Consider the following 56367-nt stretch of genomic DNA (forward strand, 5'->3'; position numbering starts at 1 on the left):
CGTTGATCGTCTGGTCCTCCTCCACGACATATTTGCGCAGGCGTGCGCGGCCCACCGTCTCGCGTTCGGTGCCGACCTCGAGCCGTTCCTCCGAGCGGATCAGGGCGTCGTCGCGACCGTGGGTCATCGGCTCGTCCGGCCCGGGGCGGATGTGCTGGCGACCGTAGGTGTCCCAGCCCGCCCGGCGTGGATCGATGCCGTAGTGCGAGAACAGTTCCGTCTCGGCCTCCCGGCTGATCCGGCCGTCCTGGTCCAGGTGCGGGGCGGACTTCACCCGCTCCTTGCTCACCTGCACCCGCAGCGCTTCCTTGTCGCGCTGGTGCTGGGCCCCGGCCAGCGGTACCAGCGAATCGCTGCTGAACATTCCGGTCGAGACCGCCACCCAGGTGGGCGAGCCGTTCTCGTTGTCGATGTAGATCTGCTTGACCTTGCCGATCTTCTCGCCGTTGGCGTCGATGACGGTGCTGCCGATCAGGGAATCGAGCGTTGCCTGAGTCATGATCACTCCTCGGGTTGTCGGTGGATGTCCCCGCCACCCCGGCGTGAGGCGCGGAGCTCGTGTTACCGCGGTACGTGATCGAGATGTTCGACCTGATGTGCTGATCAGCTACATTCGCGCAACTACCCGGGCGGGTCGCGGGCAAACACCGGCGTGAGGAGTGGATCGGCAGAATCCCCGGTGGGACACGCTATTTCCGTTCGGTAATTGCGGAGCACGGCGGGGCGGCAGGCCGCTCGGGAACCGGCCGGGTGCGTGCGATGGCAACCGTCCAGTTGAGGGCCGGAAAAAATTCTCTCGAAAAAAGTCGGCGTGCCTGTCGATCCGGGGTCCTATCGTTCGACGCCAGGGTGAGAGGGTCGAATGGCGGCCCCCGGACAAGGAGCGGATCGATGAAGTACATGCTGATCATGCGGGCGACCGACGAGGCGATCGAGGCGGCCAAGCAGATCCCGTTCGAGCAGATCATCGAGGACATGGGCAAGTTCAACGAGTCCCTGATGAAGGCCGGTGTGCTGCTGGGCGGTGAGGGGCTGCGCGAGCCCGAGGAGGGGTTCGTCGTCGACTTCTCCGCAGACCCGCCGCTGGTCACCGACGGTCCCTACGGCGAGACCAAGGAACTGTTCGGCGGCTTCTGGCTGCTCGACGTCGCCTCCAAGGAGGAGGCGGTGGAATGGGCCAAGCGGGTGCCGCTCGGCCCCGGCTCCAAGATCGAGGTCAGGCGGGTCACCGAGCCGGAGGACTTCCCGCAGGACAACGAGTGGGTGCAGAAGGAATCCGCCTGGCGCGAAGAGCTCGGCACCGGCACCGGTACCGCCTGACCGGTCGGCGGCCCGACGACATGACCGGATCCGACGACGGAACCCGCACCGGCCCCGACGAGTCGGTGCGGCGTTCCGTCGCGGCGGTGTGGCGGATCGAGTCCGCGCGCATCGTCGCCACCCTCACCCGTGCGGTCGGCGACTTCGCGCTGGCCGAGGACCTGGCCCAGGAGGCGCTGGCCGACGCGCTGGCGCAGTGGCCGCGCACCGGGGTGCCCGCCAACCCCGGCGCGTGGCTGACCACCGTCGCCAAACGCAAGGCGATCGACGGGTGGCGCAGGCAGGAGCGCTACGACGAACGGCTGGCGATGTTCGCGCGGGACCTGGCCGCCGAGGAGGCGGCGGCGGTCGGCGCGGGTGCGCCGCTGCCGTGGGACCCCGACGACATCGGCGACGACGTGCTGCGGCTGCTGTTCGTCTCGTGCCACCCGGTGCTGTCGAGGGAGGCCCAGGTCGCGTTGACGCTGCGGGTGGTCGGCGGCCTCACCAGCGAGGAGATCGCGCGGGCGTTCCTGGTGCCGACGGCGACGGTCCAGCAGCGGATCGTCCGGGCGAAGAAGACACTGGCCGCGGCGAAGGTGCCGTTCGCGGTGCCCGGACGCGCGGAGTTCGGCGACCGGCTCTCCGGTGTGCTCGGCGTGTTGTATCTGGTGTTCAACGAGGGGCACGCCGCCGGCTCGGGCGAGGAGTGGATGCGGCCGGACCTGAGCCGGGAGGCGCTGCGGCTCGGGCGCGCGCTCGCCGAGCTGGTGCCCGACGAACCCGAGGTGCACGGGCTGGTCGCCTTGATGGAGCTGACCGCGGCGCGGTTCCCGGCGCGGATCGGCCCGGACGGCGAGCCGGTGTTGCTCGCCGACCAGGACCGTTCCCGCTGGGACCGCTCCCGCATCCTGCGCGGGCAGGCGGCGCTGGCCCGGGCCGACGCGCTCGGCCGCGGCCGCGGCGCCTACGGTCTGCAGGCCGCCATCGCCGAGACGCACGCGCTGGCGCCCTCGGTGGCCGAGACCGACTGGGACCGCATCGTGCTGCTCTACGAGGCGCTGGGCAGGCTGGCGCCCTCGCCGATCGTCGAACTCAACCGCGCCGTCGAGGTGTCGATGGCCGCGGGCCCCGCGGCGGCGCTGCGCATCGTGGACGGCTTGCTCGGCACAGCCGCGCTCGCCCGTTACCACTACCTGCACGCCGCCCGTGCCGAACTGCTCGGGCAGCTGGGCCGGACCGGCGAGGCGCGGGCGGAGTACGAGAGCGCCCTGCGGCTGGCGGGCAATGCCGGCGAACGGGCACTGCTGCGGCGCAAGCTGGCCGCCCTGGACTGAGCGTGCGGGTCAGGCGCCGGTGGCGGCGGTCAGGTCGTCGAACAGGATCATCACCTCGCCCGCGCGCTTGACCACCTCGTCCAGGCGGATGGTCACCGCGCGCAGCTCGACATCGGCGAGTGGCTCGGCGGGCCGGAATTCGAGCCGGGTCCACTCACCCGCCGCGGTCACCCGGCCCAGGTCGACCTCGGTGTCGGCGCCGCCGTGCCGCAGCCGTGCCCCCACCGTGAGGGAGGCGTGCGGCGAGCGCACCCACAGACACAACGCGGTCATCGGGCCCGCGACGGTGATCGGGCGGTCGGCGCGCGCCGCCAGCTCCACCGCGAAACCCTCGGTGGCCGAACGGATCAGCAGCACCACCGCGCGGTGGTCGGCGCCCGCCGCGCCGTCGGCGTAGACGCCGGGCCGCTTCCACGGCGCGCCCTCGGCGAAGGTGGTCAGGTGGGTGCGCTCCGCACCCGGCCCGGCCAGTTCCCAATTGTCCTTGTTCTCGAAGTCGTCGAGGAGCACCTCGGCCGAGGCTTCCGACATCGTCGTCCTTCCCGTCGTTCCCGGGCCCTGCGCCGGGATTTCCCCCGTGCACCCTACAAGCAGGCGGGCAACGAATCGGGCCCTGCGGCAACCGGTTCGGTGAAACCCGACTGTGGCCCATCTCGCGATCGCGCGATCGGCCGCCGGGAACGGGTAGCCGGTGGGGGACAGGCACACACACTCGCTTCAGGAGGTGGACCGTGAGCACTGTCGCCATGACCGGTTCCGTACGACGCCGACCCCGCCCGCCCGCCCCGAAATTCGGCCGCCCCGCCTCGGCGCGCGGCGTGCTGGTCGTCTGGATCGCCCTGATCGCCGCCGCCAGCCTGGCGCTCGCCCTGCTCTGACCCGGCCGCGGCCGGGCTGAACCGCGTGCGCCGGGGTATCCGACCCGGTATGCCGATGACCTTGAAACGGGTGGTGCGCACGCCGCTGCTGTACTTCTTCATCCTCGGTGACGTGCTGGGGGCGGGAGTGTACGTGCTGGTCGGCCAGATCGCGGCGGCCTCGGGCGGCGCGGTGTGGGTGCCGCTGCTGACCGCGCTGGTGCTGGCCTGCCTGACCGCGGGCTCGTATGCCGAACTGGCGACTCGCTGTCCGCGGGCGGGTGGGTCGGCCCACTACGTGACGCTGGCGTTCGGGCCCGCGGCGGGCAGTTTCATCGGGTTCTGCATGCTGGCCGCGGGGGTGGTGTCGGTCGGCGCGCTGGCCCGCGGCTTCGCCTCCGATTATCTGGCCGAGCTGGTGACGCTGCCGACGGTCGTCGTCGTGGTGGTGTTCCTGCTCGCGCTCGCCGCGCTGAACCTGCGCGGCATCAAGGAGTCGCTGGGTGCCAACGTCGCCGCCACCGCGGTCGAACTGGGCGGGTTGCTGCTGGTGATCGGCCTGGGCACCTGGGTGCTGGTGCGCGGTGACGGCGATCCGGGCCGGCTCACCCAGCTGGGTACCGCTGAACAGGGCGTGGTCGGGGCGACGCTGGCGGGCGCGGTGCTGGCCTACTACTCCTTCGTCGGCTTCGAGACCTCGGTCAATCTCGCCGAGGAGGTCAGCGATCCGCGCCGCACCTACCCGCGCGCCCTGTTCGGCGCGCTGCTGACCGCCGGTGCGGTGTACGTGGCGATCGGCGTGGTCGCCGCGGCCGCGGTGCCCACCGACGTGCTGGCGAACTCCACCGGCCCGCTGCTGGAGGTGGTGCGGGTGGCCGGCGGTGTGCCCGAGCGGCTGTTCGCCGTCATCGCGCTGGTCGCCGTCGCCAACGGTGCGCTGCTCACCGGGATCATGGCCTCGCGGCTGGCCTACGGCATGGCCCGCGACGGGCTGCTGCCCGCGGCGCTGGGCCGGGTGCTCTCGGTGCGGCGCACCCCGTGGGTGGCGATCCTGTCGACCTCGGCGGTGTCGCTGGTGCTCGCGCTGACCGGCGAGGTGGCCGCGCTCGCCGCCACCCTGGTGCTGTTGCTGCTGGTCGTGTTCGGCGCGGTGAACATCGCCGTGTTGATCCTGCGGCGCGAACCCGCGACCGGCGACCACTTCCGGGTGCCGACGGTGGTGCCGTGGCTGGGACTGGCGTCGTGCCTGTTCCTGTTCACCCGCATCGAGTCGGAGGTGTGGGTGCGCGGAGCGGTGCTGCTCGGGCTCGGTCTGCTGCTCGGCGCCGTCAACGCCGTGCGCGGGCGGGTGCGGGCCCGGCGCGAGCCCGAGCCGGTGGGCTGAGCGGCCGGTGGGCTGAGCGGCTCAGAGGTCGAAGTACATTCGCAGGGTGGTGCCGGACGGCGCGGTGTGCAGCCGCACCAAGTCGGCGAGGTGGTTGACCAGCAACAGGCCCCGCCCGCCGGGACGCAGCGGGGGAGCGGGGCGGCGCCCGGCCAGCGGATCGGTGATGGTGCCGCCGTCGCTGACCTGGCATACCAGCTGACCGGACTGCACCCACAGCGCGAGCGTGCCCGAACCGCCGCCGTGCACCACCGAGTTCGTGGTGGTCTCCCCGACCACCAGCTCCAGGTCGGTCACCCGGGCGGTGCTCATGCCGAGGGCGCGGACGTAGTCGACGGCCTGATGCCGCACCGGGGTGAGCGCGGCGGCGTCGAACTCGCGCAGGAAGGCGGTGGGCGGCGGATCCGGCAGCGGCTGGTTGTAGGTGGCCACGATCCGGTCGGGGTCGTAGGCGGGGCTCACCCGCTCGCCGTGGCCGTCCAGCACGACCGGATGGGTGGCGTGAGCGTCCTCGACCACGGCCGGGGCCAGCCGGGACACGTCGTAGGGGCACAGGATGCTCACTTCGCGGCCGGTGAACGCGGCGTTGATGAGCGCCTCGTGCTGGGCACACGCCGGGTACTCGGTGGCCGAGCGGCTCGCCCAGATCGGTTCGCCGATGATGCGCACCCGGCCCTCCGGGTGCTCGTCGGCGAAGGCGCGCAGTACGCCGGGGATGATCCGGCCGGGGTTGCGGCCCTCCACGGTCATGTCCATCAGCCGGACGTCGGCGGCGTCGGCGCCGAGGGCGGCCCGGATCAAGGCGAGGTTCGGGCCCGGCACCGAGACGGCCACCGGCTCGCCACGGGAGAGGCCGGCGCCGATGAAGGCCAGCGTGCCCGCCAGGTACTCCTCCGAGTCGCGGTAGAAGAAGGCCGGATGGTGGAACGGGTCGTCGTGGGCATGGACCGGCTCCGAGCGCGCGTCATCGCCGCCGCGCTCGCTTCCGATCACCATGTGCGTGCCCCTTCGACCGCCTGCCGGGCAGATCAAGCGACGGTACCACCCACGGGCGAACAGCCCGATCGCCCGTCGGCGTGCCGTTCGGCGCGCCGACCGGCCGTCCGGAACAAATCTCGCCGGGCTGTTTGATCCCGGGTGCACCCGGATATTGGACAGGAGTCGAAGTCGCGTGGAAACGAGGTATCCGAATGAGCAACTCGATGCAGGCACGAAACGAACCGTCGCCGTCGGAAGGTGACGGGTACGAGAACATCGAGCCCTGGTTCGAGAAGCTGGCCGCACTGGACGCCGACGACCCGCACCGCGCGGTGGTGCGGGAGGAGATCCTGCACCGCTGCCTGCCGCTGGCACACAACATCGCTCGCCGGTTCACCAACCGCGGCGTCGAGTTCGAGGACCTGCTGCAGATCGCGCGGCTGGGCCTGGTGCACGCGGTGGACCGGTTCGACCTCGAACACGGCGACTCGTTCCTCGGGTTCGCGGTGCCGACCATCATGGGCGAGGTGCGCCGCTACTTCCGTGATCACGGGTGGGCGGTGCGGGTGCCGCGCCGGATGAAGGAACTGCACCAGCTGCTCGGCCCGGCCACCGACCGGCTGACCCACCAGCTCGGGCGGCAGCCGACCGCACGGGAGCTGGCGAGCGAACTCGGTGTGGAACTCACCGAGGTCACCCAGGCGCTGGTGGCGCGCAATGCCTTCACCACCGAATCCCTCGACGGCGGCGAGCGGACCACCGAGGAGGGCGGTGCGCTGCCGATCGCCGACCGCCTTGGCGCGGTGGAACCGTGCTACGGCCTGCTCGAGGACGCGATGGCGGTGCGCCCGCTCATCGCCGCACTCCCCGAACGCGAACGACAGGTGCTGATCCTGCGGTTCTACGACAACAAGACCCAGGCCGAGATCGGCCGCCTGCTCGGCTGCTCGCAGATGCAGGTGTCGCGGATCCTGGCCAAGACGCTGACCATGCTGCGGGAGAAGGCGCTGGCCGAGCCGGTGCCCGCCTCCTGACATCGCCCGTGGCGTCCGCTCAGCGGCGGCTGCGTTCCCGCAGCGCCGTGGCGTGGGCGTGGATGACGGCGGGCACCGAGTGCACGGCCACCGCGGCGGCGTAGTCGATGAGGAAGTGCCCGTCGGGCTCGCACACGGTGAGGCTGTATCCGACCAGGGGACGGTCCAGCACCGACAGCGCCCGCGCCCAGTGATCGATGGCGACCCGCAGTGCCAGCTCGTCCAGCGCGGCGGCCACCTGCGCCCGGCTGCCGGTGTGCCGGGCCGCCCACCAGGGGCGTGCGCCCGCCGGCCAGGTGATCTCCACCAGGCAGTCCAGCGGGCAGGGTTCCGGTGCACCCGTCACGGGCGCCATTGTTCCCCCGCCGGGCCGCGCGGGCACCCCCGCGGCCGACAACGCGGCGTTTCGCGGGCGGTTCGGTGGTCCTATTCGGTGGCGGTCGACTGCTCGCCCACCTCGGTCTCCGCCAGCACGCGGCGCAGCAGCTTGCCGGTGGCGTTGCGCGGCAGTTCGTCGAGGAACACGACGTCGCGCGGGACCTTGTGCCTGGCCAGGTTCGCCTTGACGTAGGCGCGGATCTCCTGCGGGTCACGGGCGGCGCCCTCCGCGGGCACGACGAAAGCGCGCAACCGCGTGCCGAAGTCGCGGTCGGGCACGCCGACGACGGCGGCCTCGAGCACGTCGGGCCGCTCGACCAGCAGGTTCTCCACCTCCAGCGGGAAGACGTTCTCACCGCCGGAGACGATCATGTCGTCGTCGCGGCCGTCGATGAACAACCGTCCCTCGGCGTCGAAATGCCCGACGTCACCGCTGGAGAGCAGCCCGTCGACGATCTCCTTGTTCCGGCCGTCGGTGTATCCGCTGAAGCTCAGCCCGCTGGAGACGAAGATCGTGCCGACCACGCCGGGTTCGGTGATCCGCCTGCGCTGCTCGTCGTAGAGGGCGACCCGGCAACCCACCGGCGGACGGCCGACGGTGCCCGGCGCCTCCCGCATGTCGCGCGGGGTGGCCACGGCGGCCACGGCGACCTCGGTGGAGGCGTAGAGGTTGTAGAGCACCTCGCCGAACGCCGCCTCGGTGCGCTTGCTCAGATCCGGTGACAGCGCCGAGCCGGCGGCGAAGATCACCCGCAGCGACGAGGTGTCGTACCGCCCGAGCACGTCGGGACCGAGATCGATGATGCGCTGCAACATCGTCGGCACCAGCACCAGGGTCGCCGCGCGGTGTTCGGCCACCGCGGCGACGGTGGCCTCCGCGTCGAAGCGGCGCTGCCGCAGCACCACCTTGTTGCCCAGGCCCCAGCCCAGCCCGAACTGGGAGAGCCCGGTGCCGTGGAAGATCGGTGCCGCCATGACGATGGTGTCCTCGCGCGGCATCGGGATGCGGTCGAGGAACTGCGCCGACTGCAACGGCGAGACCTTGTCGCGCGGTGCGCCTTTCGGTGTCCCGGTGGTGCCGCTGGTGAGAATGACGATCCCGCCGGGGCGCTCGGGCGCGGCGGGCGCCTCGCCCCGGTGTGCGTCCACGAGCGCGTCGATGGCGGGGATCGCCGGGTCGACCTCGTGTTCCTCGTCCACCCAGGTCAGGAAACGCGCGGTGGTCTCGGGCACCGCCGAGACCACGGCGGCGAACTCGCTGTCGAACAGGATCGCCCCGACCTGCTCGCGCGCGGCCACGTCGGCCAGCTGCGGCTTGGCGAATCCGGTGTTCATCAGCACCAGCCGCGCGCCGAGCTTCCCGGCCGCGAGCATGGTGAGCACGAAGCCGCGGTGGTCGCGACACAGCGACGCCAGCACCGTGTCCGGGCCGAGTCCGGCCGCGGCCAGCCCGCACGTCAGTGCGTCGGACCGCGCGTCGAGTTCGGTGAACGAGAGGGTGCCGTGTTCGTCGACGAGCGCGGGGGCGTCGCCGTAGGTGCGCACCGCGTGCCGCAGCACCGTGACGAACGGGCCGTAGATGTCGGCGTCGCGCATCGTGCGGATGGTCTCACCCGGGCGCCGCATGTCGATCATGCCGCGTTTGCCGAGCACGCGCAGCGCCGCCACCGCGTCGGTCACCGTCCGCAACGCCGTCCGCGGCGATACCGTCGTCCCCACTGGAAAACCCCTTCAGCCGAGTGGTTGTGCTGGCCGCGTTTCCGCGGCGCCGGTCGCTCCGGCCTGCGGGAAAGCCTAGTGCAGGGGCAGAATATCCATTCACTTATTGCGGAAATCCGCCGCCGGCGCCCGACGCGCGCGCGGGTTCGGCGATGACGAATTCGTGTTTCGCTTCCATTACTGTCCAACACGAACGCCCCCCGTCGCTTACATTGCGAACGGGTGGTGACACCCGGGTTTCACCCAATCGAAAAGTGGAGGGTGCTGTGTCTGTTCGATCAGTGCTTGGCGGGTCCGCGGTGCGGGCTTTCGCCGCGGTCGTCGGTGGTGCGCTGGTGTTGACGGGGTGCACGACCAACACCGAGGAGTCCGGTCCGGCGGCGTCGAAGGTCCAGGTGGACAAGGTCACCGAGATCGCCGACCGGTTGCCCGACAAGATCAAGCAGTCCGGCAAGCTGGTGGTCGGGGTGAACGTGCCCTATCAGCCCAACGAGTACCGGGACGCCGACGGCAAGATCGTCGGATTCGACGTGGATCTGATGGACGCGGTCACCGCCGTGCTCGGCATCCAGGCCGAATACGTGGAATCGGCGTTCGAGAAGATCATCCCGGCCATCCAGGCGGGCACCTACGACGTCGGCATGTCCTCGATCACCGACTCCAAGGAACGCGAACAGCAGGTCGACTTCACCACCTACTTCAACGCGGGCATCCAGTGGGCCCAGCAGACCGGTAAGCCGATCGACCCGGCGAACGCCTGCGGCAAGCGGGTCGCGGTGCAGGCCACCACCGTCGAGCACACCGAGGAGGTGCCCGCCAAGAGCGCCGAGTGCGTGGCGCAGGGCAAGCCGCCGATCGACATCAAGGCCTTCGACGAGCAGAGCGCGGCGACCAACGCCCTCGTCCAGGGCCAGGTGGACGCGATGTCGGCGGACTCGCCGGTCACCGCGTACGCCATCAAGCAGAGCGGCGGCAAGATCGAGCCCGCGGGCCCGGTCTTCGACTCCGCGCCCTACGGCTGGGCGGTGCAGAAGGGCTCGCCGCTGGCGGCGGTGCTGCAGGCGGCGGTCAACCACCTCATCCGCAACGGCCAGTACAAGCAGATCACCGAGAACTGGGGCGTGCAGGACGGCGCCATCACCGAATCGGTGATCAACGGGGCCGTGAGCTGACCGATGACCGGTAGCGACGACCCCGCGGTGTCGCGGGAACCGGAGCCCATCAAAGCTGTTCCCCTGCGCAGGCCCGGCCGCTGGATCGCGGCCGGGATCATCCTGGTGCTGCTCGGCCTGTTCGTCTACGGCGCGGCCACCAACGAGGCCTACCAGTGGGGCACCTACGGCCGGTACCTGTTCGACACCCGCATCCTCTCCGGCGCGCTGGTGACCCTCGAGCTCACCGTGCTCGCCATGGCCATCGCCATCGTGCTGGGCACGGTGCTCGCGGTGATGCGGCTGTCGCCGAATCCGGTGCTGCGCTCCACCGCGTGGGTGTACCTGTGGATCTTCCGCGGCACGCCGGTGTTCGTGCAGCTGGTGTTCTGGGGCCTGTTCCCCTCGCTGTACCGGCAGATCGACCTCGGCGTGCCGTTCGGGCCGCAGTTCTTCCACCTCGACGTGCAGGGCCTGCAGGCCGCGTTCGCCTTCGCGGTCATCGGTCTCGGCCTCAACGAGGCCGCCTACATGGCCGAGATCGTCCGCGCGGGGATCAACTCCGTCGGCGAGGGACAGCGGGAGGCGTCCATCGCCCTCGGCATGTCCTGGGCGCAGACCATGCGCCGGACCGTGCTGCCACAGGCGATGCGGGTGATCATCCCGCCCACCGGCAACGAGCTGATCGGCATGCTCAAGACCACCTCCCTGGTGACCGCCATCCCGCTCAGCACCGACCTGTACGGCCGGGCCCGCGACATCTACGGGGTGAACTTCCAGCCGATCCCGCTGCTGTTGGTGACCGCGACCTGGTACCTGGCCATCACCAGCGTGCTCATGGTCGGGCAGTACTACCTGGAACGGCACTACTCGCGCGGTGCGTCGCGGCAGCTGACCGCCAAGCAACTGCGTGAACTGGCCGACGCACAGAAGCTGGATGCCGCGAAATGACGTCCACGACGAAAGGCGCCGCCGCGGCGCCGCCGATGATCCGCGCCGACCGGGTCTGCAAGAACTTCGGCGCCCTGCAGGTGCTCAAGGGCGTCTCGCTGGAGGTGGGGCGCGGGGAGGTGCTGTGCATGATCGGGCCGTCCGGCTCGGGCAAGTCCACCTTCCTGCGCTGCATCAACCACCTCGAGCAGGTGAACGCGGGCAGGCTCTACGTCGACGGCGAACTCGTCGGTTACCGGCAGAAGGGCGACAAGCTCTACGAATTGCATCCGCGCGAGGCGGCCCGGCAGCGCCGCGACATCGGCATGGTGTTCCAGCACTTCAACCTGTTCCCGCACCGCACCGCGCTGGAGAACATCATCGAGGCGCCGGTGCAGGTGAAGAAGATCCCCAAGGCCGAGGCGGTGGCCCGCGGCCAGGAACTGCTGGCCCGGGTCGGCATGCGGGACAAGGCCAACGCCTATCCGGCCCAGCTCTCCGGCGGCCAGCAGCAGCGGGTGGCGATCGCCCGGGCGCTGGCGATGGACCCCAAGCTCATGTTGTTCGACGAGCCGACCTCGGCGCTCGATCCGGAGCTGGTGGGCGAGGTGCTCACCGTCATGCGGGAACTCGCCGACAGCGGCATGACGATGGTGGTGGTGACCCACGAGATGGGGTTCGCCCGCGAGGTCGCCGATCAGCTGGTGTTCATGGACGGCGGGGTGGTGGTCGAGGCGGGAGCCCCGCGCGAGGTGCTGGCGCAGCCGAAGCACGAACGGACCAAGGCCTTCCTGTCCCGGTTGCTCTGATCGCTCAGCCGCGGCCGAGGGCCAGGCGCAGCTGACCGAGCAGCACCTTGGTGGCCGGGGCCGGGTGCTGGTCGGTGCGCCAGGCCAGCGCCAGCCGGCCGTGCGGTTCCGGATCGGTGATGCGCAGGGTGCGGACGCCCGCGGCCGCGGCCTCGGCGGGGCCGATCGCGGGCACCACGGCGATGCCGAGCCCGCGCGCGGCCAGCCGCAGCAGCAGCGCGGGCGCGGCGGCCTCGAACGCCACGTCCGGGGTGAATCCCACGGCGGCACAGGATCGCTCGAAGACGCCGCGCAGGCCGGTGCCGCGGGTGAGGCAGATCAGCGGGCGTCCGGCCAGCGCGGCGAGCGCGATGGTCTCACCGTGATCGCGATCCGTGGCGGCGACGGCGGCGACGATCGGAGTGTCCAGGACGACGTCGATGCCGAGGGCGGGATCCAGCGGTGCGCCGGTGAGGCCGACCAGCGCGATGTCCAGTTCGCCGCGGAGCAGGGCGGCGAGCATGTTCTCCGAGGTGTCCTCGGTGAGGCTGATGGCGATCTGCGGATGGTCGTGGTGGAAGGCGGCCAGTACGGCGGCGACGTCGAACTCCTCGGTGGCCGCGCCGGAGATCAGCCCCATGCGGACGTGGCCGCGCAGCAGCCCGGCGAATTCGTCCGCGGTGTGCGCGATCCGCTCGGCCGCGGCCAGTGCGGCCCGCGCGTGCGGCAGCACGGCCGCCCCGACCTCGGTGAGCGTGACGCTGCGGCCGCCGCGGTCGAGCAGCGGGTGGCCGAGTTCGCGTTCCAAGGACCGGATCTGTGCGCTCAGGCCGGGTTGCGCCAGGTGCAGTCGAGCGGCGGCACGGGTGAAATTGCCCTCCTCGGCAACCGTCACGAAGTAGCGCAGCTGCCGTAGTTCCATAACCGATGATTCTAGGGTCGAGAAGAATCATCTGTTGTACTTCTCGATCGGGGCGGCGCACGGTGAAGACATGCACACCGACACCTTCTCCGGCCCGGTCCTGCGTCCGGGCGAGCCCGAGTACGACGCCGAAGTGGCGGGCTTCCAGACCGCCTACACCCATCGCCCCGCGCTCGTCGTCGGCGCGCGGCACACCGAGGACGTCCGCGCGGCGGTGGAATACGCGGCGCGCCACGGCTTCCCGGTGGCCGTGCAGGCGACCGGGCACGGACTGTCGGTCCCCGCCGAGGACGGCGTACTGATCAGCACCCGGCGCATGACCGGCATCCGGATCGATCCCGCCCGCCGCACCGCCCGCATCGGGGCCGGGGTCAGGGCGGGCGCGCTGATCGACGCGGCGGCCGAGCACGGGCTCGCGCCGCTGACGGGCTCGTCGCCGTCGGTCGGCGTGGTCGGCTACACCCTCGGCGGCGGGCTCGGCCTGCTCGCGCGCCGCTACGGCTACGCCGCCGACCACGTGCGCGAGATCGAGCTGGTCACCGCCGACGGGCGGGTGCGCACCCTGCGTCCGGGCGACGACCTCTTCGGGGCCGTCCTCGGGACCGGTGGCAACTTCGGCGTGGTCACCGCGCTGGAGGTCGAGCTGGTGCCCGTGCGCACCGTGCACGGCGGCCAGCTCGTCTTCGACACCGAGCTGGTGGCGCCGGCGCTGGCGGCCTGGCGGGACTGGACCGCGACCGTGCCCGACGCGCTGACCTCCTCGTTCACCATGCTGCGCTATCCGGACATCGAGCAGGTGCCCGCCGCCGTGCGCGGGCGCTACGTCGCCTCGATCCGCATCGCCTTCGACGGCCCCGCCGAGGCCGGGCAGCGGTTGGCCGGCCCGCTGCGCGCGGTCGGCGACCGGTTGCGCGACGACCTGCGGGACATGCCCTACACCGAGTCGCACACCATCCACGCCGACCCCGATCATCCGCACCCCTACGCCGCGACCAACGCCCTGTTGGGGGAGTTCACCGGAGCGACGGCGGCGGCGCTGCTGGACACGGCCGGTCCGGACGGCGCGGTGGCGGCGGTCCTCGACATCCGCCACCTCGGCGGCGCGCTGGCCGAGCCGGGACCGGCCACGCCGGTGGCCGATCGGAGCGCGCCTTTTCTGGCCCGGGTCATCACCATGCCCGAGCCCGGTGCGGGCCGGGTGGCTCCGGAGGAGCACGGGCTCGTGCGCACGGCGCTCGCGCCGTGGACCGTCGGCCACAGCCTGGCGTTCCTCTACGGCGCCGGCGACAGTGCGGACGAAGCGCAGACCAGGGCGGGCTACCGGCCCGAGGTCTACGCCCGCCTGGCCGGGCTGAAGACGGCGTACGACCCGCACAACATTTTCCGCTTCAACCGCAACATCCGCCCCGCCTGATCGGCGGTTCCGGGCGCGCCCGCGTCATGCTATCTTCGTGATATCACTTTGATACCCGGAGGTTGTCATGAAGCTCAGGCCCGCGGTCCACGTCAACGGCTTTCTGGTGCTGGTGGCATGGCTGGTGCTGACCCTCGTCTTCGGTGGCGCGGCCGCGCTCGGCTATGTCACCGGGGCGAAGGACGGCAACGTGCCCGCCCTGGTCGCCGCGATCGCCGCGACCGTCGTCGTGGTCGTGCTCGCCCTGCTCGCCACCGGCCTGACCGTGGTGAACCCCAACGAGGCCAAGGTCGTGCAGTTCTTCGGCCGCTACATCGGCTCGGTCAGCGAGCCCGGGTTCTTCTCGGTGGTCCCGCTCACCGACCGCAAGAGCATCTCGCTGCGGGTGCGCAACTTCGAGACCCAGAAGCTCAAGGTCAACGACGCCGACGGCAACCCGGTCGAGATCGCCGCGGTGGTCGTCTACCGGGTGGTCGACAGCTTCAAGGCCGCCTTCGCCGTCGACGACTACGAGGAGTACGTGGAGACCCAGTCCGAGGCCGCCGTCCGGCATCTGGCCACCACGCACCCCTACGACGCCCACGACGCGGGCCGCACCAGCCTGCGCGACGGCACCGAGATCGCCGAGGAACTCACCGTCGAACTGCGCGAGCGCACCGAGATGGCCGGTATCGAGGTGCTCGAGGCGCGCATCACCCATCTCGCCTACGCACCGGAGATCGCCCAGGCGATGCTGGTCCGCCAGCAGGCCGCCCAGGTGGTGGCCGCGCGCACGCACATCGTGGAGGGCGCGGTCGGCATGGTGGGCATGGCGCTGGACCGGCTCACCGCGCAGGGGGTGGTCGAACTCGACGAAGAACGCCGGGCGGCGATGGTGTCGAACCTGCTGGTCGTGCTGTGCGGCGACCGGGCCACACAACCGGTGGTCAACGCCGGAACGCTCTACAACTGAGCCCGGCTGATGCCCGAACGCAAGAAGTTGCTGCTGCGACTCGACCCGGCCGTCCACGAGGCGATCGCCAGATGGGCGGCCGACGACCTGCGCAGCATCAACGCGCAGATCGAGTACGCGCTGCGCCTGGCGCTGGAACAGGCCGGGCGCAAGCCCAAAGCCGACTAGCGCCCGCCGTCCCCGGCCCCGGCGAGTTCGGTCCGGGGGGTCAGTCCGGTTTGCGGGTCACGAAGATCGCGGTGCCGGGGAAGATCTCCCCGCGCAGCGGGCTCCACTGCCCCCATTCGCGGTCGAGCCACTCCGGCCAGTCCGGCTCGATCAGGTCCTCCAGGACCAGCCCGGCGGCGACGATCTCGCGGACCCGATCGCCCATCGTGCGGTGGTGCTCGACGTAGGTGGGCGTGCCCTCGGCGTCGACCTCCACATACGGCGTGCGGTCGAAGTAGGGGATGGTCGCGGTGAGCCCCGCCGCGCCCGGGTCGTCGGGGAAGATCCAGCGCATCGGGTGGTTCACCGAGAACACCCAGCGCCCACCGGGCCGCAGCACCCGCGCCACCTCCCGCATCACGCGCGCCGAGTCGGCGACGAACGGCACCGCGCCGAACGCCGAGCAGGCGGTGTCGAAACTGGCGTCGGCGAAGGGCAGCGCCTCGGCGCCGGCCTGCACCAGCGGCACCCGCGGCCCACCGCGCGCCATGGCCGCCAGCCCGCGGCGCAGCATCCCCATCGACAGATCCAGGCCGACCGCGTGCGCGCCCTGCCCGGCCAGCCAGCGCGCGCACGGCGCCGATCCGCAGCCGATCTCGAGGACGCGTGTGCCGGTCAGGTCCGGGCCGAGCAGGCGCATGTCCCCCTCGTGCAGGCCCTCCGGGCACCAGACGAACTCACCGCCGGGGGAGTCGACGCCGAGGAAGTCGGCGTGCGTGCGGTGGTAGTCGTCGGCGTCGGCGTCCCACCAGCGCCTGCTGGCGCGTTCGCTCTCGGCCGAGCCGAGGCGGGTGCGCGCCGTTCCGGTGGTGCCCAGCACCGCGTTGGCCTGGGCATGACGTTCGTCGGACACGGGTGCTCACCCTATCCGTCCCGCGCTGGATGTTTGCGCTCGCTCCGGGCCCGCCCGGCGCGCTCCCGCCGTGGTGCGGACCGGTTTGCCCCTGCCGACCAAGGTCGCGTACGCTGAACCCGCGAGTGTGCACTGTTGCCGATGTTTCGCAAGGCGGTCCCGCCGCAAAAGTGGTTCCGTTCAGGCGGTTCGCCGTCACAGCGTACTGAAGATCAGTGCACCCGTGCTGGGTTTCACACATTGATGAGTGCGGTACGTTCCTTGGTGTCCGTCGTCGCATCGTCGCGGTGATCACGCAGCGTACCGAAAGTTCCAATGTCCGCAACCGACCACAATCCGTCCGGAGCAAACCGACACATGCCCACCACCGTCACCTCGCCGCAGGTAGCCGTCAACGACATCGGCTCCGCCGAGGACTTCCTCGCCGCCATCGACGCCACGATCAAGTACTTCAACGACGGCGACATCGTCGAAGGAACCATCGTCAAGGTCGATCGCGACGAGGTCCTGCTCGACATCGGTTACAAGACCGAAGGCGTCATCCCCTCCCGCGAGCTCTCCATCAAGCACGATGTCGACCCGAACGAGGTCGTTTCCGTGGGCGATGAGGTCGAGGCCCTCGTTCTCACCAAGGAGGACAAGGAAGGCCGCCTGATCCTGTCGAAGAAGCGGGCGCAGTACGAGCGTGCGTGGGGCACCATCGAGGAGCTCAAGGAGAAGGACGAGGCCGTCAAGGGCACCGTCATCGAGGTCGTCAAGGGCGGCCTGATCCTCGACATCGGCCTGCGCGGCTTCCTGCCCGCCTCGCTGGTCGAGATGCGGCGCGTGCGCGATCTGCAGCCGTACGTCGGCAAGGAGATCGAGGCCAAGATCATCGAGCTCGACAAGAACCGCAACAACGTGGTCCTGTCGCGTCGTGCCTGGCTGGAGCAGACCCAGTCCGAGGTCCGCAGCGAGTTCCTGCACCAGCTGCAGAAGGGCCAGGTCCGCAAGGGTGTGGTCTCCTCGATCGTCAACTTCGGCGCCTTCGTCGACCTGGGCGGCGTGGACGGCCTGGTGCACGTCTCCGAGCTGTCCTGGAAGCACATCGACCACCCGTCCGAGGTCGTCGAGGTCGGCAACGAGGTCACCGTCGAGGTGCTCGACGTCGACCTGGACCGCGAGCGCGTGTCGCTGTCGCTCAAGGCCACCCAGGAAGACCCGTGGCGTCAGTTCGCCCGCACCCACGCGATCGGCCAGATCGTGCCGGGCAAGGTCACCAAGCTGGTGCCGTTCGGCGCGTTCGTCCGCGTCGAGGAGGGCATCGAGGGCCTGGTGCACATCTCCGAGCTGGCCGAGCGCCACGTCGAGGTGCCGGACCAGGTCGTGGCCGTGGGCGACGACGCGATGGTCAAGGTCATCGACATCGACCTGGAGCGTCGCCGGATCTCGCTGAGCCTCAAGCAGGCCAACGAGGACTACAGCCCCGAGTTCGACCCGTCGAAGTACGGCATGGCCGACAGCTACGACGAGCAGGGCAACTACATCTTCCCCGAGGGCTTCGACCCCGAGACCAACGAATGGCTCGAGGGCTACGAGAAGCAGCGGGACGAGTGGGAGTCGCGCTACGCCGAGGCCGAGCGTCGCCACAAGATGCACACCGCCCAGATGGAGAAGATGGCGGCCGACGCCGCGGCCGAGGCCGCGAACGGTGGCGGCGGCAACTACTCCTCCGAGAGCGGCGCGCAGTCGTCCGCCGGTCAGTCCGAGCCCGCCGGTGGCTCGCTGGCCAGCGACGCCCAGCTGGCCGCGCTGCGGGAGAAGCTCTCCGGCAACGCCTGAGCGTACTGAGCACGACGACCCCCGGACCGATCGGTCCGGGGGTCGTCTGCGTTCGGTAGCCGTATCCGTCCGCGGAATTCCCCTCGGATGCGGAAGACCCCGGTCCGTGTGGACCGGGGTCTTGTCGTGACGTGGGTGGAACGGTGCCGTCGCGAGCGGCCTCAGCTCGCTGCTGCCGGTACCCAGCGCGACGTCGCCATGGCGGGGCGGCGGCGCATCGCGGAGAAGCTGTGCCGGGCGGGACTGACCAACGAGGTGAACCACGAGCGGCGGTGCTCGGCGAGCGCGGCCGCGACGGCGGGGATCTCGAGGCAGTGCACCCGACCCGGCGTACCCAGGCGGTGGCGACCCGCTTGGTTGTTACTCATGCCCAATGGTGTTCCTTTGCTTGCTGGTATCGGCCTGGATCGCCACGGCGAAGATTAGTCGAACCGAACTCGACCGCAGAGTATTTTGCTGGAGTAATTGCCCGGCGTGTCGGAACTTTGCCGTTCGTGCCGGGTGCCGAACCGGAAATGTTGCGAATCGGTCTCGGCGCCGTCACGGAACGGGCAATGCGCGCCCGCGCTTCCGGGAGAAAATTGCCCACGGCGTGCCCGGGATAAACGCGACGCCGGCCACGGTGGTCCGGCGCGGACGCCGACGGCAGGGATGCGAAACTGGGCCCATGTTGCGTATCGGCCTCACCGGAGGCATGGGAGCGGGCAAGTCGACGGTGGCGCGGATTCTCGCCGATCTGGGGGCGGTGATCGTCGATTCCGACGTGATCGCCCGGGAAGTGGTGGCGCCGGGTACCGAGGGGCTGGCCGCCCTGGTGGCCGCGTTCGGCTCCGACATCCTGGCGGCCGACGGCAGCCTGGACCGGCCCGCGCTGGCGGCCAAGGCCTTCGCCGACGACGCGGCCAGGGCGAAACTCAATTCCATCACCCATCCGCTCGTCGGCAAGCGCACGGCGGAATTGATCGGCGCCGCGCCCGCCGAGGCGATCGTGGTGCAGGATATTCCGCTGCTGGTGGAAAACGGGCTGGCGCCGTTGATGAATCTGGTGCTCGTGGTGGACGTACCGGCGGAGACGCGAATTCGGCGGCTGGTTGAATTCCGCGGTGTCGCCGAGGCCGACGCGCGGGCGCGGATCGCCGCGCAGGCCACCGACGAGCAGCGCCGCGCGGTGGCCGACGTCCTGCTCGACAACAGCGGCCCCGAGGGCGCGGTAGAGCAGGTGGTGCGGGAGCTGTGGGAGCGCAGGCTGGTGCCGTTCGAGCGGAACCTGCGCGCGGCCACACCGGCCGCGCCGGGTACGCCGGAGTTGCGGGTCGACGCGGAGCGGCAGGCGCAGGCACAGCGGCTGGTCGCCCGGCTGGCGGTGGCGAGTGGCCCCGCTGCCGCGCGCATCGAGCACGTGGGGCCCACGGCGGTGCCCGATCTGCCCGCGCGGGATCTGCTCGAGCTGCAGATCGTCGTCGCCGATGCCGCCGCCGCCACCGGGCTGCGGGACGCGCTGGGCGCGGCGGGCTTCCCGGCGATGTCCGGGGAGGGGTCCGGTGCGTTGCGGGCGGCGGCCTGGCACGCCAGCGCCGATCCCGGCCGGCCCGCGGTGGTGGCCGTGCGTGTCGAGGGCACGCCGGAGCAGCGGTTCGCGAGTGCGCTGGGTGAGCGGTTGCGCGCGGATGCCGCGCTGCGTGAGGAGTATCTCGACGTCGCGCGCAAGGCCGAGGCCGAGGCGGCGGGCTCGGCGGGGGCGGCGTTCGACGCCGTGCTGCATCCGTGGCTGGCCGAGGTGGCCGAGCGGCTACTCGGCACGGTCTGACAGTCCGGCCACGGTGAAACGTCAATATTTCAGAAATAGCCCGAGGCTTGCCTCTGCCTGTGTAGCCTGACGCTCACCCCACAGCAGTGGGGCGGGAAGACAGGAAGTGGCAACGCCCATGACAGCAGCACACCGTCACCTGCGACGCGCCGGAATCGGCGCATCGGCCTTCGGCGCCATGCTCGCCACCGCGGTCCTCACCGCGCCGCACGCCGCGGCGTGGGTGGGTGATCTCACCGTCTCCGGGGAGAACCACACGGTCGGTTGCACCTACACCCTCACCGCGCGCGTCGACATCGACCGGCTCACCGAGGTGAAGTTCACCGACAACGGCACCGCCATCGCGGGCAGCCCGGTCAAGCCGTCGCTGCTCAGCGACAAGGTGAGCATCAAGTGGAAGCCCGCGACGCCGGGCACGCACCGCTTGGAAGCCCGGCAGTTGCTGATCAGCGATTCGGTGACCGTGCAGGTCGCCGAAGGGTCCGGCGGCCTCACCGGCAGCGCCTCGTGCGGCGCGAGCGGGCTCGGCAGCCTGTTCCCGAGCCTGTCCGCGGGCTGAGCGGTCCCGCCCGAGGTGGTGCGGCCCGGTGGCGAGGGTTCGCCGCCGGGCCGCCGTCGTGTCGGCCTCAGCGCCAGGTCAGCGTGATGCCCTCGGACGCCAGCCAGCCCTCCAGCGAGTAGCCGTGCGCGGCGATACCGGCGATCGCGCGCGTGGCGTGTTCGATCGCGGCCTGCGCCGCGGCCGCGGAGAGCAGGCCCGCGGCGTGCGCGGCGAGCAGTTCGTCCACGTCGAGCAGTTCGGCCGCCCGTCCGGAGCGCACGACGATGTCGAGGTAGTGGTCCACCGACTGCCAGCGCTGCGGCGCCACCTCGGTGAACTCGCCGAGGTCCAGGTAGTAGTCCTGATCGCGCCGGTGCTCGGGCCGGAAATGGAAGATCGTCACGCGCACCGCGAGCGCGGGCAGCAGCCAGGACTCCAGGTAGTGGAACTCCGGATGGTCGGCGCTGCGCGCCATGTACAGGCCCCAGGGCTCGACGTGGTAGCGCTCGACGGCGCGGACGAAACCCTTCGGGTCGGTGTTGGTCAGGTTCGCCACGTCGAAGTGCTCGACCTTGGGCCGGTGCACGTGTACGGATGCCTGCGTCATGCACCGAGAATCTACCGGCGGCCCGCCACCGGCGCCGGTCGACGGCGGAGCCTCGATCGTTGAGAGTTGAATTTGTTGCTCGCCGGTAGCTGCCCTGGATATCCTGACCGCGCCCAGGCACGAGAGTTCCGTTTCGGTATCCCTCCGCCGTGAGTAGGGCCGGGCAGGAGGGGAGTCCGGCCCTCTCGGGCGATTTCTGTCGGTGCGCACGCCTACGCTGGTGACATGGCTTTCGCTACCGAGATCCCCGCCGAGGGCGAGACCCCCCTCGCGCATTCGGAGTTCCGCCCCGTCGGCGCCATCGAGCGCGCCGAGGGGCGTTTCCAGGTGGTCAGCGAACATCAGCCCGCCGGCGACCAGCCCGCCGCGATCGACGAGCTCGAGCGCCGCATCAAGGCCGGCGAGAAGGACGTGGTCCTGCTCGGCGCCACCGGCACCGGCAAGTCGGCGACCACCGCCTGGCTGATCGAGCGGCTACAGCGCCCGACGCTGGTGATGGCGCCGAACAAGACGCTGGCCGCGCAACTGGCCAACGAACTGCGCGAGATGCTGCCGCACAACGCGGTGGAGTACTTCGTCTCCTACTACGACTACTACCAACCCGAGGCCTACATCGCCCAGACCGACACCTACATCGAGAAGGACAGCTCGATCAACGACGATGTGGAGCGCCTGCGCCACTCGGCGACCTCGAGCCTGCTGTCCCGACGCGACGTGGTGGTGGTCGCCTCGGTGTCGTGCATCTACGGCCTGGGCACCCCGCAGTCCTACCTGGACCGCTCCGTGCAGCTCGAGGTGGGTACCGAGGTCGACCGGGACGCGCTGCTGCGGCTGCTGGTCGACGTGCAGTACACCCGCAACGACCTGTCCTTCACCCGCGGTTCGTTCCGGGTGCGCGGCGACACCGTCGAGATCATTCCGTCCTACGAGGAACTCGCGGTGCGCATCGAGTTCTTCGGCGACGAGATCGAGGCGCTGTATTACCTGCACCCGCTCACCGGTGACGTGGTGCGCAAGGTCGACACCCTGCGCATCTTCCCGGCCACCCACTACGTGGCCGGGCCGGACCGGATGGAGCGCGCCGTGCGCGACATCGAGCAGGAACTCGAGGAGCGCCTGGCCGAACTGGAGCGGCAGGGCAAACTGCTCGAGGCGCAGCGGCTGCGCATGCGCACCCAGTACGACCTGGAGATGATCCGCCAGGTCGGCTTCTGTTCGGGCATCGAGAACTACTCGCGCCACATCGACGGCCGCCCGGCCGGGTCGGCGCCCGCCACGCTGCTGGACTACTTCCCGGAGGACTTCCTGCTCGTCATCGACGAGTCGCACGTCACCGTGCCGCAGATCGGCGGCATGTACGAGGGCGACATGTCGCGCAAGCGCAACCTCGTCGAGTACGGCTTCCGGCTGCCCTCGGCCGTCGACAACCGTCCGCTCACCTGGGAGGAGTTCGCCGACCGGATCGGCCAGGTGGTGTACCTGTCGGCCACCCCGGGGCCCTACGAGCTGGGCCGCACCGGCGGCGAGGTGGTCGAGCAGGTCATCCGCCCGACCGGACTGGTGGACCCGAAGGTGGTGGTGAAGCCGACCAAGGGCCAGATCGACGACCTGGTGCACGAGATCCGCCTGCGCACCGAGCGCGACGAGCGCGTGCTGGTCACCACCCTGACCAAGAAGATGGCCGAGGATCTCACCGACTACCTGCTCGGCCTCGGCGTCCGGGTGCGGTACCTGCACTCGGAGATCGACACCCTGCGCCGGGTGGAGCTGCTGCGGCAGCTGCGGCTGGGCGAATACGACGTGCTCGTCGGCATCAACCTGCTGCGTGAGGGTCTCGACCTGCCCGAGGTCTCGCTGGTGGCGATCCTGGACGCCGACAAGGAGGGCTTCCTGCGCAGCAGCACCAGCCTCATCCAGACCATCGGCCGCGCCGCCCGCAACGTCTCCGGCGAGGTGCACATGTACGCCGACAAGATCACCGACTCGATGCAGTTCGCCATCGAGGAGACCGAGCGGCGCCGCGCCAAGCAGATCGCCTACAACGAGAAAATGGGCATCGATCCGAAGCCGTTGCGCAAGAAGATCGCCGACATCCTCGACCAGGTGTACCGGGAGGCCGACGAGGTGGAGGTCGGTGGCTCCGGCCGCAACGCCAGCCGCGGCCGGCGTGCGCAGGGCGAGCCGGGACGCGCGGTGAGCGCGGGGGTGATCGAAGGCCGCGACGTGAAGTCGATGCCGCGGGCCGAATTGGCCGATCTGGTCACCGAACTCACCGCGCAGATGATGAACGCCGCCCGCGAACTGCAGTTCGAGCTCGCGGGTCGGTTGCGCGACGAGATCGCGGACCTGAAGAAGGAACTGCGCGGCATGGACGCCGCCGGACTGAGCTGACCGCCGACGATGTCACCCACTGCCGTGGCCGTGCCGGTTCCACGGAACCGGCACGGCGCGGACCGGTTCCGGTGGTCAGGACTGAGTGGCCAGCCACTCCTGCACGCGCCGCTCGCCCTCCTCGCGAGAGACGTCCTCCACCCGGGTCATCACCACCCAGCGGTGTCCGAACGGATCGAGCACGGCGGCGAACCGGTCACCGGTGAGGAACGTCTGCGGCTCGTCCACCGATCGGGCGCCGTGCTCGGCGGCGCGGCGGACCACCGCGTCCACGTCGGGGCAGTAGTGCACGATCGAGGTGTGCACCCACTCGCCGTTGGGGGCGCGCACGCCGTGCTCGGGCACGGGCAGGCCGACCTGGACGGTGGAGTCGCCGATGCGCAGTTCGGCGTGCGCGGGCTGACCGTCGGGCAGGTCGTTGCGGCTGAGCACCTCGGCGCCGAACACGGCCCGGTAGAAATCGATCGCTTTCACCCCGTCGTCGACCGCCAGGAAGCACGTGATGGAGTGGTAGCCGTCGGGGATCGGATTCACCTTCGCTGTCATGGTTTCCAGTCTGCGGCGGCCCGGCCTGCCCGATCTTGTAAGAAGGCGACATTCGCGAGCCCGGGCCGGGCGAGCGGAGATGATCGAGGGGCGCCACCGTGAGCGGGCCCGTCGACCCGGGGGAGAAGGGGATCCTGCACCCGCGTGAGCAGTCCCGGCACCGCACCCTGGAGCGGCGCCCGCCCGGGCCCGCGGTCGGCCGGTTCGTCGACTGGTACTGGATCGTGCACTGGGATCTGCGCGGCCGTCCCGCCTACCGCGCCGAGGTGTTGTCGTTCCCCTGCGTGAACCTGACGTTCGAACGCAGCGCGACCCGGACGGGCGCGTTCGTCACCGGTGTCACCACCACCAAGTACGTGCGCGAATTGACCGGTGTCGGTTCGACTTTCGGGGTTCGCTTCCGCGCCGGCGGGTTCGGCGCCTGCACCGGGATCGAGGTGGGGGCACTGCGCGACCGCAGTGTGCCGATGCGGGAGGTGTTCCCGGACGCAGGCGACCTCCCCGAGGCGGTGCTGACGGCGGCCTCCGACGAGGAACGCCAGGCGATGGTCGAGGACTGGCTGGCCCGGCGGGCGGGCACGGACGACCCGGTGTACCGGCTGGTGCTGCGGATCGTGGACGCGATGGAGCACGATCGCACGCTCACCCGCGTCGACCAGGTCACCGACCGGTTCGGGGTACCGGTGCGGACGTTGCAGCGCATGTTCCGCCGTTACGTCGGCGCGGGCCCGAAGTGGGTGCTGCGCCGGTACCGGCTGCAGGACGGCGCGGATCTGCTCGCGCAGGGCCGAGTGGCCGATTTGGCGACCCTGGCGGTGGAACTGGGCTATTTCGATCAGGCGCATTTCTCCCGCGAGTTCACCGCCGAGATCGGAATGACGCCCTCGGAGTACGCGCGGCATTCCGCGGCGCTCGCCGGAGATTCCGTGGGCGCGCCCGGCCGGTGAGTGCCCGGAAATATCCGCGCCGGAATGCGGGGGTGGCGCGCGACACGCCTGCCCCGATTCTCGCCGAATTTCCGCCACCGCCCTGGGGGCGGCAACGGGACTGGTCAACGGCTCGCGGCGCCCCCGAGCCCGGACCGCGGGGGCGGGTGGCGGCCCGCCTCGCCACTCGGCTCTGTGATGAATATCCCAGGGCCGCAAGAACCTTCGATTCGCTTGTGATAAATCACAGGAATACCCTCCGCCAATTCGAATCCCCGCAGGTAGGCAATGCCGCGTCACAATGCCGGGGCGGGCTCGGCGCGCACCGGGTGCGACCGGCGAAAGTGTGATGTGCTGCGATTTCTGCTGTTTCCGCACCCGGAGCGGCTATCGTCAACCGCAGTCGCCGCGCCGGAGCCCCGACATGCCGGGAACGCCGGGCGCAGGCACCCGACCCGCATAGTTGGAGGAGAGATGACCGCCTACCGGACCATTGTCGTCGGTACCGATGGCTCGGACTCGTCGTACGTGGCCGTCGAGAAAGCCGCCGCCCTGGCGGCCGACGCGGACGCCACCCTCGTCGTGGCCTGCGCCTACTACCCGACCGACGATCGGGAGATCGCCGCGGCCGCCGACGTGCTCAAGGACGAGGCCTACCAGGTGCGCGGTTCGGCCCCCACCACCGAGATCCTGCGCATCGCGCGCGACAAGGCGGTGGCCTCGGGCGCCAAGAACATCATCGAGCGCCCGGTGGTCGGCGAGCCGGTCGAGTCGCTGCTCAACCTGGTCAAGGAGACCGAGGCCGATCTGCTGGTGGTCGGCAACCGCGGCCTGAACACCCTGACCGGCCGCCTGCTCGGCTCGGTACCGTCGGACGTGGCCCGCAAGTCGCGCTCGGATGTGCTGATCGTGCACACCGTGCGCTGATCCGCGACCCCCACGGCTCCGCATCGCCTTCGGGCGGTGCGGAGCCGTCGCGTATCACCACCCACTCACGCCAGGGCGCCGAGTACCGCCGGCAGCTCGGCGGTGTGCAGGACGTGCAGGCGCTGGGTGGCGCGGGTGAGCGCGACGTAGAGATCGTTGAGCCCGCGCGGTGACTCCTCGACGATCCGGGCGGGTTCGACCAGCAGCACCGTGTCGAACTCCAGCCCCTTCACCTCCGACACGGTCAGCACCCGCACCGCCTCGCCGTCCACCTCCGCCAGCGCGTCGGTGAGCTCGTGCGGTGCGATCACCGCCGTGGTGCCGGGCCCGTGGTGCTCGGCCACCGCCCGCGCGACCGCGGCGGGCAGTTCCGCCTCGGTGACGCGCTCGGCCCGCGGACGATGCCCGGTCTCGCGGACCGAGCGCGGCGCGGTGGCGGCCGGGTCGATCGCGGCGAGGACGTCGGCGGCGACCGTCATGATCTCGGCCGGGGTGCGGTAGTTCACCGTCAGCTCGGTGAGCTTCCAGCGTTGCGCCACATAGGGTTCCAGCACCTGCTGCCAGGACGCGGCCCCCGCCGGATCGCCGGTCTGGGCGACGTCGCCGACCACCGTCATCCAACGGTTCGGGATGCGCCGCATCACCATCCGCCACGCCATCTCCGACAGTTCCTGCGCCTCGTCGACGATGACGTGGCCGTAGGTCCAGGTGCGGTCGCCCGCGGCCCGCTCGGCGGCGGTGAGCCGGGTCCGCACGTCCTGCCGCTCGGCCAGCTGGGAGGCGTCGATCAGGTCGTAGGCCATCAGGATCTCCGGGTCCAGATCGTCCTCGAGGTCCTGCGGCGCCGAACCGGTGAGGATGTCCAGCGCGTCCTGGGCCTCGGCGAGCTTGGCTCGCCAGCGCCGACGGGCCCGCTCGCGCTCCTCGGTGTCGTCGACACCGAGCAGTTCGGCCAGCTCGTCGAGCAGCGGGGCGTCGGCGGCGCTGAACTCGCCGGTGTCGGGCCGCACCAGTTCCGCGCGCTCCTCGGGCGTGAGCGAGGCCCCCGCGCGGTCCAGCCGCGCCGGATCGGCGAGCAGGTCGGCCAGCACCTGCTGCGGGGTGAGCAGCGGCCACAGCCGCCCGATCGCGGCCTGCACGGCCGGATCGGATTTCATCTCGTCCCGGATCTCGGCCAGATCGGCGCGACTGAGCAGGCTCGGCCCGCCGGACAGGTCGGCGCCCATCGTCTGGGCCAGCTGATCGGTGAGCGCGTCGATCACCGAGTTGGCGAAGATCGGGCGCGCCAGGTTGTGCGGGCGGCGCGAGGACCTGGCCCGGCCGCGGGCCTTGGTGACGATCTTCTTGTCCAGCCGCACCGGATAGCCGTCGAAGCTGAGCTCGATCGGCTGCGCGGGCACCTCCTGCCGGTCGCGCACCGCCTGCTTGAGCACCTCGAGGATGCGCAGCGAGCCCTTGATCTCGCCCGCGCGCAGGGTGTCGGTCCTGGTCGCCTTCACCCCCGGATACAGGTCGCCGATGGTGGACAGCAGCACGCCGGTCTCGCCGAGCGAGGGCAGCACCTGGCCGATGTAGTCGAGGAAGGTGGCGTTCGGCCCGACGATCAGCACACCGCTCTTGGCCAGCTGTTGACGGTAGTTGTAGAGCAGGTACGCGGCCCGGTGCAGCGCCACCGCGGTCTTGCCGGTGCCCGGCCCGCCCTGCACCACCAGCACGCTCTTGTGCTCGGAGCGGATGATCGCGTCCTGCTCGCTCTGGATGGTCTCGACGATGTCGGTCATGTGCCCGGTGCGGGCGGCGTTGAGCGCGGCCAGCAGCGCGCTCTCGCTGCCGACGCCGCCGTCGGACTCGACCATTCCGGCCCGCTGCGCCGCGTCCAGATCGAGGTACTCGTCGTTGATCGCGGTCACCGAGCGGTTGCGGGTGCGGATGTGCCTGCGCCGGGTCACCCCGTCCGGCGCGGCGGTGGTGGCCAGGTAGAACGGGCGGGCCAGCGGCGCGCGCCAGTCCAGCAGCAGGGTGGCGTAGTCGTCGCGTTCGTCGAGGATGCCGAGCCTGCCGATGTAACGGGGCTCGTCCTCCTCGGCCAGGTCGATGCGCCCGAAGCACAGGCCGTGCTCGGCCGCGTCGTACTTGGCCAGGTCCTCGGTGTAGAGCTGGGTGAACGACTCGCGTTCGCTGCGTGCCTGCGGGGCGCCGCCGTTCTCCAGCAGCACGGTGCGCAGCCGGTTCTGCGCGTAGGCGCGCATCGCGTCGAGCCGTTCGTAGAGCACCGACAGGTAGGCCTGCTCGCGGTCGATCTCACGGTCGCGGTCGGCCGCGGCGTCGGTCGCGTCGCGGTCCTGGGTGAGGCGGTCGGGCACACTGAACTCCTTCTCGATGCCGCTGCTCCCGGGCAGGGAACACCGCGCGTGGCCGGTGGGCCGACCCCGGCGCGCCCGGCGGAAAACAGAGTTGTCGAGTCTACTGGGAGTTCGCCGGGCGCGCCGTCGGCACCGCCCGGGGCGTGGTCAGGACACGTGCGAGGAGTCGGCGACGGCGCTGTCGCGGTGCCCGGGCGGTTTGGCCCGGTACATCGCCACGTCGGCGTCGTGCAGCACCGCTTCCGGGGTGCGGTTGTCGCCGGGCTCGAGCTCGGTGACGCCGATCGAGGCGCGCACCTGGATGCGGTGCCCGCGCGCGACGATCGGCTCGGCCATCGTCGCGCGCAGCCGCGCCACCAGGGCGTCGAGGTCGAGCGGGCCGGGCCCGTTCGCCAGCAGCACCAGGAATTCGTCGCCGCCCAGCCTGCCCACCAGGTCCTCCGAGCGCAGCGCGCGTTGCAGGCGCTGCGCCACGATCTGCAACACCGTGTCGCCGATGGCGTGGCCGAGCGTGTCGTTGATCGATTTGAAGCCGTCCAGGTCGATGAACAGCACGGTGGCGACCGGCAGGTCGTCGCTGGCGGCCAGCGCGCCGGCCAGCTGGGAGAGGATCAGCGAACGGTTCGCCAGGCCGGTCAGCGAGTCGTGCGTGGCCTGGTACTCCAATTGCCTTCGGCTGGCGCGGAATTCGGTGATGTCGGAGAACGAGGACACCGCAGGGGAGTACGGATCGCCCGGATTGAGCAACCTGCTGCTGCCCGAGAGCCAGCGCCGCTGCCCGTCGCGGCGGTCGATCCCGAAGACGTAGCCGGTGAACGCCTCGCCGGTCGCCAGCGTGCGTGCCATCGGATGCCTGGTCACCGGGAGCGGTTTGCCGTTGGCGTCCAGCAGGGTGAGCGGCAGGTCGTCGATCGAGTAGCCGACCAGGTCGCCGTAGCGTTCGTCGGCGCCGAAGATGCGCAGCGCCGCCGGATTGGCCGACTCGATCACCCCGCCGCGCGCGATCACCACCACGCCTTCCTCCAGCTGTTCGACCACCGCGGTGAAATGCTGTTCGGCGCGGCGCTGGGCGTCCTCGGCGGCGCGCTGGGCGGTGAGGTCGTGGATCACCACCTGGTAGGCGTAGTGGTCGTGCCAGGGGGTGAGCACCGAGACGGTCTCGACCGGGACGGTGCCGCCGTCGACTCGCACCAGCTCCATCTCGGTGGGCTGGGAGGCCGCGCCCGCGGTGGTGAGCTTGCCGATGCGTTCGAGCATGCCCGGCACGGATTCCGGGTGGACGAAGTCGGTCAGCGGACGGCCGACCAGATCGTCGGCGGTGCGGGCCCCGAGCAACCGCGCGGTGGCATGGTTGACGTAGACGATGACCCCGTGCTCGTGCACGCAGATCCCGTCCGGTGTGTGCTCCACCAGCGCGCGGTAGCGCTGGGCGAGCTGCTCGGCGTCGACCGCGTCGTTCGTCTGCTCCTCACCCACCTCGTCGACCCCCGATCGTAGACCCCCGTATGGTCATGGCGGCACGGGTTCATTCTGGTATCGACGTGCACGAGATCACACGGTCTTCGCTGTTGTCCAGATCACATCTCGTGTCGGTTGTCGTGCCGGGGACGATCATGACACCGGCGCTCGGCGAGCGCGCGGACGGGTACGGGCGGGGCCCGGCGAAGGAGGGGACGATGCGGGCGGATCGATCGCGCGGACTGTCGATCGTGGGCATGGGCGCGGTCACCCCGTACGGCTGGGGGACCGAAGCGCTGTGGCGGGGGTTGCTGACCGGGCAGCCGGCCGCCGCCCCGCACCCGGGCTACGGGCCCGGCCGCGACGAGCAGGCGTGGGTCGCGCTGGTGCCCGAGGGCGGCGATCCCGGCACCGGTGACGATCGGTACGCCCGGGCGGTGCTGGCCGCGGTCCGCGAGGCCGTCGCCGACGCCCGCGCTCGGGACTGGCGACCGGGCCGCACCGTCGGCCTGATCCACGCGATCGTGCTCGGCGACGTGCGCGGCTGGCGCGATTTCCACACCCTCGACGAAGCCGACCGCACCTCCCGGGGCTATCTCGGCCTCTTGCCGTCCACCCCGATCGCGCTCGCCATGCGGGAGTTCGGTTTCCACGGCCCCACCATGAACGTCTCCGCGGCGTGCAGTTCGGCCAATGCCGCGGTACTCACCGCGCGGCTGTGGCTGGACGCGGGCCTTGCCGACGACGTCGTGGTGGTGACCTCCGACCTGTCCGGCACCCCCGACATGGTCGAGCGGTTCGTGCGGCTCGGCGCCGCGGTGACCGACGCCGACCCGCTGACCGCCTGCCGCCCCTTCCAGGAAGGCAGTCGCGGATTCGTCTTCGGCGAGGCGTCGGTGGCCTTCGTGATCGGGCGCGACAACGGCAGGCCCTACGCCCGGGTTCTCGGCGCGGCGATGACCAACGACGCCCATCACGTGGTGTCCATCGACCCCGAGCACACGCATATCGTCGACTGCGCGCGCCGGGCGCTGGCACAGGCGGGCGTGCGGCCCGAGGACATCGCCTACGTCAACGCGCACGGCACCGGCACCAGGCAGTGCGATCTCGCCGAACGCCACCTCGTCGCCGACGTGTTCGCCGATCGCCCGCTCCTGTACGCGCTCAAACCGCTCACCGGGCACAGTCAGGGCGCGTCGGGCGCGGTGGAACTGGCCGTCGCCGCACTGGCCTACGAGCGCGGGGTGGTGCCCGCCGCCCCCGTCGTCGCGCCCGCCCACCCGCGCCTGCTGGACGGGCCAACCCCGCTGGTGGACGGACTCACGCTGAAATCCTCGCTCGGGATGGGCGGCCACAACTCGATGCTGGTGCTCGGCCCGCCGCACTGAGTCATCCGGGCTCGCACAGCGCAGCGTTCGGTTCGAGGACTTTCGGCCCTGTTCGCGCGCCCGCCGCCGGGGTGAGATGAGCCCGACCGGGCGGTTACAGAGCAGGGGTGTCCCATGAGCACGACGCGAGCGGTGTCCTTCTCCGAGCACTGGTCCAGCGCCGCCGACCCCGATCTGGCGGTGACCACCCGCGGCGACGTCGCCCCGGCCGACGTGACCCGCGCGGTCCGCGCGATCGGCCGGGTGCTGCGCCGCCACCACCTCGATCTGCCTGCCCGGGTCCGGATCACCGCGCCCGCCGATCGCGACCGGCCCAACGTCGTGCAGGCCAACGTGCGGCTCCCGCACACACAGGCCCGCGTGCAGGTCACCGGTCCGCGCGGGTTCGCGGTGACCTTCGCGGTGGAGCGGCTCGACCGGCAGTTGACCCGGCTGGCCGCCCGGCGCGGCCGCGAATGGCCCGATCCGGCCCGACCGCCGCTGGCCGAGGCCGGTCCGGCCCGGCCGATCGTGCGGCGCAAGCGGTGCGCCCTGCTGATCGGCACGCCCGCCGAGGCCGTCGAGATGATGGACGCGATGGACTACGACGCGCATCTGTTCACCGATTCCGACACCGGCGAGGACGCGCTGGTCTCCTGGGCCGAACCGCGCGCGGTGCGCCTGACCCGGCAGTGCGCCACCACCGTGCCCGCCCGCACCCCGCGGGCCGGCGAGGCCCTCGCGGTGCACGTGCGCCCGGAACCGGCCCCGGTGCTCACCGAATCCGAGGCGGCCGCCCACCTGTGCCGGCACGGCCTGCCGCACCTGTTCTTCACCGACGTGCGCACCCACCGCGGGCGGCTGCTCTACCGCCGCTACGACGGCGACCTGACCATCGTGGTGCCCGCCTGAGCCGATCAGCGGCCCCGCAGCCGGGTGGCGAGCACCGCGGCCTGGGTACGCCGTTCCATCCCGAGCTTGGCCAGCAGCCGCGAGACGTAGTTCTTCACCGTCTTCTCGGCCAGGAACATGCGCGCGGCGATCTGCCGGTTCGTCAGACCCTCGCCGAGCAGCGCCAGCAGCTTGCGTTCCTGCTCGGTGAGATCGGCCAGCGGTCCCTCGGCGCCGCGCAGCCGCGCCTCGAGCGTCTCGGCGGCGCGGTTGTCCAGCAGCGAACGCCCGGCCCCGACGGCCTTGATCGCCTCCGCCAGCTCCATGCCCTTGATGTCCTTGACCACGTAGCCGGACGCGCCGGCCAGGATGGCGTCGAGCATGGCGTGCTCGTCGGTGTAGGAGGTAAGGATCAGGCAGTGCAGGCCGTCCAGCTCGGCGAGCAGGTCGCGGCACAGTTCGATGCCGTTGCCGTCGGGCAGCCGCACGTCGAGCACCGCGACGTCCGGGCGGGTGGCCCTGATCCCGGCCATGGCGTTCGCCACATCGCCCGCCTCGCCGATCACCCGCAGGTCGGGGTCGCTGTCGAGCAGGTCGATCAAGCCGCGCCGGACGATCTCGTGGTCGTCGACGAGAAACACCGAGAGCACACGACCCCCTCCTGACCGGTTCACGGTGGGCGGGTGAATGGCCCACCGGCTCACCGTATCTCGCGTCCGCGGCGGGCGCACCGGGACGGGGCGGGCGGACCGGCGGCGGCGGGCCGGGAATGCCGGGAGCGCGCGCGTTGCTGCACGGAAGCGGACCGGCACGCCCGTGGCCCGTGCGCGGTGCGTCGGGTGGTCGCGCGCGCCCGCGGACCCGAGCGGCGAAAACTTGTCGGTGGTCGCGCCTAGCATGGCGAGCGGGGGTATGTCTGGACGGCCGTACACGATCGAGAAGGGACTCACCTGGTGGCGGAACGCCTCACTGTGCGCGGAGCTCGGGAGCACAACCTGAAGGGGGTCGACCTCGATCTGCCCCGCGACAGCATGATCGTGTTCACCGGTCTGTCCGGATCGGGAAAATCGAGCCTCGCCTTCGACACCATCTTCGCCGAGGGGCAGCGCCGCTACGTGGAATCGCTGTCGGCCTACGCCCGGCAGTTCCTGGGCCAGATGGACAAGCCCGACGTCGACTTCATCGAGGGCCTCTCACCCGCGGTGTCGATCGACCAGAAGTCCACCAACCGCAACCCGCGCTCCACCGTCGGCACCATCACCGAGGTCTACGACTACCTGCGCCTGCTCTACGCCCGCGCGGGTACGCCGCACTGCCCGGTCTGCGGTCACCTCATCGCCAAGCAGACCCCGCAGCAGATCGTCGACCAGGTGCTGGAGATGCCCGAGGGCACCAAGTTCCAGGTGCTCGCGCCGGTGGTGCGCACCCGCAAGGGCGAGTTCGTCGACCTGTTCGACCAGCTCAACACCCAGGGCTATTCGCGGGTGCGGGTCGACGGCGTGGTGTATCCGCTCACCGATCCGCCCAAGCTGAAGAAGCAGGAGAAGCACGACGTCGAGGTGGTCGTCGACCGCCTCACCGTCAAGCCCAGCTCCAAGCAGCGCCTGACCGACTCCATCGAGACGGCGCTGCGGCTGGCCGACGGCATCGTGGTGCTCGACTTCGTCGACCGCGACGAGAACGCCCACGATCGCGAGCGCCGGTTCTCCGAGCGGCTGGCCTGTCCCAACGGGCACCCGCTCGACATCGAGGACCTCGAACCGCGCTCGTTCTCCTTCAACTCGCCGTACGGCGCCTGCCCGGACTGCGCGGGCCTGGGCATCCGCAAGGAGGTCGATCCCGACCTGGTGGTGCCCGATCCGGAGCTGAGCCTGGCCGAGGGTGCCATCGCGCCGTGGTCGCGCGGGCAGACCGCCGAGTACTTCACCCGGCTGCTCACCGGCCTGGCCGAGGCCATCGGGTTCTCGATGGACACCCCGTGGAAGGACCTGCCCGCCAAGGCGCGCAAGGCCGTGCTCGAAGGCAGCTCCGACCAGGTGCACGTCTCCTACACCAACCGGTACGGCCGCAAGCGCTCCTACTACGCCGACTTCGAGGGCGTGATGCCCTTCCTGCACCGGCGCATGGACAACACCGAGTCCGAGCAGATGAAGGAGCACTACGAGGGCTACATGCGCGACATCCCGTGCCCGGTGTGCAAGGGGGCGCGGCTGCGGCCGGAGATCCTGGCCGTCACCCTGGCCGCCGGGTCGGAGAAGAAGTCGATCGCCGAGGTCAGCGACCTGTCCATCGGTGATTGCTCGGCCTTCCTGAACGGGCTCACCCTGGGCGAGCGCGAGGCCGCGATCGCCGGGCAGGTGCTCAAGGAGGTGCAGGCACGGCTGGGCTTCCTGCTCGACGTCGGCCTGGAATACCTCACGCTCTCGCGGGCCGCGGCGACGCTGTCCGGCGGCGAGGCGCAGCGCATCCGGCTGGCCACCCAGATCGGTTCCGGCCTGGTCGGCGTGCTCTACGTGCTCGACGAGCCGTCCATCGGCCTGCACCAGCGCGACAACCGCCGCCTGATCGAGACGCTGACCCGGTTGAAGAACCTGGGCAACACCCTGATCGTGGTCGAGCACGACGAGGACACCATCCGCGCCTCGGACTGGGTGGTCGACATCGGCCCGCTCGCCGGTGAACACGGCGGCCGCGTGGTGCACAGCGGCCCGTACCCGGACCTGCTCGCCAACACCGATTCGCTGACCGGCGCGTACCTGGCCGGGCACAAGCGGATCGAGGTGCCGATGGTGCGCCGCCCGATCGACCGCAAGCGCAAGCTCACCGTCGTGGGTGCGACCGAGCACAACCTCAAGGGCATCGACGTCTCGTTCCCGCTCGGCGTGCTCACCTCGGTGACCGGTGTGTCCGGCTCGGGTAAGTCGACGCTGGTCAACGACATCCTGGCCACCGTGCTGGCGAACAAACTCAACGGCGCCCGCCAGGTGCCCGGCAGGCACACCCGGGTCAACGGGCTGGACCAGCTCGACAAGCTGGTGCGGGTCGACCAGTCGCCGATCGGGCGGACCCCGCGCTCCAACCCGGCCACCTACACCGGCGTCTTCGACAAGATCCGCACGCTGTTCGCGGCCACCACCGAGGCGAAGGTGCGCGGCTACCAGCCGGGCCGGTTCTCGTTCAACGTCAAGGGCGGCCGGTGCGAGGCCTGCTCGGGCGACGGCACGCTGAAGATCGAGATGAACTTCCTGCCCGACGTCTACGTCCCGTGCGAGGTGTGCCACGGCGCGCGCTACAACCGGGAAACCCTGGAGGTGCACTACAAGGGCAAGACCATCGCCGAGGTGCTGGACATGCCCATCGAGGAGGCGGCCGAGTTCTTCGAGCCGGTCACCTCGATCCACCGCTACCTCAAGACCCTCGTCGACGTCGGGCTCGGCTACGTGCGGCTCGGCCAGCCCGCCCCGACCCTGTCCGGCGGCGAGGCCCAGCGCGTGAAGCTGGCCGCCGAACTGCAGAAGCGGTCGGCCGGGCGCACCATCTACATCCTCGACGAGCCGACCACCGGCCTGCACTTCGAGGACATCCGCAAGCTGCTCGCGGTGATCAACGGGCTGGTGGACAAGGGCAACACCGTCATCGTCATCGAGCACAACCTGGACGTCATCAAGACCTCCGACTGGGTGATCGACATGGGCCCGGAGGGCGGTTCCGGCGGCGGCACGGTGGTTGCCGAGGGCACGCCAGAGGATGTCGCGGCGGTGCCGGACAGCTACACCGGCCAGTTCCTCAAAGAGGTTCTGGCACAGGCGGAAACCGCACCGGCGCCCAAGAGTGCGGCCGCGAAGAAGGCAGCCGCGAAGAAGGCGGCGGCGAAGAAGGCGGCCGGGGAGTCGGGCACGGTGAAGAAGCGGACCGTGCCTGCTCCGCCGGAGACGGCGGCGGCCAAGCGGCTGGCCAGGAAGGCGGCGGCGTTGCGCTGACGCGCCGCCCTGAAGCCCGTTCCGGCGGCCCGGTACACGACGGTGTGCCGGGCCGCCGGTGTTCGCCGTCCGGTGGGCGGATGCCGGACGCGCCGCGGATCGGATCGACCCCGCCGACAAACCGGGCGAAAGTGAAATGCTGATGTGTAAGATCGGCTCACCGTGTCCGGGATGGTTCCGGACAGTCGCGGTAAACGGACCCGGCGCCGTGCGCGGGGGTGTCTCGACCGAGCTCCACCCCGGTGACGGTGGCCGGGGGACAAGAAAGGAAATCAGCTATGGAGGGCGTGGACATCGCCGCCATCCTCGAGATGGTTCTCGGGTTCCTGGGCAGCGGCTCGTCGATCAACTACATCCCGGGCTCGCCCGCCTGAGCGGGTTCCCCCACGAAAGGAACGACCACCCATGGACACCGGAAGCGCCGGCCTCGGCAGCCTGCTCACCGCCCTGGCGAACATGCTCGCCTCGGGCTCCTCGATCTCGGTCACGCCCCCGCCCATCCCGACGGTGTGACCCGCCGGGCGGGGCTGCTCACGAGGCCGCCCCGCCCGCTTCGGTTCAGTAGACGGGTCCGGTGTACTTCTCGCCCGGTCCCTTGCCCGGCTCGTCGGGATGCGCCGAAGCCTCCCGGAAGGCCCGCTGCAGCGATTGCAGCCCGTCGCGGATCGGCCCCGCGTGCGGCCCCAGATATTCCACCGACGCGGTCACCAGCCCGGCCAGCGCCGTGATCACCCGGCGCGCCTCGTCCAGATCCTTGCGCGGGCTGTTGTCCGGGTCCTCGTCGGCGAGCCCCAGCTTCTCCGCCGCCGAACTCATCAGCATCACGGCCGCGCGGCTGATCACCTCGACCGCGGGAATGTCGGCCAGTTCGCGCACGGAATCATCGAGCTCGTCAGTCATGGACGACAGGCTAGCCGCGCCGCCCGCAGCAACCGCAGCTGCCCGATCTCCGCGACGTTCTTCATCAGTTCCGCGTTCACCCACGCCGCGGTGTGTGCCACGGTGAGCCCGGCCTCGGCGGGCCACGGGTAGGCCGAGGGCGCCTCCAGGTCCACCTCGTCGGTGCCCAGCCACTCCGTCCAGGCCGCGTGCAGCTCGCGCAGCCGGGCCACCGCCGCCGCCGCGCTGCCCGCCCAGTGGACCTGGTCGCGGGGCGCCGGTTCGCGCCCGCGCACGTGCGCCAGCGCGCTGCTCCACCACCAGTCGATGTGCCAGGTGAGCCAGGCGATGGTGGGCACCGGGATCGGGTCGGGTTCGGTGTCGGCCCAGTCCGGCCGCCAGTGGTCGTCCGGGCCGCGGTGTACTGTCCAGATCAGCTCGGCGGGCGCGAAGTGCGCGTCGTCGTCGGTGAGCGGATCGAGGTGGACCTCGGCCAGTGCCCAGGTCAGCTCGAACTGGCTGCGCAGCAGCGCGCGCGGGGTGGTCGACACGCGGCCGAGCGTGCCACCCGGCGGCCGCGCGGGCAACGGAATATCCGCCGATTCGGTGTTCGGCTGCCGCGATGCTAAACTTTCTGCCGACGACCGCCCCGGCTGCGCTGGGGCCGACAAGTGGAGCCCGACTCCCACCGTTGCCGGCGAGCAATCGCACTGGTGAAACGGTCCGGTCGCCCGCCGATCCGGTGGGTTTCTCGCACGGGAGAGATGTGCGAGAGTCGATGCGAGCCCTGCGTCGCGTCGACGATCGGTCGACTCGGGCCCCGTGCCGGTGAAATACCGGACCGGGGCCTTCGTGTTGAACAAGGGGTTGCATTGCTTGCGGTCGTCGGACGACACCGCTTGACCTAGGAGGCCCCATCAGCACTGAGACCCGCATCAACGATCGCATCCGTGTTCCGGAGGTCCGACTCATCGGACCCGGCGGTGAGCAGGTTGGGATCGTGCGTGTTGAAGATGCACTACGCGTCGCAATGGAAGCCGATCTCGATCTCGTCGAGGTCGCCCCGGATGCCCGTCCGCCGGTCTGCAAGATCATGGACTACGGCAAGTTCAAGTACGAGACCGCGCAGAAGGCGCGCGAGTCGCGCAAGAACCAGCAGCAGACCGTCATCAAGGAGCAGAAGCTCCGCCCGAAGATCGACGACCACGACTACGAGACCAAGAAGGGCCATGTCATGCGCTTCTTGGAGGCCGGGTCCAAGGTCAAGGTGACGATCATGTTCCGGGGTCGCGAGCAGTCCCGTCCCGAGCTCGGGTACCGGCTGCTGCAGCGGCTCGCCGGCGACGTCGCCGATCTGGGTTTCGTCGAGACCTCGGCCAAGCAGGACGGCCGCAACATGACGATGGTCCTCGCCCCGCACAAGGGCGCGAAGACGCGGGTGAAGGCGCAGCAGGCGGCCACGCGGCCGCAGCAGGGCGCCGCGCCGGCCGGTGGCACTCCGGCCGCGGGCCAGGGCGAGCAGGCCGGCCCGCAGTAATACGTTCAGATGCCGTCGGTCGGTGCTCGACCGCCGGGACGACTAGATAGAGGAACCCATGCCGAAGATGAAGAGCCACAGCGGCGCCTCGAAGCGATTCAAGGTGTCCGGTAAAGGCAAGCTGCTGCGTCAGCAGGCGAACCGTCGCCACCTGCTGGAGCACAAGCCCTCCCGCCGGACTCGTCGTCTGGACGGCACGGAGGTCGTCGCGGCCGCCGACGTCCGTCGTGTGAAGAAGCTGCTGGGTCGCTGAGACCCGCGCCGGCTTCGCCGACGTCACCCCCGACCACATCCGGGCGCGCCCGCGCCCCCTATTCGATCAAGGACTGACCAGTGGCACGCGTCAAAAGGGCCGTCAACGCTCAGAAGAAGCGCCGTTCCATCCTCGAGGCCTCCAAGGGCTACCGCGGCCAGCGCTCGCGGCTGTACCGCAAGGCCAAGGAACAGCAGCTGCACTCGCTCACCTACGCCTACCGGGACCGCCGGGCGCGCAAGGGTGACTTCCGCAAGCTGTGGATCGCGCGCATCAACGCCGCGGCGCGCCTCAACGACATCACCTACAACCGCTTCATCCAGGGCCTGAAGGCCGCCGGTGTCGAGGTGGACCGCAAGAACCTGGCCGAGCTGGCCGTCTCCGACGCCGAGGCGTTCGCCGGCCTGGTCGCCATCGCCAAGGCCGCCCTGCCGCAGGACGTCAACGCGCCGGCCGCCTGAGCCCCGTTGACGCAGGGATCTCCGTCGAAACGACCCGCGGACGCGCTCTCCGAGCGCAACCCGCGGGTCGTTTCGGCTGTCAAGCTCCATCGCGCCGCGCACCGGCGCAGGACCGGCCTGTTCCTCGCCGAGGGCGCCAACGCGGTGACCGCAGCCCTCGACACCGGCCGGGTGCGTGAGCTGTTCTATTCGGCCGCCGCCGCCGAACGCGAGCACGAACTGGTCGCCACCGCCGCGGCGACCGGGGTGCGCACCACACTGGTGAGCGACCGGGCCGCCGAGCACCTCGGCGAGACCGTCACCGCGCCCGGCCTGGTGGCCGTCTGCGAGCAGATCGGCGTGCCGCTGCCCGAGGTGCTCGCCCGCGACCCGCGCCTGCTCGCGGTCCCGGTGGAGATCGCCGAGCCCGGCAACGCGGGCACCCTGATCCGGGTGGTCGACGCGGTCGGCGCCGACGGCGTGGTGCTGGCCGGGCACACCGTCGACCCGCACAACGGCAAATGCGTGCGGGCCAGCGCGGGCAGCCTGTTCCACGTGCCGGTGGTGCGGGGCCGTGAGGTCGTGCCGACCCTGGACGCGCTGCACGCGGCGGGTCTCACGCTGCTCGCCACCGCCGCCGACGGCGAGGTGGTGCTCGACGAGGCCGACGAGATCCTCGCCGGCCCGGTGGCGTGGCTGTTCGGCAACGAGGCACACGGTCTCGACCCCGCCGTCGCCGCCCGCGCCGACCATCGCGTGCGCATCCCCATCCACGGCCGCGCCGAGAGCCTGAACCTGGCCGCCGCGGCGGCCATCTGCCTCTACGCCAGCGCTCGCGTGCATCACCGCGACGCGGCCCGCCGGTAATCCGCGTGAACCGCCCGCGAGCGATCCCATAGGATTCCACCAGCAGCAATACGGGCAGGGAGTCAGCCCGGCCCGCACCGACCCCAAGGGGAGAGACGAACCATCGTGGCCGACGACAGCACCGGAGTCGAGCAGAACGCCGCCGAACCGAACACGGCCGCCGCCGTGGATCTGAGCGAGGAGGCGCTGGCCGCGGCCGCCGCCGATGCCGAGAAGGCCTTCGCCGCGGCCGCCGATCTCGACGCCCTTGCGGTGGCCAAGACCGAGCATCTGGGCGGCAAGGCGCCGCTGGCGCTGGCCCAGCGCGCGCTCGGCGCTCTGCCCAAGGAGGAGAAGAAGGACGCGGGCAAGCGCGTGAACGTCGCCCGCGGCCGGGTCGCCGAGGCGTTCGAGGCGCGCCGCGCGGTGCTGCTGGCCGAGCGCGACGCAGCGGTGCTGGTCGCCGAGGCCATCGACGTGACGCTGCCCGCCCGCCGTCAGCAGGTCGGCGCACGGCACCCGATCACCGTGATCTCCGAGCGGATCGCCGACGTGTTCGTCGCGATGGGCTGGGAGGTCGCCGAGGGCCCCGAGGTCGAGACCGAGCACTTCAACTTCGACGCGCTGAACTTCCTGCCCGACCATCCGGCGCGCACCATGCAGGACACCTTCCACATCGCGCCGGAGGGCTCGCGGCAGGTGCTGCGCACGCACACCTCCCCGGTGCAGGTGCGCTCGATGCTGGAGCGGGACCTGCCGATCTACGTGGTCTGCCCGGGGCGCACCTTCCGCACCGACGAGCTCGACGCCACCCACACACCGGTGTTCTCCCAGGTGGAGGGGCTGGCCGTGGACAAGGGCCTGACGATGGCCCATCTGCGCGGCACGCTGGACGCGTTCGCCCGCGCGCTGTTCGGCCCGGAGACCCGGACCCGGATGCGGCCCAACTACTTCCCGTTCACCGAGCCCTCGGCCGAGGTCGACGTGTGGTTCCCGGACAAGAAGGGCGGTGCGGGCTGGGTCGAGTGGGGCGGCTGCGGCATGGTCAATCCGAAGGTGCTGATCGCCAGCGGCATCGACCCCGAGGTCTACAGCGGGTTCGCCTTCGGCATGGGGCTCGAGCGGACGCTGCAGTTCCGCAACGGCATTCCCGACATGCGTGACATCGTCGAGGGCGACGTGCGGTTCACCCTGCCCTTCGGCATCCAGTCCTGACCTCCCCTTCGATCGAGAGAGCGAAACGTCAAGTGCGAGTAGCGCAGTCCTGGCTGACCGAGATCATCGAGCGCACCAACGCCGGCTGGTCGGTGACGCCGGAGGAGCTGGACGCCGGGTTCGTCCGCGTCGGGCTCGAGGTGGAGGAGGTCGACCGGCTCGAGCGGGTGGGCGGCGACATCGAGCGTCCGCTGGTGGTCGGCCGGGTCGCCGAGATCACCGAACTCACCGAGTTCAAGAAGCCGATCCGGTTCTGCAAGGTCGACGTCGGCGCGCCGGAGCTGCAGGAGATCATCTGCGGCGCCCGCAATTTCGCCGTCGGTGACCTGGTGGTCGTGGTGCTGCCGGGCGGTGTGCTGCCCGGCGGGTTCCGGATCACCTCGCGCAAGACCTACGGGCACGTGTCCAACGGCATGATCTGCTCGGTCGCCGAACTCGGTATCGGCAAGGATCATTCGGGCATCCTGGTGCTCGAGCCGGGCACCGCCGAGCCGGGCACCGACGCCAACGAATTGCTCGGCCTCGACGACACCGTCATCGAACTGAACATCACCCCGGATCGCGGCTACTGTTTCTCGGTGCGCGGCCTCGCGCGCGAACTGGCCTGCGGCTTCGACCTCGAATACCTCGATCCCGCGGTGCGCACCCTGCCCGAGGACGCGGCCGAGGCCTGGCCGATCACGATCGAACCGGCCTCGCAGTGCACCCGGTTCGCCGCCCGCCGGGTCACCGGTATCGACCCGAACGCGGTGAGCCCGTGGTGGTTGCAGCGCAGGCTGCTGCTCTCGGGCGTGCGGCCGATCTCGCCCGCGGTGGACGTCACCAACTACGTCATGCTCGAGCTGGGCCAGCCGCTGCACGCCTTCGACGCGGCCAAGCTGAGCGGTGGCCTGGTGGTGCGCACCGCGAAGCCGGGGGAGAAGCTGCGCACCCTGGACGACACCGAGCGCACCCTCGACGCCGAGGACGTGGTGATCGCCGACGACTCCGGCGCCGTCTCGCTGGCGGGCATCATGGGCGGCGCGAGCACCGAGGTGGGCGAGGGCACCACCGACGTGCTGCTCGAGGCGGCCACCTGGAATCCGCTGCTGGTCTACCGGACCGCGCGCAGGCACAAGCTGGTCTCGGAGGCGGGCAAGCGGTACGAGCGGGTGGTCGACCCGGAGATCAACGTCGCCGCGCTCGACCGGGCCGCCACCCTGCTGGCCGAGATCGCCGGCGGCACCGTCGAGCCGGTGCTGTCCGACGTGCGGGTGCCCACCCCGGCGCCCGAGCCGATCCGGATGGACATCGACCTGCCCGACCGGGTCGCCGGGGTCGCCTACCCGACCGGCACCGCCGCGCGTCGGCTGGCCCAGATCGGTTGCCACGTCGAGGTTTCCGTCGACGAGGAGTCCGGGCACGGGCAGCTCGTGGTGACGCCGCCGAGCTGGCGGCCCGACCTCGCGCAGCCCGCCGATCTGGTCGAGGAGGTGCTGCGGCTGGAGGGGCTCGAGCAGATCCCGTCGATCGTGCCCACCGCGCCCGCGGGTCGCGGCCTCACCCCCGAGCAGCGACGTCGCCGGGCGGTGAGCCGGGCGCTGGCGTTCGCGGGCGGGGTGGAGGTGCCGCCGCCGGTGTTCCTGCCCGCCGGTGTCTTCGACACCTGGGGTCTGGACGCCGACGATCCGCGCCGCACCACCACCCGGGTGCTCAACCCGCTCGACGTGGAGCGCGCCGAGCTGGCGACCACGCTGCTGCCGGGGCTGCTCGAGGTGGCCCAGCGCAACATCTCCCGCGGCGCGCGCGATCTCACCCTCTACGGCATCGCTCAGGTGGTGCTGCCCACCGGCGACACCAAGCCGGTCGCGCCGCTGCCGGTGGACCGGCGTCCCGCCGACGAGCAGATCGCCGAACTGCTGGGTTCGCTGCCCGACCAGCCGGTGCACGTCGCCGCCGTGCTCACCGGCCGCCGCGAGCCGCGCGGCCCGTGGGGGCCGGGCAGGCAGGCCGAGGCCGCCGACGCCTTCGCCCTGGTCGACGCGGTGGCCGACGCCGCAGGTGTGGTGATCGAACGCCGCCCCGCCGCCTACCTGCCGTGGCATCCGGGCCGCTGCGCCGAACTGGTCGTCGAGGGCCGGGTCGTGGGGTACGCGGGCGAACTGCACCCGGCCGTGCTGGAGCGTTCGGGGTTGCCCGCGCGCACCTGCGCGCTGGAGCTGGACCTGGACGCGCTGCCGCTGCGCGAATCCCGGCCGGTGCCGGTGGTGTCGCCGTTCCCGGCGGTGCTGCAGGACGTGTCGGTGAGCGTTTCGAAGTCCGTCGCCGCGGCCGCCGTGGAGTCGGCGCTGCGCAGCGGTGGCGGCGAGCTGCTCGAGGACATCGCGCTGTTCGACGTCTACGAGGGCGCGCAGGCGGGTGAGGGTCGCAAGTCGCTCACCTACGCGCTGCGGTTCCGTGCGCCCGACCGCACCCTCACCGAGGACGAGGCCAGCGCGGCCCGGGACGCCGCCGTCGCGGCCGCCGCCGACGCGGTGGGCGCGGTACTGCGCGGCTGAGTCACCGGTCGGCGGGTGCCGCTCGCCCGCCGGCCCCGCCCCCGGCACGCGGTCGTGCCCGTACCACCCGCGCACGCCACGGCTGTCCCGTGGACGCGCGTGGTCGGGCATAGTGGGGGCATGAAGTATGTGCTGCTGATCTGTGACGACGAGACGTCGTCGCCGAGCCCGGCGGAGATCGCGGCGGATCCGGCGTATCGCGCATACGACACGGAACTGGCTCGGCGGGGTGCCCGGCGGGGCGGAGCCCGGTTGCGTCCGGTGGCGGACGCGACGACGGTCCGGGTACGGGCCGGGGAAACGCTGGTGTCCGACGGTCCGTTCGCGGAGACCAAGGATTTCATCGGCGGCATCGACATCATCGAGTGCGCGGATCTGGACGAGGCCATCGCGATCGCCGCGCGTCACCCCTACGCGCTGCGCGGCTCCATCGAGATCCGCCCCGTGTGGGAATGACCGCGCCGCACGCGATTCGGGCCGCGGTGGACGCGGCGTATCGCGAGGAGTGGGGTCAGGTGGTCGCGACCCTGATCGGGGCGACCGGGGATTGGGATCTGGCCGAGGACTGCGCGCAGGACGCGTTCGCCGCGGCATTGACGACCTGGGCACGCGACGGTGTCCCCGACCGGCCGGGGGCCTGGCTCACCACCACGGCGCGCCATCGCGCGATCGACCGGTTGCGCCGGGACCGGGCCGCGAGCACGAAGCTGCGGCAGCTCGCCGTGTCGGCCGGAGACCCGGTCGAGCCGCCGGCGGACGGGATTCCCGATGAGCGGTTGCGGCTCATCTTCACCTGTTGCCATCCGGCGCTGCCGTTTCCGGCGAGGGTCGCGCTCACGTTGCGCACGCTGGGTGGGATGAGCACGGCCGAGATCGCGAAGGCGTTCCTGACCGCCGAATCGACGATGGCGCAACGCCTGGTGCGCGCCAAACGCAAGATCGTCGAAGCGGGCATCCCGTACCGGGTTCCGCCGGCGGAGCTGCTGCCGCACCGGTTGTCCGCGGTCTTGGCGGTGCTCTATCTGATCTACAACGAGGGCTACGGCGAGGAGGACGGTCACCGCGGGTTGCCGGCCGAGGGGATCCACCTCGCCCGGGTCCTGGTCCGGTTGCTGCCCACCGAGCCCGAGGCGCGTGGTCTGCTGGCCCTGATGCTGTTGCTCGAAGCGCGTCGCGCGCATCGCATCGACGACGGCATGCTGGTCACGCTGGAGGACCAGGACCGATCCCGGTGGGATCGCACCCTGATCGCCGAAGGGGTCCGGGTGCTGGACGAGGCGTTGGCCGTACGGCGTCCCGGGCCGTATCAGGTTCAGGCCGCGATCGCGGCCTGCCACGCCACCGCGCCCGACGCGGCAGCCACGGACTGGCCGCAGATCGCGGCGCTCTACCGTGAGCTCGCCCGGCTGGCGCCCTCGCCGGTGGTCGATCTCAACCGCGCGGTGGCGGTCGCGATGGCCGAGGGTATCCCGGCCGGTCTGGCACTCGTCGATGAGCTCGCCGAGTCCCGCCGCTTAGCCGACTACCATCTGCTACCCGCCACCCGGGCCGATCTGCTGCGCCGGGCCGGCCGGGTCGCCGAAGCCGCCGCGGCCTACGCCACGGCGATGGAACTGGCGCCGACCGAGGCCGAGCGCCGCTATCTGGCCGGGCGGCTCCGCGGCCTCTGACCTGCTCGGCAGAAATTTCCGGAATTTCTCGTGTCGTTGTCGATCTCGCGGGGCCTGCTTCGTCGGTGGGGCACAACCACCCGATGGAGAGAGGTAAGACGATGCCGAACACCGAGTACCTGACCGCGACCATGTCCGTGCGCCGGACCCCGGCGGAGGTCTTCGCCGCGGTCACGAATGTGCGCGGATGGTGGAACGAGAACATCATCGGCGCGACCGCCGCGCCGGGCGACGAGTTCGTCTTCACCGACGACATCCGGTACGCGGGGGAGACGGCCAAGGAGAAGCCGGGCATCCGCTTCGCGCGGTTCCGGCTCAGCGAAGTGGTGCCGAGCACCCGGATGGTCTGGCAGGTCGTCGATTCCTGCCTCACCTTTGTCGATGACCGTACCGAGTGGACCGACACCACCGTGGTCTTCGACCTCACCGCGACCGCGGAAGGCACCACGCTGCACTTCACGCACGAGGGCCTGACCGCCGAATCCGAGTGCTTCGAGGCCTGCTCGCGCGGCTGGACCTTCTACATCACCAAGAGCCTGCCGCAGCTGATCGGCACCGGCACCGGCGATCCCATCCGAAAGTACAAGGCCTGAAGGCAGCCGTCCCCGTCGATCCGCGCCGGGTCGATCGGATCCGGGCGGATCGCGAAATGCTGGAGGAGATCCGGGCCAGCTTCGGGGGACTGCACGCCCTGATCCTCAACGCCTCCGGCGGTCTGGAACGCGACGCCGACCCCGGCTATGCCCTGCGCCTGAACCGCGATGCCCAGGTCCACCTCGCCACCTCGGCGCTGCCGCTGATGGGCCCCGGCGGCCGCGTCGTCTTCGTCACCAGTCACCAGGCCCACTTCCACGGCACCGGTCGGCCGCTGCCCGAGGGGTACGAGCCGATCGCCGCCGGCAAGCGCGCCGGGGAGGACGCCCTGCGCGCCCTTCTCCCCGAATTCACCCGCTGCGGTGTGGGTTTCGTCGTCGTGTCCGGCGACATGATCGACGGCACGATCATCGTCCGGCTGCTCGAACGGCGCGACCCGGCGGCCGTCGAGGCTCGCCGCTCCGCGGGCCCGCTGCCCACCGTCGACGACTTCGCCCGCACGGTGGTGGCGGCCGTCGATGCCCCGGTCGCCGACGGACACACCTTCTATGTCGGCGGCGAGGACTATCGCGCCGGGGAAGCGCGGCCGGCGGTGTCCTGACACGCCGGGTTCCGACCCTCCCATACCTAGATGCGCTAGGGTTGAACCTAGCAGTCCTAGGTATAGGAGACCTATGTATATCGACAAGGATCTGGTGGCGGCGTCGTCGACGCTGCTGGTGCTGGGGATCCTCGCCGAAGGCGAGTCCTACGGGTACGCGATTCTCAAGCGGGTCAGGGAGTTGTCCGGCGGGCGGATCGAGTGGACCGACGGGATGCTGTACCCGTTGCTGCACCGACTGGAGCGATCCGGGTATGTCGATGCCTCGTGGGGGGCCTCCGAGAGCGGGCGGCGACGCAAGCATTACGCGATCACCGAGGCCGGGCGGGCGGTACTGGTGGAGCGGCGCAGTCAATGGGATGCGGTGGCCGAGGCGCTCGACGAGGTGTGGCGCAGCGCGCGGCTGCCGCTGGCGACCGAGGGCGGTCTCGCGTGACGGGGGTGGACGCGCAGCTCGAGTCGCAGATCGGGCAGTGGCGCGGCTACGTCGAGCGGCACCGGGCGATCTCGGCGGCCGATGTGGACGAGATGGAAGATCATCTGCGCGGCCAGATCTCGGATCTGACCGGGTCGGGGCTGGCGGCCGACGAAGCGTTCCTGGTCGCGGTCAAACGGATGGGCAGCGTGGACAGCATCTCCCGCGAGTTCGCGCGCGAGCATTCGGAGCGGCTGTGGAAGCAGCTGGTGCTGCTGCCGGACGGACCGGACGGCAGCGGGCGCGCGGCGAGCCGGGAGCTGGCGGTCGTGCTGGCGCTGGCATTGGGCGCGGGCGCGGCCATCAAGATCGCGTTGACCGCGGGGATCGAACCGCACGTCTTCGCCCGCAATGCCGGCTTGTTCGTGCTGCCGTTCCTCACCGCCTACTTCGCGTGGAAGCGGCGGATGCCGCCGCTGGCCGCGGCGGCGCTGGTGGTGCCGTTCGCGGTGGTCGGGATGGTGGTGAACGTCTTCCCGTTCGAGCCGGAGGGGGCGACGGAGATCATCGCCGCGATCCACGCGCCGCTGGTGCTGTGGTTCGTGGTCGGCTTCGCCTACGTCGGCGGCGCGTGGCGCTCGGATCGGCGGCGCATGGACTTCCTCCGGTTCACCGGCGAGTGGCTGGTCTACCTGAGCCTGTTGGCACTGGGCGGTATGGTGCTCGTCGGCCTCACCGGCGCGGCGCTGCAGGCGCTGGAGATGGACGTCGAGGGCGTGATGGAGCACGTGGTGCTGCCGTTCGGACCGGCGGGCGCGGCCGTGGTCGCGGCCTGGCTGGTGGAGGCCAAGCAGAGCGTGGTGGAGAACATCGCCCCGGTGCTGACCCGGGTGTTCACCCCCATCGCCATCCTCATGCTGGCGGCACTGCTGGTGGGCTTCGCGACGGCGGGCAGCCTCACCGAGGTCGACCGGGATCTGCTGATCCTGATGGACCTGATCCTCGTGGTGGTGCTCGGCCTGCTGCTCTACGCCCTCTCCGCGCGCGACCCGCTGCTGCCCGCCGGTCCGTTCGACTGGCTGCAACTGGTCCTGGTCGGCCTGGCACTGGCGGTCGACGTGGTGATGCTGACGGCGATGCTCTCCCGCATCGCGGAATTCGGTGCCACCGCCAACAAGACCGCCGCACTCGGCATGAACCTGGTGCTGCTGGTGAACCTGGCCTGGTCGGCGCGGCTGCTGGCGGGTTTCGTGCGGGGCCGGGTGGGTTTCGCGGCAGCCGAACGGTGGCAGACCCGCTACCTGCCGGTCTTCGGCCTGTGGGCCGCGCTGGTGGTGGCCGCGCTGCCGCCGCTGTTCGACTTCGCCTGAGCGGGAGGGGAGCGCGAGGCCGCAGTCCGGGTGGGCCGGATCGGCGTAGCGTGGACCTGTCCGGTTCGACGACGATCACGGAGGAGCCCCGATGACAGTTCGAGCGGAATGGAACGGCACCGTGCTGGCCGAGAGCGACGACACGGTGGTGGTGGAGGGCAACCACTACTTCCCGGTCTCGGCGATCCGCACGGAGTACTTCGCTCCCAGCGACACGCACACGGTGTGCCCGTGGAAGGGCACCGCCTCCTACTACACGGTCCGCGTGGACGGCAGCGAAAACCCGGACGCCGCGTGGTATTACCCCGCGCCGAAGGACGCCGCGGCACAGATCAAGGACCGGGTGGCGTTCTGGCGCGGCGTGGACGTGATCGAGGACTGACCGTGGCCGCGCGAGCTGCGTAGCCTGGCTGCATGAGTGAGTCGAGCGAGATCCTGACCCGGCTGGCCGCGCTGCCGGACAGCGAGCTGGCCGCCGTCCTCCGCGCCGCCACCGCGGGCCGCGCCGCGTTCTGGGCGGTCCACGCCGCCCTCGCCGAGCTGGCCGGTGTCGGTCATGCCGACGCCGCCGATGCTGTGAGTCCGGCCACGCCGCCGGCCCGCCCCGAGCCAGGAACCCCGGGATCGGGGCAGGTCGGCGGGCCGGTCCCGCCGCCGCCGGTCGCCTCGCCGCCCTCCGGCGCCGGCGGCTACACCTCCTCCGGCATGCCCACCTTCGAATCCGTTCGCGATAAGGTCGAACAGCGTTTCGGCACCGCGCAGGGGAGAAGCGAACTCGACCGGGAGACTCCCGTGGGCCGCAGCGTCGACGAGCAATTCGCCGCGCGTGAAGAAGCCGCGCGTGAACGCCTGGACCGCATCCGCAGATCGCTGCACGGCGAGGGCGCCGACTGAACGCCCCGGCGCGGGCGGACCCGAGACAAGGGGTGGAACTCGATGACCGAACCGCGTGAGATCGCCGAACGGCTGCTCGACGCCCAGGTCGACTTCGTGCTGGCCGAGGTGAGCGGCGAGCGCTTCGCGCAGGTGGTGGCCCGCGACGTCGCCGACGTGCTGGCCGTCGCCGACACCATCGGCTTCGGCGAGGTCGTCGGCCTCGACCAGGGCAAGCAGACGGTCGCCACCGTGGTGGACCTGATGGGCGGCAGCCCGGTGCTGGCCGACATGGTCGGCGTGTTCGCCGACGCCGTCTACGACCACATCGCCGAGAACACCGACTACACCCTGGGCGAGGTGGTGGACCGCGAACCGGTGGAGGCGTTGCTGGAGAAGGTCTTCGGCATGCACCAGGCGCAGGAGCGGATCCTGGACCGGCTCACCGAGTCGCCGCTGGTGGCCACCGTCGCCGCGAAGTTCGTCGACAAGCTGATCGACGATTTCCTGCAGGCCAACCGGGAGCGCGCGGAGAAGATCCCCGGCGTCGGCTCGCTCATGTCGCTGGGCCAGTCCGCGGCCAACCGCGCCAGGAAGGTCGCCGACAGTTCCTCCTTCGTCGGCGATCTGGCGGGTAAGGGCGCCTTGTTCGCCCTCAAGCGCACCAACAACGCGATCCGGGAGATGCTGCGCGACGCGCCCGTGCACTCGGCGGCGATGGAGTTCTGGGATCTGCACGCGGGCGAACCGGTGAGCGGGCTGCGCGAATACCTCACCAAGAAGGACCTCAACGAGCTGGTGCTGCTCTGTTACGAGATCGCGGTGACCACCCGTGAGAAGGAGTACTTCGGTCTGCTGGTCGAGCAGTGCGTGGAGGTCTTCTACGACAAGTACCGTGACTACACCCTCGCCGCCATGCTCCCCGAACTCGGTCTCACCGCCGACGACATCACCACCGAGATCCTGCGCTACGGCCCCGCCGTCATCGAAGCCGCCAAACGCGACGGCGTGCTCGCCCGCCTCATCCGCGAACGCCTCGAACCCTTCTACACCTCCGACACCGTCCTGACCATCCTCACCGACGCCACCCACTGAGGGCAGTCGTCGTCTGCCCCGGTGTGACCGTCGGCGACGACACCGTCGTGGGCGCAGGCAGCGTGGTCACCAGGGATCTGCCTGCCCGGGTGTTCGCCGCCGGCAACCCGGCGCGGGTGATCCGGGGGCTGTAGGGCCTCGGCGTGGGGTTGCTCGACGTCCCGCCCTGATACCGGCCGGACCGGTGGCGCCGACACCGGTGTGATCCCGGCCGGAGCGACCGCGCCGGGCCGGTGCGTCGCAGTAGGGTCGATCCCATGACCGAACCGCGGATCGAGACCGAACAGGATGCGACCCGGCCGCTGCGCGACGACATCCGCTTCCTCGGCGGCGTGCTCGGCGACACCATCCGCGACCACGAGGGCCCCGAGGTGTTCGACCTGATCGAGCGGGTCCGCATCGAGGCGTTCCGGGTGCGGCGCGAGGAGGTCGGGCGCAGTGCGGTGGCCGAGATGCTGCGCGGAGTCGACATCGCCGTGGCGCTGCCGCTGATCCGGGCCTTCAGCTACTTCGTGCTGCTGGCGAACCTGGCCGAGGACATCCAGCGCGACCGCCGCCGCGCCGTGCACGTCGCCGCCGGGGAGCCGCCGCAGGACTCGTCGCTGGCCGCGACCTACCGCAAACTCGACGCCGCGGCGCTCGACGCGGCCGCGGTGGCGGACCTGCTCTCGGACGCGCTGGTCTCGCCGGTGATCACCGCGCACCCCACCGAGACCAGGCGGCGCACCGTGTTCGACGCGCAGACCCGGATCACCGAGTTGATGCGCGCCCGCCAGCGCGCCACCGACCCGGCCGAGCGCGCCGCGTTGGAGTTGCGCATCCGCCGCCAGGTGCTCTCGCTGTGGCGGACGGCGCTGATCCGGTTGGCGCGCTTGCGCATCCAGGACGAGATCGCGGTGGGGCTGCGCTACTACGAGCTGACCCTGTTCGATGTGATCCCGGCGATCAACGCCGAGGTGCGCGCCGCGCTGCGCGCGCGCTGGCCGGGTGCCGACCTGCTGGCCCGCCCGATCCTGCGTCCCGGCTCCTGGATCGGCGGCGACCGGGACGGCAATCCGTACGTCACCGCCGAGGTGGTGCGGCACGCGGCCACCCAGGCGGCGGGTGTGGCGCTGCGCCGTTACCTGGCTGAGCTGGTCGAGCTGGCGAAGACGCTGTCGCTGTCGGCGCGGCTGGTGCCGGTGACGCCGAGGGTGGCCGAGCTGGCCGCGGCGGGCTACCCGGATCCGGCGACGCACGGCGACGAACCGTATCGCCGGGCCCTGCACCACATCCGGGTGCGGCTGTCCGCCACCGCCGACCGCGTCCTCGACGCGCCCGTGCCCGAGGCGGTGGCGGAACCGGACGCGCAGCCCTACGCAGGCCCGCGCGAGTTCCTCGACGATCTCGACGCGATCGACGCTTCGCTGCGCGCCTCCGGCGACGGCCTGCTCGCCGACGACCGGCTGGCCGCCCTGCGGCATGCGGTGGAGACCTTCGGCTTCCACCTGCAGGGCCTGGACATGCGACAGAACTCCGAGGTGCACGAGCAGGTCGTCGCCGAACTGCTGGCGTGGGCCGGGGTGCATCCGGCCTACGGCGACCTGCCCGAGGACGCGCGGGTGGAGCTGCTGGCCGCCGAATTGCGCACGCGCCGACCGCTGCTCGGCCCGCACGCGCGCCTGAGCGAGCAGGCCGCCAAGGAGGTCGGCATCGTCCGCGCCGCCAAGCAGGTGGTGGACACCTTCGGGCCGGAGGCGGTGCCGAACTACATCATCAGCATGTGCACGTCGGTGAGCGACATGCTCGAGGCCGCGCTGCTGTTGAAGGAGGGCGGCCTGCTGGATCCCGGTGCGCCCGAGGGCAGCCCGTCCTGCACCGTGAACATCGTGCCCCTGTTCGAGACCATCGAGGATCTCGGCGCGGGCGCGGCCACGCTGGCCGCGGCGCTGCAGGTGCCGGTGTACCGGGAGCTGGTGGCGGCCGCCGGAATGCGCCAGGAGGTCATGCTCGGCTACTCCGATTCCAACAAGGACGGCGGCTATCTGGCCGCCAACTGGGCGCTCTACCGCGCCGAGCTGGATCTGGTGGAGGTCGCCCGCAAGACCGGCATCCGGTTGCGCCTGTTCCACGGCCGCGGCGGCACCGTCGGTCGCGGCGGCGGCCGCAGCTACGACGCGATCCTGGCCCAGCCCGCGGGCGCCGTGCGCGGTGCGCTGCGGTTGACCGAGCAGGGCGAGGTGATCGCCGCCAAGTACGCCGAACCCGGTGCGGCGCACCGCAATCTGGAATCGCTCATCGCGGGCACGCTGGAATCCACCCTGTTGGACGTGGAGGGGCTCGGCACCGACGCGGAACCGGCCTACGAGCTGATGGACGAACTCGCCGCGCTGGCCAGGGCCGCCTACGCTCGGCTGGTGCACGAGACGCCCGGTTTCGTCGAGTACTTCCGGCAGTCCACCCCGGTCGCGGAGGTGGGTGATCTCAACATCGGCAGCAGGCCCGCCTCCCGCAAACCCACCAACTCGGTGTCGGATCTGCGCGCGATCCCGTGGGTGATGGCCTGGAGCCAGGCCCGCGTCATGCTGCCCGGCTGGTACGGCACCGGCGCCGCGCTCGAGGAGTGGGTCGGCGGCGATCCGGGGCGGCTGGCCCGGCTCACCGACCTGTACCGCCGGTGGCCGTTCTTCCGGACCGTGCTGTCGAACCTCGCCCAGGTGATGGCCAAGAGCGATCTCGACATCGCTGCCCGCTATGCCGAACTCGTCGACGACGCGGCACTGCGCGACCAGATCTTCGGCATGATCCGCGAGGAGCACGCCCGCACCCTGCGCATGCACGCCGCCATCACCGGTCACGACCAGTTGCTCGCCGACAACCGGTCGCTGGCCGAGTCCATCCACAACCGCTTCCCGTACCTGGAGCCGCTCAATCAGATGCAGGTGGAGCTGCTGCGCAGGTTGCGGTCCGGTGACGACTCCGAGCTGGTCAAACGCGGCATCCTGCTCACCATGAACGGCCTGGCTACCGCCCTGCGGAACTCCGGATGACCGGTATCGACACCCGCGCGGTCGCCGCGCTGGCCGACGCGGTCCTCGGCCCGGAGCACAAGAGCATCCCGCCGGCCGCTTGGGGCGCGACGGTGCGCGAATTCCTCGCCACGGCACCGGCACTGACAGAGCTGTCGACTCCGCTGCTGACGCTCGACCGGTCGGCGATGGCGGCCAACCAGGCGTTGCTGGGGGAGTGGGCGCGGTCGGCCGGGGTCCGCCTGGCCCCGCACGGCAAGACGACGATGGCGCCGCAGCTCTGGGCGCAGCAGCTGGCGGCGGGATGCTGGGCGATCACGCTCGCGACCGCGTGGCAGGCGCAGCTGGCGCGGGCGTTCGGGGTGCGCCGGATCGTGCTGGCCAACGCGGTCCTCGACCCGGTCGCGCTGCGCTGGCTGGGCGCCGAGCTGGCCCGCGACCCGGAGTTCGAGTTCTGCTGCTGGGTGGACTCGCCGGCGAGCGTGGCGCTGATGGCCGAGCACCTCGCGGACGCGCCGGCGGGCGTGCGGGTCGACGTCGTCGTCGAACTCGGCGGGCCCGGCGGGCGCACCGGCCTGCGCCGCGTCGAGGACGCCCACGTGGTCGCCGAGGCGGTGCGGCGCGAACCGCGCCTGCGGCTGGCCGGAGTCGGGGGATACGAGGCGGCGCTGGCGAACACCCGCGAGCCCGATGCCGTCGCCGCCGTCCGCCACTATCTCGGCGAACTGGCCCGCCTGCACCGCGAACTCGCCGCCGCCGACGCCTACACCGGTCCCGCCCTGGTCACCGCCGGCGGCAGCGCCTACCCGGACCTGGTCATCGAGCACCTCGCCGGACTGGCGGACGAGACCGGCGCGCACGGCGTCCCCACCACCGTCGTCCTGCGCTCGGGCGCCTACCTCGTGCACGACGACGGTTTCTACGCGGGCATCTCCCCGCTCGCCGGTGCTCGCACCGCACACCCGTTGCGCGCCGCCATGCACGGCTGGGCCCGGGTGATCTCGCGTCCCGAACCCGGTCTCGCCCTGCTGGACGGCGGCAAACGCGACTTCCCGCACGACCTGGGACTGCCTGTCCCGCAGGGTGTTCCGGGCGCGACCGTCAGCGCGCTCAACGACCAGCACGCCTTCCTCCGGCTGCCCGACGCCGCTGACCTCGCGGTCGGCAGCGTCGTCCGCCTCGGCCTTTCCCACCCCTGCACCGCGTTCGACAAATGGCGGCTGATTCCCGTGCTCGACGACAGCACCGCAGCCACACCGGTCGTGGTGGACCTGGTGCACACCTTCTTCTGAACGCGCGGGGATCCGGGCGACGCGAACGGTCGAGCGTCGCCCGGCAGCGCCGCTGTGGCGGTCAGTCCAACAACGCGGCGACAATCCGCTCCAGCCCCGGCCGCGGATCGAAATCCGGCGCGACGATCCCGTGCAGGATCAGCCCGTCCAGATAGTCGACGAGGATCGGCGCGACCGCATCGTCGGCACCGACCCCGCGCATTTGTTCGGCCGCCCATTCGGTCAGCCGCCCGCGCCCCCGTCGCACGGCGTCTCGCGGCCCGTCGGCCTGCGCCGCGAGGAACAGCGCGTAGCGCGCCATGGTCCGGGCGCGATCGGTGGTGACCGCGTGCCCGACGAACGTGGCAGCGGCACTCACCAACTGCTCGACGGTGGTGGGCGCCGGCATCCGGCTCAGTGCCGTCCAGTCGGCGTGGTCGCGTTCCTCCAGGCGCTCGGCGAGCGCGGCGAGCAGCGCGTCCCGGGTGCGGAAGTAGTTCGACGCCGACCCGGCGGGCATCCCGGCCGCGTCGTCCACCGCGCGGTGCGTCAATGCCCGGGCGCCGCGGGTGCCCAGTAGGTCGATGGCGGCGTCGAGGAGCAGTTCGCGTCGGGTGGGCACGGCGCGATACTACGTCGGTAGTGACTGGCACTACAACTGTTGTTTGAAAACTACAGCAGTAGTAGCGTCGCGGGGGAACCTCGAGTGAACGGAGCAGCGGATGCGAAAAGTGGTTGTCGTCGGGGCCGGAATCGGCGGCTTGGCGACCGGGATCGCGTTCGCTCGGCAGGGATGGGAGGTGGAAATCCTCGAGCGCGCGCCGCGCCTGACCGCCCTCGGTGCCGGAATATCGTTGTGGTCCAACGCCTTGCGCGCACTCGATGCGCTCGGCATCGGCGACGAGGTGCGCGCCCGCGCGCGCGAGGACGTGTCGGCGGGCATCCGGGACAGCCGCGGCCGCTGGTTGTCGCGATTCGACGTCGGCGCCCTGCGGGCCCGATACGGGTTGCCGGTGATCCTGCACCGGGCCGACCTGCTCGACATCCTGCGCGCCGCGGTGCCGGACGAGGCGATCCGCACCGGCATCACAGTGACCGAGGCGCGTCCCGACGGCACCGTCGTGCACTCGGCGGGGGAGTCCGGGGGCGATGTGGTCGTCGGTGCCGACGGCATCCACAGCGTGGTGCGCCGCGCCGTCGCGGGCGAGATCGCCCCGGTCTACGCGGGCTACACCGCCTGGCGGATGATCCTCACCACCAGCGCGCCGACCACCGATCTCGGCGAAAGCTGGGGCCGCGGTGAGCGTTTCGGCTACGCTGTCCTCGCCGACGACCGTGTCTACTGCTTCGCCGCCGCCACCGTCCCCGCGGGCGCACCCGACGCCGGGCTCGCCGAGCTGCGCCGTCGCTTCGGCCACTGGCACGACCCCATCCCCGCCCTGCTCGCCGCCACCGACCCGGCCGCCGTGCTGCGCCACGACATCTACCGGCTGCCCGACCTGCCCACCTTCGTCTCCGGCCGCGTCGCCCTGCTCGGCGACGCCGCGCACGCCATGACCCCCGACCTCGGTCAGGGCGCCTGCCAAGCCCTCGAAGACGCCGTCACCCTGGCGACCACCGCCGACGACCTGACGGCCTACGACCGCGCCCGCCGCCCCCGCACCCGCAGGATCGCCGCCCTCTCCGATCGCGTCGGCACCGCCGGCCAACTCTCCGCCCGCCCTCTGGTCGCCGCCCGCGACACCGCCCTGCGCGCCCTACCGTCCTCCCTGCAATGGCGAGCCCTGGCCCCGATCCTCGATTGGCGGTGTTGAGGATCGCCCGGTCCGAACCATGTTCCTCGGGGAAAGCACGCGGTACCGACCGGTCCCGTGGATGGTCGGTACCGCGCTCGATGACGATCGGCGGTGCAGCACTCCGACGCATCATCGGGAA

General features: G+C 71.1%; 54 protein-coding genes and 1 pseudogene (1 of these 55 only partly in view). 39 read left to right on the plus strand and 16 right to left on the minus strand.

The features are described from left to right. Positions 1-499: the 5' portion of a PRC and DUF2382 domain-containing protein gene (locus CRM89_RS02560; RefSeq protein ID WP_060593424.1), read on the minus strand. It extends 278 nt beyond the left edge of the window; only the first 499 of its 777 coding nucleotides appear in the window; its start codon is at positions 497-499; its stop codon lies off the left edge, out of view. Positions 500-891: 392 nt separating this feature from the next. On the opposite strand from CRM89_RS02560, the gene CRM89_RS02565 reads away from it, so the two are divergent. After that, positions 892-1320 carry a YciI family protein gene (locus CRM89_RS02565; protein WP_011208412.1) on the plus strand — a complete coding sequence of 143 codons (429 nt, stop codon included), beginning with the start codon at positions 892-894 and terminating at the stop codon, positions 1318-1320. A gap of 20 nt (positions 1321-1340) precedes the next feature. Continuing rightward, the gene (locus CRM89_RS02570) at positions 1341-2636 is read left to right on the plus strand and encodes an RNA polymerase sigma factor (RefSeq protein ID WP_098083132.1); all 1296 of its coding nucleotides are present in this window, start codon (positions 1341-1343) and stop codon (positions 2634-2636) included. Positions 2637-2645: 9 nt separating this feature from the next. Here the strand turns inward: CRM89_RS02570 and CRM89_RS02575 are convergent, their stop codons facing one another. Further along, the gene (locus CRM89_RS02575; RefSeq protein WP_011208414.1) at positions 2646-3167 is read right to left on the minus strand and encodes a hypothetical protein; all 522 of its coding nucleotides are present in this window, start codon (positions 3165-3167) and stop codon (positions 2646-2648) included. Between the two features lie 200 nt (positions 3168-3367). Between CRM89_RS02575 and CRM89_RS30700 the strand changes: the two genes are divergently transcribed. Next, entirely contained in the window at positions 3368-3514 is a 147-nt protein-coding gene (locus tag CRM89_RS30700) for a hypothetical protein (protein WP_157838365.1), read from the plus strand. A gap of 49 nt (positions 3515-3563) precedes the next feature. Next, positions 3564-4877 carry an APC family permease gene (locus CRM89_RS02580; RefSeq protein ID WP_098083133.1) on the plus strand — a complete coding sequence of 438 codons (1314 nt, stop codon included), beginning with the start codon at positions 3564-3566 and terminating at the stop codon, positions 4875-4877. A 21-nt stretch (positions 4878-4898) separates the two neighbouring features. Here the strand turns inward: CRM89_RS02580 and CRM89_RS02585 are convergent, their stop codons facing one another. Continuing rightward, positions 4899-5873 carry a sensor histidine kinase gene (locus CRM89_RS02585; protein WP_082668638.1) on the minus strand — a complete coding sequence of 325 codons (975 nt, stop codon included), beginning with the start codon at positions 5871-5873 and terminating at the stop codon, positions 4899-4901. A 194-nt stretch (positions 5874-6067) separates the two neighbouring features. On the opposite strand from CRM89_RS02585, the gene CRM89_RS02590 reads away from it, so the two are divergent. Next, a complete protein-coding gene (locus CRM89_RS02590; protein WP_060592408.1) occupies positions 6068-6889 on the plus strand; it encodes an RNA polymerase sigma factor SigF in 822 nt (273 codons plus the stop codon). A 19-nt stretch (positions 6890-6908) separates the two neighbouring features. Here CRM89_RS02590 and CRM89_RS02595 read toward each other — a convergent pair whose 3' ends face one another. Together CRM89_RS02595 and CRM89_RS02600 are read right to left on the minus strand one after the other, a co-directional pair. Further along, positions 6909-7235 carry a hypothetical protein gene (locus tag CRM89_RS02595; protein WP_127516042.1) on the minus strand — a complete coding sequence of 109 codons (327 nt, stop codon included), beginning with the start codon at positions 7233-7235 and terminating at the stop codon, positions 6909-6911. An 80-nt stretch (positions 7236-7315) separates the two neighbouring features. Continuing rightward, positions 7316-8986, minus strand: a complete 1671-nt coding sequence (locus tag CRM89_RS02600; RefSeq protein WP_098083134.1) for an acyl-CoA synthetase — start codon at positions 8984-8986, stop codon at positions 7316-7318. A gap of 266 nt (positions 8987-9252) precedes the next feature. On the opposite strand from CRM89_RS02600, the gene CRM89_RS02605 reads away from it, so the two are divergent. The 3 genes from CRM89_RS02605 to CRM89_RS02615 are packed head-to-tail and all read left to right on the plus strand — an operon-like array spanning position 9253 to position 11876. Then, positions 9253-10158: an ABC transporter substrate-binding protein gene (locus tag CRM89_RS02605; protein ID WP_050767991.1), complete on the plus strand. Its 906-nt coding sequence runs from the start codon at positions 9253-9255 to the stop codon at positions 10156-10158. A gap of 3 nt (positions 10159-10161) precedes the next feature. After that, positions 10162-11088: an amino acid ABC transporter permease gene (locus CRM89_RS02610; protein WP_011208421.1), complete on the plus strand. Its 927-nt coding sequence runs from the start codon at positions 10162-10164 to the stop codon at positions 11086-11088. 35 nt (positions 11089-11123) lie between these two features. Further along, a complete protein-coding gene (locus CRM89_RS02615; RefSeq protein ID WP_041560031.1) occupies positions 11124-11876 on the plus strand; it encodes an amino acid ABC transporter ATP-binding protein in 753 nt (250 codons plus the stop codon). Positions 11877-11880: 4 nt separating this feature from the next. Here the strand turns inward: CRM89_RS02615 and CRM89_RS02620 are convergent, their stop codons facing one another. After that, complete coding sequence (locus tag CRM89_RS02620; protein ID WP_086849775.1) at positions 11881-12777, minus strand: LysR family transcriptional regulator; 897 nt, start codon at positions 12775-12777, stop codon at positions 11881-11883. Between the two features lie 70 nt (positions 12778-12847). On the opposite strand from CRM89_RS02620, the gene CRM89_RS02625 reads away from it, so the two are divergent. From CRM89_RS02625 to CRM89_RS02635, 3 genes are all read left to right on the plus strand, one after another. Further along, positions 12848-14191, plus strand: coding sequence for an FAD-binding oxidoreductase (locus CRM89_RS02625; RefSeq protein ID WP_098086861.1), 1344 nt, complete (start codon positions 12848-12850; stop codon positions 14189-14191). 67 nt (positions 14192-14258) lie between these two features. After that, positions 14259-15143: an SPFH domain-containing protein gene (locus tag CRM89_RS02630; protein ID WP_060592400.1), complete on the plus strand. Its 885-nt coding sequence runs from the start codon at positions 14259-14261 to the stop codon at positions 15141-15143. A gap of 9 nt (positions 15144-15152) precedes the next feature. Further along, positions 15153-15311, plus strand: coding sequence for a toxin-antitoxin system HicB family antitoxin (locus CRM89_RS02635; protein ID WP_011208426.1), 159 nt, complete (start codon positions 15153-15155; stop codon positions 15309-15311). Between the two features lie 40 nt (positions 15312-15351). Here the strand turns inward: CRM89_RS02635 and CRM89_RS02640 are convergent, their stop codons facing one another. Then, positions 15352-16203 carry a class I SAM-dependent methyltransferase gene (locus CRM89_RS02640; RefSeq protein ID WP_098083136.1) on the minus strand — a complete coding sequence of 284 codons (852 nt, stop codon included), beginning with the start codon at positions 16201-16203 and terminating at the stop codon, positions 15352-15354. 357 nt (positions 16204-16560) lie between these two features. Here CRM89_RS02640 and rpsA point away from each other — a divergent pair, with 357 nt between their 5' ends. Continuing rightward, a complete protein-coding gene (gene rpsA / locus CRM89_RS02645; protein WP_011208428.1) occupies positions 16561-18024 on the plus strand; it encodes a 30S ribosomal protein S1 in 1464 nt (487 codons plus the stop codon). Between the two features lie 161 nt (positions 18025-18185). Here the strand turns inward: rpsA and CRM89_RS02650 are convergent, their stop codons facing one another. After that, complete coding sequence (locus tag CRM89_RS02650; protein WP_076573604.1) at positions 18186-18392, minus strand: hypothetical protein; 207 nt, start codon at positions 18390-18392, stop codon at positions 18186-18188. Positions 18393-18691: 299 nt separating this feature from the next. On the opposite strand from CRM89_RS02650, the gene coaE reads away from it, so the two are divergent. Next, complete coding sequence (gene coaE / locus CRM89_RS02655) at positions 18692-19831, plus strand: dephospho-CoA kinase (protein WP_098083137.1); 1140 nt, start codon at positions 18692-18694, stop codon at positions 19829-19831. A 118-nt stretch (positions 19832-19949) separates the two neighbouring features. After that, positions 19950-20390, plus strand: a complete 441-nt coding sequence (locus CRM89_RS02660) for a hypothetical protein (RefSeq protein ID WP_060592394.1) — start codon at positions 19950-19952, stop codon at positions 20388-20390. Positions 20391-20457: 67 nt separating this feature from the next. Here the strand turns inward: CRM89_RS02660 and CRM89_RS02665 are convergent, their stop codons facing one another. Continuing rightward, positions 20458-20979 carry a DUF402 domain-containing protein gene (locus CRM89_RS02665; RefSeq protein WP_060592392.1) on the minus strand — a complete coding sequence of 174 codons (522 nt, stop codon included), beginning with the start codon at positions 20977-20979 and terminating at the stop codon, positions 20458-20460. A gap of 225 nt (positions 20980-21204) precedes the next feature. Between CRM89_RS02665 and uvrB the strand changes: the two genes are divergently transcribed. Further along, positions 21205-23370 carry an excinuclease ABC subunit UvrB gene (gene uvrB / locus CRM89_RS02670; RefSeq protein WP_011208433.1) on the plus strand — a complete coding sequence of 722 codons (2166 nt, stop codon included), beginning with the start codon at positions 21205-21207 and terminating at the stop codon, positions 23368-23370. Positions 23371-23445: 75 nt separating this feature from the next. Here the strand turns inward: uvrB and CRM89_RS02675 are convergent, their stop codons facing one another. After that, on the minus strand, positions 23446-23916 hold the full coding sequence (locus CRM89_RS02675) for a VOC family protein (RefSeq protein WP_060592391.1): 471 nt from the start codon (positions 23914-23916) through the stop codon (positions 23446-23448). A 98-nt stretch (positions 23917-24014) separates the two neighbouring features. Here CRM89_RS02675 and CRM89_RS32095 point away from each other — a divergent pair, with 98 nt between their 5' ends. Beyond that, positions 24015-24863 (plus strand): AraC family transcriptional regulator, encoded by an 849-nt coding sequence (locus tag CRM89_RS32095; RefSeq protein WP_098083138.1) that lies wholly within the window; start codon positions 24015-24017, stop codon positions 24861-24863. A 453-nt stretch (positions 24864-25316) separates the two neighbouring features. Next, complete coding sequence (locus CRM89_RS02685; protein WP_011208436.1) at positions 25317-25769, plus strand: universal stress protein; 453 nt, start codon at positions 25317-25319, stop codon at positions 25767-25769. A gap of 65 nt (positions 25770-25834) precedes the next feature. Here the strand turns inward: CRM89_RS02685 and CRM89_RS02690 are convergent, their stop codons facing one another. Together CRM89_RS02690 and CRM89_RS02695 are read right to left on the minus strand one after the other, a co-directional pair. Next, positions 25835-28132 (minus strand): ATP-binding domain-containing protein, encoded by a 2298-nt coding sequence (locus CRM89_RS02690; protein ID WP_098083139.1) that lies wholly within the window; start codon positions 28130-28132, stop codon positions 25835-25837. A 147-nt stretch (positions 28133-28279) separates the two neighbouring features. Beyond that, the gene (locus CRM89_RS02695) at positions 28280-29608 is read right to left on the minus strand and encodes a diguanylate cyclase domain-containing protein (protein WP_011208438.1); all 1329 of its coding nucleotides are present in this window, start codon (positions 29606-29608) and stop codon (positions 28280-28282) included. A gap of 200 nt (positions 29609-29808) precedes the next feature. Here CRM89_RS02695 and CRM89_RS02700 point away from each other — a divergent pair, with 200 nt between their 5' ends. Further along, complete coding sequence (locus CRM89_RS02700; protein ID WP_098086862.1) at positions 29809-30978, plus strand: beta-ketoacyl synthase N-terminal-like domain-containing protein; 1170 nt, start codon at positions 29809-29811, stop codon at positions 30976-30978. 114 nt (positions 30979-31092) lie between these two features. After that, a complete protein-coding gene (locus tag CRM89_RS02705) occupies positions 31093-31869 on the plus strand; it encodes a sigma 54 modulation/S30EA ribosomal C-terminal domain-containing protein (protein ID WP_098083140.1) in 777 nt (258 codons plus the stop codon). Between the two features lie 5 nt (positions 31870-31874). Here the strand turns inward: CRM89_RS02705 and CRM89_RS02710 are convergent, their stop codons facing one another. Beyond that, positions 31875-32498, minus strand: a complete 624-nt coding sequence (locus CRM89_RS02710; protein ID WP_086840975.1) for a response regulator transcription factor — start codon at positions 32496-32498, stop codon at positions 31875-31877. Positions 32499-32801: 303 nt separating this feature from the next. Here CRM89_RS02710 and uvrA point away from each other — a divergent pair, with 303 nt between their 5' ends. Continuing rightward, entirely contained in the window at positions 32802-35828 is a 3027-nt protein-coding gene (gene uvrA / locus CRM89_RS02715; RefSeq protein WP_011208442.1) for an excinuclease ABC subunit UvrA, read from the plus strand. Positions 35829-36386: 558 nt separating this feature from the next. On the opposite strand, the gene CRM89_RS02720 is transcribed toward uvrA, so the two are convergent. Together CRM89_RS02720 and CRM89_RS02725 are read right to left on the minus strand one after the other, a co-directional pair. Then, entirely contained in the window at positions 36387-36728 is a 342-nt protein-coding gene (locus tag CRM89_RS02720) for a DUF1844 domain-containing protein (protein ID WP_011208443.1), read from the minus strand. Then, the gene (locus CRM89_RS02725; protein ID WP_060593420.1) at positions 36725-37258 is read right to left on the minus strand and encodes a DinB family protein; all 534 of its coding nucleotides are present in this window, start codon (positions 37256-37258) and stop codon (positions 36725-36727) included. Before CRM89_RS02725 ends, CRM89_RS02720 begins: the two co-directional genes overlap by 4 nt. A gap of 320 nt (positions 37259-37578) precedes the next feature. Between CRM89_RS02725 and infC the strand changes: the two genes are divergently transcribed. The 18 genes and pseudogenes from infC to CRM89_RS02815 all read left to right on the plus strand — a co-directional run bounded on the left by infC (position 37579) and on the right by CRM89_RS02815 (position 54453). Further along, positions 37579-38244, plus strand: a complete 666-nt coding sequence (infC, locus tag CRM89_RS02730; RefSeq protein ID WP_081433169.1) for a translation initiation factor IF-3 — start codon at positions 37579-37581, stop codon at positions 38242-38244. Positions 38245-38302: 58 nt separating this feature from the next. Next, positions 38303-38497, plus strand: coding sequence for a 50S ribosomal protein L35 (gene rpmI, locus CRM89_RS02735; RefSeq protein ID WP_011208446.1), 195 nt, complete (start codon positions 38303-38305; stop codon positions 38495-38497). A gap of 80 nt (positions 38498-38577) precedes the next feature. Further along, positions 38578-38958 carry a 50S ribosomal protein L20 gene (rplT, locus tag CRM89_RS02740; RefSeq protein WP_011208447.1) on the plus strand — a complete coding sequence of 127 codons (381 nt, stop codon included), beginning with the start codon at positions 38578-38580 and terminating at the stop codon, positions 38956-38958. A 6-nt stretch (positions 38959-38964) separates the two neighbouring features. Then, positions 38965-39804, plus strand: coding sequence for an RNA methyltransferase (locus tag CRM89_RS02745; RefSeq protein ID WP_098083141.1), 840 nt, complete (start codon positions 38965-38967; stop codon positions 39802-39804). A 105-nt stretch (positions 39805-39909) separates the two neighbouring features. After that, positions 39910-40998, plus strand: coding sequence for a phenylalanine--tRNA ligase subunit alpha (gene pheS, locus CRM89_RS02750; protein WP_050767992.1), 1089 nt, complete (start codon positions 39910-39912; stop codon positions 40996-40998). A 32-nt stretch (positions 40999-41030) separates the two neighbouring features. After that, a complete protein-coding gene (gene pheT, locus CRM89_RS02755) occupies positions 41031-43535 on the plus strand; it encodes a phenylalanine--tRNA ligase subunit beta (RefSeq protein ID WP_098083142.1) in 2505 nt (834 codons plus the stop codon). A gap of 120 nt (positions 43536-43655) precedes the next feature. Next, positions 43656-43991: a YciI family protein gene (locus CRM89_RS02760; protein ID WP_086840971.1), complete on the plus strand. Its 336-nt coding sequence runs from the start codon at positions 43656-43658 to the stop codon at positions 43989-43991. Continuing rightward, entirely contained in the window at positions 43988-45205 is a 1218-nt protein-coding gene (locus tag CRM89_RS02765) for an RNA polymerase sigma factor (RefSeq protein ID WP_098083143.1), read from the plus strand. The genes CRM89_RS02760 and CRM89_RS02765 overlap by 4 nt, the downstream gene beginning before the upstream one ends. A 101-nt stretch (positions 45206-45306) precedes the next feature. Further along, the gene (locus tag CRM89_RS02770) at positions 45307-45798 is read left to right on the plus strand and encodes an SRPBCC domain-containing protein (RefSeq protein ID WP_098083144.1); all 492 of its coding nucleotides are present in this window, start codon (positions 45307-45309) and stop codon (positions 45796-45798) included. A gap of 56 nt (positions 45799-45854) precedes the next feature. Then, positions 45855-46400, plus strand: a complete 546-nt coding sequence (locus CRM89_RS02775; protein WP_324188835.1) for an SDR family oxidoreductase — start codon at positions 45855-45857, stop codon at positions 46398-46400. A 73-nt stretch (positions 46401-46473) separates the two neighbouring features. Beyond that, a complete protein-coding gene (locus tag CRM89_RS02780) occupies positions 46474-46836 on the plus strand; it encodes a PadR family transcriptional regulator (protein WP_011208454.1) in 363 nt (120 codons plus the stop codon). Then, complete coding sequence (locus CRM89_RS02785) at positions 46833-48185, plus strand: permease prefix domain 1-containing protein (protein WP_098083145.1); 1353 nt, start codon at positions 46833-46835, stop codon at positions 48183-48185. Before CRM89_RS02780 ends, CRM89_RS02785 begins: the two co-directional genes overlap by 4 nt. A 91-nt stretch (positions 48186-48276) precedes the next feature. Then, complete coding sequence (locus CRM89_RS02790) at positions 48277-48567, plus strand: DUF427 domain-containing protein (RefSeq protein WP_011208456.1); 291 nt, start codon at positions 48277-48279, stop codon at positions 48565-48567. Positions 48568-48599: 32 nt separating this feature from the next. Then, complete coding sequence (locus CRM89_RS02795) at positions 48600-49079, plus strand: hypothetical protein (RefSeq protein WP_098083146.1); 480 nt, start codon at positions 48600-48602, stop codon at positions 49077-49079. Positions 49080-49121: 42 nt separating this feature from the next. Continuing rightward, on the plus strand, positions 49122-50153 hold the full coding sequence (locus tag CRM89_RS02800) for a hypothetical protein (RefSeq protein WP_060592367.1): 1032 nt from the start codon (positions 49122-49124) through the stop codon (positions 50151-50153). Positions 50154-50158: 5 nt separating this feature from the next. Next, positions 50159-50287: pseudogene (locus tag CRM89_RS02805) on the plus strand (sugar O-acetyltransferase); the annotation flags it as partial. A gap of 123 nt (positions 50288-50410) precedes the next feature. Further along, the gene (gene ppc / locus CRM89_RS02810; protein WP_098083147.1) at positions 50411-53182 is read left to right on the plus strand and encodes a phosphoenolpyruvate carboxylase; all 2772 of its coding nucleotides are present in this window, start codon (positions 50411-50413) and stop codon (positions 53180-53182) included. Beyond that, the gene (locus CRM89_RS02815) at positions 53179-54453 is read left to right on the plus strand and encodes an alanine racemase (protein ID WP_098083148.1); all 1275 of its coding nucleotides are present in this window, start codon (positions 53179-53181) and stop codon (positions 54451-54453) included. Before ppc ends, CRM89_RS02815 begins: the two co-directional genes overlap by 4 nt. 61 nt (positions 54454-54514) lie before the next feature. On the opposite strand, the gene CRM89_RS02820 is transcribed toward CRM89_RS02815, so the two are convergent. Further along, on the minus strand, positions 54515-55054 hold the full coding sequence (locus tag CRM89_RS02820; protein WP_098083149.1) for a TetR/AcrR family transcriptional regulator: 540 nt from the start codon (positions 55052-55054) through the stop codon (positions 54515-54517). 100 nt (positions 55055-55154) lie between these two features. On the opposite strand from CRM89_RS02820, the gene CRM89_RS02825 reads away from it, so the two are divergent. After that, a complete protein-coding gene (locus CRM89_RS02825) occupies positions 55155-56246 on the plus strand; it encodes an FAD-dependent monooxygenase (RefSeq protein ID WP_098083150.1) in 1092 nt (363 codons plus the stop codon). The last annotated feature ends 121 nt before the right edge of the window (positions 56247-56367 follow it).

This window comes from Nocardia sp. FDAARGOS_372 (genome assembly GCF_002554515.1).
In the GTDB taxonomy this organism is placed as follows: domain Bacteria; phylum Actinomycetota; class Actinomycetes; order Mycobacteriales; family Mycobacteriaceae; genus Nocardia; species Nocardia farcinica.

Bases quoted from the DNA above. Each gene is read 5' to 3' on its own strand.
- CRM89_RS02565 (WP_011208412.1), top strand. From the start codon at position 892: ATGAAGTACATGCTGATCATGCGGGCGACCGACGAGGCGATCGAGGCG.
- CRM89_RS02570 (WP_098083132.1), top strand. From the start codon at position 1,341: ATGACCGGATCCGACGACGGAACCCGCACCGGCCCCGACGAGTCGGTG.
- CRM89_RS02575 (WP_011208414.1), bottom strand. From the start codon at position 3,167: ATGTCGGAAGCCTCGGCCGAGGTGCTCCTCGACGACTTCGAGAACAAG.
- CRM89_RS02580 (WP_098083133.1), top strand. From the start codon at position 3,564: ATGCCGATGACCTTGAAACGGGTGGTGCGCACGCCGCTGCTGTACTTC.
- CRM89_RS02585 (WP_082668638.1), bottom strand. From the start codon at position 5,873: ATGGTGATCGGAAGCGAGCGCGGCGGCGATGACGCGCGCTCGGAGCCG.
- CRM89_RS02590 (WP_060592408.1), top strand. From the start codon at position 6,068: ATGAGCAACTCGATGCAGGCACGAAACGAACCGTCGCCGTCGGAAGGT.
- CRM89_RS02610 (WP_011208421.1), top strand. From the start codon at position 10,162: ATGACCGGTAGCGACGACCCCGCGGTGTCGCGGGAACCGGAGCCCATC.
- CRM89_RS02615 (WP_041560031.1), top strand. From the start codon at position 11,124: ATGATCCGCGCCGACCGGGTCTGCAAGAACTTCGGCGCCCTGCAGGTG.
- CRM89_RS02620 (WP_086849775.1), bottom strand. From the start codon at position 12,777: ATGGAACTACGGCAGCTGCGCTACTTCGTGACGGTTGCCGAGGAGGGC.
- CRM89_RS02625 (WP_098086861.1), top strand. From the start codon at position 12,848: ATGCACACCGACACCTTCTCCGGCCCGGTCCTGCGTCCGGGCGAGCCC.
- CRM89_RS02630 (WP_060592400.1), top strand. From the start codon at position 14,259: ATGAAGCTCAGGCCCGCGGTCCACGTCAACGGCTTTCTGGTGCTGGTG.
- CRM89_RS02635 (WP_011208426.1), top strand. From the start codon at position 15,153: ATGCCCGAACGCAAGAAGTTGCTGCTGCGACTCGACCCGGCCGTCCAC.
- rpsA (WP_011208428.1), top strand. From the start codon at position 16,561: ATGCCCACCACCGTCACCTCGCCGCAGGTAGCCGTCAACGACATCGGC.
- CRM89_RS02650 (WP_076573604.1), bottom strand. From the start codon at position 18,392: ATGAGTAACAACCAAGCGGGTCGCCACCGCCTGGGTACGCCGGGTCGG.
- coaE (WP_098083137.1), top strand. From the start codon at position 18,692: ATGTTGCGTATCGGCCTCACCGGAGGCATGGGAGCGGGCAAGTCGACG.
- CRM89_RS02660 (WP_060592394.1), top strand. From the start codon at position 19,950: ATGACAGCAGCACACCGTCACCTGCGACGCGCCGGAATCGGCGCATCG.
- CRM89_RS02665 (WP_060592392.1), bottom strand. From the start codon at position 20,979: ATGACGCAGGCATCCGTACACGTGCACCGGCCCAAGGTCGAGCACTTC.
- uvrB (WP_011208433.1), top strand. From the start codon at position 21,205: ATGGCTTTCGCTACCGAGATCCCCGCCGAGGGCGAGACCCCCCTCGCG.
- CRM89_RS02675 (WP_060592391.1), bottom strand. From the start codon at position 23,916: ATGACAGCGAAGGTGAATCCGATCCCCGACGGCTACCACTCCATCACG.
- CRM89_RS02685 (WP_011208436.1), top strand. From the start codon at position 25,317: ATGACCGCCTACCGGACCATTGTCGTCGGTACCGATGGCTCGGACTCG.
- CRM89_RS02700 (WP_098086862.1), top strand. From the start codon at position 29,809: ATGCGGGCGGATCGATCGCGCGGACTGTCGATCGTGGGCATGGGCGCG.
- CRM89_RS02705 (WP_098083140.1), top strand. From the start codon at position 31,093: ATGAGCACGACGCGAGCGGTGTCCTTCTCCGAGCACTGGTCCAGCGCC.
- CRM89_RS02720 (WP_011208443.1), bottom strand. From the start codon at position 36,728: ATGACTGACGAGCTCGATGATTCCGTGCGCGAACTGGCCGACATTCCC.
- rpmI (WP_011208446.1), top strand. From the start codon at position 38,303: ATGCCGAAGATGAAGAGCCACAGCGGCGCCTCGAAGCGATTCAAGGTG.
- CRM89_RS02760 (WP_086840971.1), top strand. From the start codon at position 43,656: ATGAAGTATGTGCTGCTGATCTGTGACGACGAGACGTCGTCGCCGAGC.
- CRM89_RS02765 (WP_098083143.1), top strand. From the start codon at position 43,988: ATGACCGCGCCGCACGCGATTCGGGCCGCGGTGGACGCGGCGTATCGC.
- CRM89_RS02770 (WP_098083144.1), top strand. From the start codon at position 45,307: ATGCCGAACACCGAGTACCTGACCGCGACCATGTCCGTGCGCCGGACC.
- CRM89_RS02775 (WP_324188835.1), top strand. From the start codon at position 45,855: ATGCTGGAGGAGATCCGGGCCAGCTTCGGGGGACTGCACGCCCTGATC.
- CRM89_RS02780 (WP_011208454.1), top strand. From the start codon at position 46,474: ATGTATATCGACAAGGATCTGGTGGCGGCGTCGTCGACGCTGCTGGTG.
- CRM89_RS02790 (WP_011208456.1), top strand. From the start codon at position 48,277: ATGACAGTTCGAGCGGAATGGAACGGCACCGTGCTGGCCGAGAGCGAC.
- CRM89_RS02795 (WP_098083146.1), top strand. From the start codon at position 48,600: ATGAGTGAGTCGAGCGAGATCCTGACCCGGCTGGCCGCGCTGCCGGAC.
- CRM89_RS02800 (WP_060592367.1), top strand. From the start codon at position 49,122: ATGACCGAACCGCGTGAGATCGCCGAACGGCTGCTCGACGCCCAGGTC.
- ppc (WP_098083147.1), top strand. From the start codon at position 50,411: ATGACCGAACCGCGGATCGAGACCGAACAGGATGCGACCCGGCCGCTG.
- CRM89_RS02815 (WP_098083148.1), top strand. From the start codon at position 53,179: ATGACCGGTATCGACACCCGCGCGGTCGCCGCGCTGGCCGACGCGGTC.
- CRM89_RS02825 (WP_098083150.1), top strand. From the start codon at position 55,155: ATGCGAAAAGTGGTTGTCGTCGGGGCCGGAATCGGCGGCTTGGCGACC.